Origin of the sequence: Nonomuraea sp. NPDC049646, assembly GCF_044465525.1 — a bacterium.
Lineage (GTDB): Bacteria > Actinomycetota > Actinomycetes > Streptosporangiales > Streptosporangiaceae > Nonomuraea.
Genome location: NZ_JBITLU010000025.1, coordinates 1 through 56,136 on the forward strand (window position 1 = coordinate 1; position 56,136 = coordinate 56,136).

Genomic DNA, 56,136 nt, shown 5'->3' on the forward strand with positions numbered 1-56,136 from the left:
GCCGGTGCCACGCCCGCCTACCTCGGCTTCACCATCGCCGGCCACCTCCTCGGCCGCGCGGTCCTGACCGCCACCGCCGAAACCCCATGACCGTGCCCCCGATCGAGCTCTCCGCGTCCGGCATCCACCTGTCCCGGGGCGGCAGGATCCACGCCGGTGCCCGGCCGGCGGGCGCCGGGCGCGATGGCTGGCACCTGAAGGCGTTCCACGCCAGGACCGGCTCCGACGTCCACGCCGATCACTGGCACGTGAACACCGAGTCCGACGAGATCGTGTCCTGCGTCATCGGCAAGATCCGCCTCTACCTGCGTCCAGAACGACCGGGACGGCAGGGGGAAGTAGAGGAGGAGATCAGGCTGACGGCCGGCACCGCCGCCATCGTCCCGCGCGGGCGGTGGCACCGGATCCAGCTCGACATCCCCAGCACCATCATGACCATCACTGCGTCATGTGGCGGCCGTTTGGAGAGCCGCGCCGACGCCCTCTGACGGCGTCTGCTCTCCGATGGCGCACCTTCTGGTGACCGACGCCCTCCAACGGCACCCGCTCCTAGCTTCGCTTACGCGGCCGAGCAGGGAGCCTCGACGGAAACGGCCACCGCGCGATGCTCCGAGTACGACCAGTGCCAGGAGGTGTGCGGTGGCCGTCCCTACTTGCCTTACAACCCCAGATAATTTGTCAGGCATGTTGGTCAAGGCCCCCCATGCCACACATGCCTGACTCTTCGAACGCACCCAGATAACGCCCGTACTCGGCCAGCCGGCGGACGCGCTTGACGCTCACGCCGTACTCGTCGGGCAGTTCCTCGGCGAAGCGGGTCAGGTCGAGGCGGGTCTGGAGGTCGTCCAGGTCGGCCTGGGGGATCTCAATGCGGAACGGCAGGATGTCGGAACTCATGCCGTTCATCCTGGTCAGCGGGCGTTCTCGGCAGTAGTTCCCCGTGCATCGATCAGCATGCAGATTGCACACCGGGTCCTGCACTAGTGCACATCACGGCATTTCCCCCTGCTGCACCAGGGGCTGGCGAGCTCTTGCGTACGGTGTCCACATGAAGTACCTGGAAGGGCCCTTCGCGCCCGTCACCGAGGAAGTCACCGCCTACGACCTGCCGGTCACCGGGCGGATCCCGGCCGAGCTCAACGGCCGCTACCTGCGCAACGGCCCCAACCCGCTGGGCGTCGAAGACCCCGTCGTGCACGTCTGGGGCATGGGCCAGGGCATGGTGCACGGGATCCGCCTGCGCGACGGCCGGGCCGAGTGGTACCGCAACCGCTTCGTGCGTACGCCGGGTTTCGCCCCCATGGTTCACGTGATCGAGCACGCGCGACGCACCTTCGCCCTGGCCGAGGCCGGCCTGCCGCCCGCCGAGCTGGACGAGGAGCTGAACACCGTCGGCGTGTGCGCCCTGGGAGGGACCGCCGAGGGGTTCACGGCGGGCGCGCACTCCAAGCACGACCCGCTCACCGGCGAGCTGCACTCGCTGGCGTACATGGTGGGCCAGACCTTCGTCCAGCACATCGTGACCGGCGTCGAGGGAAACGTCGTCCGGGCCACCGGCATCCCCCTGACGCGGACGCCGTTCCTGCACGACTTCGCGCTCACCGAGAACCACGTGGTGTTGTGGGACACGCCGCTGGGCTTCGACGGGTTCGACTGCCGGTGGCTGCCGGGGCACCCGACGCGGGTGGGCGTGATGCCGCGTACCGGCGGCGACGTGCGGTGGCTGGACGTCGAGCCGGTCCACGTCAGCCACACGCTCAACGCCTACGACGACGGCGACTCGGTCGTGGTCGACCTGGTCACCGCCGAGGGCCCGTTCGACCCCGCCGACCCCGGGGCGATCCGGCCCGTGCTGGACCGCTGGACGATCACCCCTGACAAGGTCCACCAGCAGCGCATGGACGACCGCCCGCAGGACTTCCCCCGCCTGAACGAGACCCGTGCCACCCGCCCGTACCGGTACGGCTACTCGGCCGCGGCCGCCCTGTACGGCGTCCCGTTCGCCCCCGAGGGCCCGCCGCCGGACGACGCGTTCACCAACGCCCTGGTCAAGCACGACCTGGAACGGGGAACGACCGAGGTGCACGGCTTCGGCGACGACGAGGCGGTCGGCGAGGCGGTCTTCGCCCCCACCGGCCAGGGCGAGGACGAGGGTTACCTGCTCACGTACGTGCACAACCCGCGCAGGAACGCGAGCGACCTGGTGATCCTCCCGGCCCAGGACTTCACCGGCGAGCCCGTCGCCCGCGTCCACCTCCCCGTCAGGGTGCCGCTCGGCCTGCACGGCAACTGGCTGCCCGACCGCTGAGGCGTGGCAGCATGGCCGACGTGAACGATCCGCAACCGCCGTACCTCCGGATCGTCGCCGACCTCGAACGGCGTATCGCCGACGGGGAGCTGCGGCCCGGCGATCCCGTCCCCACCACCCGGGCGATCATGCGCGAATGGGGGGTCGCGATGGCGACGGCCAGCAAGGCGCTCGCCGCGCTCAAGCAGGCGGGCGCCATCGAGTCCACGTCCCGGGTCGGCGCGGTGGTCGCGTCCCGGAGGCTGCCCGCGCGTTCGGCCGGAGGGCTCGAACGCGACCGCGTCGTCCGCGCGGCCATGGAGATCGCCGACGCGGGCGGCCTGGCCGCGCTGTCCATGCGGGCGGTGGCGGCCGAGCTCGGGGTCGCGACCATGGCCCTCTACCGGCACCTGGAGGGCAAGGCCGAGCTCACGCAGCTGATCGCCGACGCCGCGTTCGCCGAGATCGGCTATCCGGAGCCGCCGCCGGGATGGCGTTCCCACCTGCGGGTGGCCGCGCAGTTGCAGTGGGCGGCCTACCAGCGTCATCCCTGGCTGCCGCGGCTGGTGTCCATCACCCGGCCGGGGACGCTGCCGGGGCAGCTCGCGTACGGCCTGTGGACCCTGCGCGCCCTCGACGGCCTCGGCCTCGACCCGGGCACCCGCATCCACATCTACGCCACGGTGGTCAACTACGTGCGCGGGACGGCGATCAACATCGAGAGCGAGGCCGCCGCCGAGCTGGACACGGGGATGACCAGCAAGCAGTGGGGCAAGGCCAAGCTGTCGGTCGACGGGCCGCTGATCGCCCGGGTCACGGACCCGGGCGCGGAGCTCGACCTGCAATCACTGTTCGCGTTCGGCCTGGAACGCCTGCTCGACGGCCTGGCCACGGTCATCGTCCCCCGGAAGCTCCGCCGCTGACCGGATCGTCGCGGCGGCCCTGATCCCGTCGGCCAGCGACGACAGCGACGACAGCGGCACCTCCCGGTGCGTCCACGCCTGCCTGAGGTCCTCGGTGCTGTAGCGGGGAAGCAGGTGCAGGTGGAAGTGGAACACGGTCTGCCAGGCGGTGGGGCCAGTGGCGTGCCAGATGTTCATGCCGCCGGGTTCCAGCGCGCGCCGCAGCAGGGCGGCCGTACGCACGGCCCCCTGCATCAGCAGGCCCGCGCGCTCGGGGCCGATGTCGGTCAGGTCGCGGCAGTGCTCGCGCGGGACGACCAGGGTGTGGCCGCGGGTCGCCTGCGAGAGGTCGAGGAAGGCGACCGCGTGCTCGTCGGAGTAGACGATCTCCGCGGGGACCTCGCCTGCGATGATCCCGCAGAAGGTGCACGTTCCGGCCATGGTCGTCCTTTCTCCGGCTGGTCGAGTCAGAGCGTACCGGGGAAAGATCTTGGTCGGGCACTTCCGACGATCTTGCGTGGTGGCCACCTACCTCGTGGCGGCCGGTCGCGGCCGCGCTTCGCGAGACGAGGGAGGAATCCGCCTCGCCCGTGACCTTGTCCGCGACCTCGCCCATGCCTCGACCTCGCCCACGGTCGCGTGCCCCTTCGTGAGCTCGTCCGCATCGCCCAGTCATAGAAGCTGGAGACCGCGGCCAGGATCCGGTCCACCGTGGCCGGCGACAGCAGCCTGCCCGGCCCGTCCTTTCCCTCCGCGACCACCGCCAGACCGAGCCGCTGCGCCGGACGATGGCTTGGCACCCGCCGCAGGAACGCCAGCAAGCCAGCATGTGCGGCGCCCGGAAGTCCTGCCAGTCCAAGCCCTCCCGATCGAGGAAGGTGAACAGGTACTTCAAGTCGTATCCGTACGCGCTCAGGGTGTTCGGCGAGAACTCCCCGCCCCGCAGGTGATCCAGGAACCGGCAGACCGGCCCTACCGGCTCTCCCTCATCGTCGATCAGTCGCACCCGGCGGACGATGCCGCCGTCCCGCTCCTTGATGACCCGCATCTCGGCCTCCTCGCCTTGCGGCAGCAGGGATGTGGGTCAACGTATGCGACGAAGACGCGTCAAAGAGGAGAAACTCCAAGGTCATCCAAGGGATTGTCCAGATAAGAACGTGCTGGGCCGCTACTCCTCGCCCTGCCCGAGCTGCCGGGAGGATTGCGACCGCTGGGCGATCCAGGCGATGTCCACGACGACGACATCGGCGGCTGAGACGTCAGGGTCGATGAAGCGGCGGATCAGCCAGGGCCAGGCGATCCGGTCGGTCTGGGGCCAGGTCCTGGTCACCTAGATCACGATGGGCCTCCAGTGGGGAGTTCGACGCGGCGGAAGATCCGCCACAGGGTCAGGTCATAGAGGGTCTTGGCGGTCCCGGCGATGAGGAACGGCCAGGCCAGACTGAGGGGCTGCAGCAGCCCGGCCAGCGCGGGACCGGCGGGCCGGGTCAGGTAGCGGGCGGTGTTGGTGACGGCGGCTGTGGTGGTGCGCTCGGTGGCCGGGACCATGGCCATGACGTAGGCCTGGCGGGTGGGCACGTCCATCGAGGACAGGCAGGCGCGGGCCAGCAGCATCCCCGCCGCCACTGGGAACCCTGGGGCGAAGGCGACGCCGATGAGCAGCAGGTTACTCGGCAGGTGAGTGAAGACCATCGTGTTCAGCAGCCCGATTCTGGCCGCGATGACCGGCGCGAGCAGGAAGGAGGCGGTCTGCAGGACGGCGCAGCCCGCGGACAGCAGCCCGATGCTCGCCGTGTCAGCTTGGTAGTGGACGCCCAGCCAGTAGGCCAGGTAGGCCTGCACGACGAAACCCCCGGCCAGGCTGTCCACGGCGAACAGCGCCGCCAGCCGGACCACGACCGGGCGGGGCCGGACCGGTCCGGAGACCTGAACCGAGGCCGCCTCGAGTAAGGCGGGAAGTCGCAGGGCCAGCAACGCACCAGCCACGCCCACGGCCAGCAACACAGCGCCGAGCAGCGACCGCGAGGGCGGGAGCGCGCCCAGCAACGCGCCGGCGGCCCCGGCGGTGGCGGCGACGGCGTTGTAGAGGCCGAAGCCGCGCACGGCCACGCCGCTGCCATCCAGCATGACCTGCTCCACGGTGGTGAACGGCCCGGACTCGACCACCTCGACCGACAGCGCGCCGGACAGGGCGGCCAGGCTCAGCAGCCACACCGGAGCTCCGACCGCGATCAGTAACCCGCACAGGGCCAGGGCCAGGTACAACACGGCGTAGGAGCGGCGACGGCCGAACCGGTCGCCCCAGCGGGCCAGGGCGATGCTGGCCAGCGCGCCTCCGGCCATCACGGCCGCCAGCACGAGACCGACTCCGGCGGCCTGCAGCCCCTCGGCCCGCAGCAGCGTGGCGAGCTGGACGGCGGCCAGTCCGTACGCCAGACCGCGCAAGGCCTGCGCTGCGAAGATCAACCGCGCGGCACTCACGCGGGTTCGCCCTCACCGCTTGCGGGCGGCAGGATCGCGTCCAGCCTGCCAGCGCCCGAGAGCTTCACTCGAGACCCGGGCATAGCGGGCCAGCGAAGCGACCGAGGTGTGCCCGGAGAAGGCGAGCAAGGTGGAAGTGTCGGCCCCATCCTCGGCCGCGTGGGTCAGCGCCGAATGCCGTAGTTGATGAAGCGTCCAGCCGCCGGTGGCCTCCTCGAACAGCTCAGCTGCCCGCCGATACGACAGTCGCGCCTTCCCGCTGCCACTGTCGATGTCGGCCGGCGGCAACTCCACCCGGGCCCGCCTGTCGGTGGTGAACACCGGCCCCGACCTGCGCCCGCCCAGCAGACGAGGCAACAGCCGGGCGGTGCCGGTGCGCCACACGATCACGTCCACCGCGCCGCCTTTCCGCCGCACCCTGGCCTTTCGGTTACGCAAGTCCAGTTCCTCGACATCGAGCGCCAGGACTTCGGACGCCCGTGCCGCGGACTCATACAGCAGCCGCCACAAGGTCCGCTCACGAAGCGCAATCCCTTCCCGGCCGAGCAACTCGGCAACCTCGGCATGGTCCAGCGACCGCGTGCGGTCGACCTCGACCGGGCGGCGCTTGAGCCGACGCAACGGGTCCTCGGTGATCCCGCCACCACCGACTCGCCGAGGACAACGCGTTCAGCCGCGCGTTGACGGTGGTCTGCGTGCGGGGGCTTGTGAGCCCGGACGACGCGGGCTTGACTGGGACCAACACCGCTGACGGGGCGAACCTGTCGCGGTCCTTGCGGCGTACGGCGCGTGAGTCGGACCCTTGAGGACCTGCGCGGTCATGTCGACTGTTCGTGACGGGAAAACGCTCGCGGCTATGTAGGTCGCGCTTCGGCATGTGTCGTCTGCCATGATGCCGATGCCCTTGGACAGGGCGCGTACGCGATCGTCGGTCACCTCGGTGAGGATGATGTTGGTCACGTGATGCCCGACCGGATTGGCACGTCCCGCCACGGCGCCTAGGTCCGGATCCGCCATCGGAGCCCATCGATCAACTGCCGCCTGCTCCACTTCGGCGGACGCCCCATGCCCAACCGACTTTCTGGTGGGCGACACCTCCCGTCGCCCAGGACGACGAGCCCGCCGACGGTATCCACCACAGGGTCGGCGACGTGCAGGTGTGGTGCCTGGACGGCCCCGGCTGGGATGGCGGGCCTGCGGGCAGGTGGCCGACCGGGGCCAAATGGAACACCCCCGGCACCTGGGAGCAGATCATCCGGCTCCGGCACCGACGACCCCAGCCAGTTGATGTCGCCGGCCTGGTGCCGCACTGCTGGAGGCCGGATGCTTGGCCTGACCGAGCGCACCCTGCCCCTGCGCGAGCTCGACGAACACCTGATCGCGGCCTTCACCAGCGTTGGCGGCTGACGCCGGACGCGCAAGAGCGCCGGTCCAGAAGAACCCGGGCCGGCGCTCTGTGCCGTCCACGGCGGACGGGGGCGTCGTGTTCTCCCGCGGGAACGTGGCGGTGGGACTTCGGCCCGGGCCGCGAACGCCCGCCGTTCCGGACCGCGTCCCTCCGGCCCGTGGTCGGCCGGAGGGACGTCAGCTGTCTACTTGCCGATGGGCGTCACGGCGATCTTGTCCACGATCGGGGCGTATCGCGAGCGCAGCAGAACGCCGGGGAAGGTGTCGGAGATGTAGGTGACGCCGTCGAAGTTCGGCAGTTCCCGTGAGGCGAAGGCGATGGTGTTGGCTCCCTTCGTGAGCTGGACCGGGATGGTGAGCTCCCAGAAGTTGTCGGCGTGGAAGGAGTGGGGGAACCAGGTCCGCCGGGGCTGGGCGCCGTTGACGGAGATCTCGGCGTGGCGGGCCAGCGGGTCGGGGTTGTAGTGGGAGGCGGGGGACTGCTCGGGGTTGGAGTAGCGGACGGTCAGCGCGTAGGTCCCGTTCTTGGGGGCGGTGACGTCGAAGGTGAGGGTGTTGGTCTCGCCGGGGGCGCCGCCGATGTCGGTGACGGCCTTGCCGCCGCTTGCCAGCAGGAGGTCGGTCGTTTTGGCGGTGCCGGTGAGGCGGGCGGACTCGGCTTCGTACCAGGTGGGCTTGAGGGCGCCGGAGCCGGGCAGGACGCGCAGGCGGTCCAGGCGGAGCCTGCCGGACTGGCCGGTGACAGTGATCTTGTTGATGCCGCCGGACAGGAACGCCTGCACGCGGGTGGAGGCGGCGACGTCGCCGGCGCCCCGGCCGTTGACGTCGAGGCTGCCCCTGCCTCCGCCGGAGGTGTCGATGGCCAGCGTCGATCCGCCGTCGGTGGGGGAGTAGACCCAGAAGGTCGCTCGCTGGCCCTTCGTCAGGGTAACGTCGCCTGCGCCGGAGACTCTTCTGCCGGTGTAGCCGGGGGTCGCGCCCGTCAGGGTGGCGTACTCGGCCTCGTAGACCTGTTCCGAGGCCGCCGGGTTGGCCAGGGACAGATCGATCTTGTCGACGATCGCGTCGCCCTTGGTGGCGCGGCTGCCGTCGAGGCTGCGCGCGGCCAGGGTGAGCACGTGCTCGCCCTTGGTCAGGGTGACCTTGGTGTCCGCGTGGTCCCAGACCACCCATTTGTAGCCCAGAGGCAGGTGCAGCTCCTGCTCGCCGCCGCCGTCCACCCGCAGGAAGACGTTGGTCGGGCCCTGGTCGCGGACGGCCGGGGAGGTGTTGAGCGAGTTGGCGAAGACCGACAGGTCGTAGGTGCCGTTCTGGGTGACCGAGACCTTGAAGTCGAGCGTCACGTCGGAGCCGGTACGCAGGCCGCCGACGTCGTAGGCGCCGGAGGTGTAGAACTTGCCGACGTTGGCCGGTGTGCCCTCGGGGCCGTTGCGGCTGTAGCCGGTGCCCGTGTGCGCCGCGTCCTCGGCCTCGTAGGTGGCCCGCCACAGGTCGGTGGGCGCGGTGACGGGCGAGGCGTTGGCGCCGGGGCTGAGAATGATCTGGTAGGCCGAGGACTCCTTCAGCACGGGCAGAGCGGCGCCGAAGTCGAAGGCCACCGAGCCGTTCCTGACCGGCTGGCTGAGTTCCGCCAGAACGCGCGGCTGGGCCGAGTCGCCGAGCTGCCCGGTCCAGGGGATCTCCTGGACGAGCGCGTGGACGGTGCCGCCGAACAGCGCCGTGTCCACCTTGTCGAAGCGCACGCCCGCGTTGCCGGAGGAGCCGCCGAACAGGACGCGGGCCTGTGCCTTGGCCCGGTCGAGCGTGGCGACGCCCTGCAGGGAGTAGCTGACGTTCGGGCGGGGCGGGGAGACCTTGACCGTGTTGCCGGTCATCCGGCCGTAGGCGTTCAGCAGCCACCACTGGCCGTTGCCGCGGTTGGCCTGAACGGCGGAGTCGGACAGGTTGCCGTCGATGTTCCAGTAGGCGATGTCGGCGTCGACCTTCGACTCCTCGATGGCCGAGATCCACTGGATCATCTGGCCGGGCACGGAGGTGTGGTAGTTGAAGGCGTACTCGTTGAGGTTGATCGGCAGTTGCCGGCCCTCGTACGGAGTGCCCTTGAACGCGGCCTGTTCCCACCGGCGGTAGCTGGCGACGCTGGTGCGGATGCGGGCCGGGTCGCCCAGCTCGTGCCAGGTGATGACCTCAGGGACGGTGCCCGCCTGGAGGGTGTGCCGCAGGAAGCCCTCCACCTGGCCGAACAGGACGCTGGTGTTGGGCCCGGCGATTCTGGCCGCGGGCATCCTGGCCTTGATCAGGGCGTGGACCTCGTCCCATGCCTTGAAGAAGTGCTGGGGGTCGGTGAGCCAGCTGACGTTGTTGTAGCTCCACTGGCCGCTGCCGAACATGTTGCCCTCGGGCTCGTTGAACGGCACGAAGACGATGTGATCCTGATATTTCGGGTCGAGGGTGAGAACCTGGTCGACCTGCTTGGCGATCTTGGCCTTGAAGTCGTCCAGCCGCGCCTCGGGTGTGCTGCCGGGCCACTGGTACGGGAAGCCGCGGTAGACGTCGGTCATGTAGATGTACACGTCGCCGCCGGTGCTGTCGGCCAGGGGCCTGACCACCTCCAAGGCGTCGGCGCCCGGATGTTGCGGGCCGTCCTGGGCCTTGGTGGAGACGGTGCGCAGGTTCATGCCTTCGAGCAGGTTGCCGGTCGGCAGGCCCTCGCCGTACACGCCGTACAGGGTGCCGGACGCGCCGCCGTGGAAGGCGCCGGTCTCGCTGCCGAGGTCGACGGCCAGATCGTTGGCGATCACCGTGACGGTGGCCTCGACCGGGGTGCCGTTCGCGGTGCCCTTCACGATGAACCGGCCGGGCTTGGCGTACAGCCCCGGATCGACGGCCTGCCACGTGATGCCCACGCCGCGGCGGAGGCCATCGTTGAACTGGGCGGTGGCGGTCCTCGGCAGTTCCGGTGCGACGCCGAGATCGGTGGTGGCCTCGAACGTCGTCTGCTCGACCCTCGACAGGGTGGCCAGGTGAGCTCCGGCCAGCTCGGCGACCTGCCCGGCGGTCATGGCGGCGTCGTAGACGCGGAAGTCGTCGAGCTCGCCGGCCAGGAGCGGGTGGCCGCCCCAGAACGCCTTGCCGAGGAAGCCTGAGCCGGTGGCGCCGTTCATGACGGTGGCGAGGTCGAGCTGGGCGCCCGTGCTGCCGATCGGCACGCCGTTGACGTAGTAGGTGAGCGTCCTGCCGTCGATCGTGGTGACGAGGCTGAGCCACTGGCCGGCGGGCAGCTTCTGCAGCGCTGGGACGCCGACCTCGGCCGTGCCGTTGACCGGCTTGATCGACGACCTGGTGGTTGCCTCGCCGGCGAAGGACGGGGTGACGAAGGTGGCGGTAGCGGCGTCCTTGCCGAGGTTGTAGACCCACTGGAAGTCGGGCCCGCCGGCCCACTTCAGCCAGGTGGAGATCGTCACGGCGTGGCGGTCGCGGAACAGACCGGCCGGGATCTTCACGTACGGAGCGCTCTGCGCGCCCGCGGCCCCGCCGGGCAGGGACAGGGCGTGCGTGCCGTCGGCCCCCGTGCCGACGCCGGCGGCGCCGGGGTTGGCGAGGACTCCGTCGAGGCCGGAGGGCGAGCGATCCTCGACGACGCCGCTCGACAGGTCACCGTCGAAGTCGTAGTGGAGGACCAGGGCCGGCGCGTCGGCGCCGAGCACAGGTAAGGCGGTCAGCGGCAGTGCGGTCAGCGCCAGCACGGAAGCGAGCAGTGCCCGCGGCGCGAGCCTGCGGGGCCTGGACGAGGGCATGGCCATGGGCCTTTCCCCTTCGAGAAATGTGCGAGGAGTCGAATCGATTCGGCGAATCGATTCGAGGGGGACGATAAGCGTCCGCCTCGGCAAGGGTCAAGAGCCGGAAACGTGCCGGACATCGTGCCGACACAGGATCGTCACGTCGGCCTCCGGCTCAGGTGCGCCGTGCGCTCGCGGGCGGCCGGGGACGACTCGTGCCGCCGCGGGCGCGGGACGGTCAGGCGCGCGCCGGCGCCGGGCCGGTGCTGCCCCGCAACGAGATCGGCGGAGCGACCAGCACGTGGCTGGGGGCGACGGCGGGATCGGCGATGCTCTGGATGAGCAGCTCCACCGCGCGGGCGCCCATCTCGTCGGCCGGGACATCGGCGGCGGTGAGCGGCGGGTGCAGGCTCTCGGCCCAGTGCCGGGCGGCGACGCCGACGATGGAGAAATGCCCCGGTACCGTCAGGCCCCGCTGGTTCAGCGCCCGGTACATGCCGGAAACGGCGGCCTCGTTGATGGTGGCGATGGCCGTCAGGCCGGGCTGGGCCGCCAGAAGCCGTTCGACGCATCCCTGCCCGGCCTGGGCGTCGTCGGCGCAGCAGACCTGCACGCCTTCGAGGCCGCGCGCGGCCACGGCGCGGGCGAACCCGGCCTGGGCGCGATGGCCGGGGCCGTACCCGGCGGCGACCAGCTCGGCGTTGCGGTTGACCAGGGCGATCTTCCGGTGGCCGAGGTCGGCCAGGTGGTCGACGCATTTGGCGATCAGTGACTCGTAGTCGATGTCCACCCAGGACATCTCGTCCGGATGGCCGGTGCGGCCGATGCCGACGAACGGCAGGCCGCTGTGGCGCAGGCGGGTGACCCGGTCGTCCTCAAGGCGGATCTCCATGAGGATGACGCCGTCCACCCGCCGGCCGGTGACGACGCGCTCGAACGAGCGGTCGTGCTCGCCGCCGGACGGCGACAGCAGGACGTCGAGGTCGGCGCGGGCGGCGGCGTCGACCACGCTGGCCACGAAGCCGAGCTGCATGTCGGTCAGGCGGCTGCTGGCAGGTGGGATGGCCAGCCCGATGGTGCGGGTCCGGCCCTCCTTCAGGGCGCGGGCTGCGGCGTTGGGCCGGTAGCCGAGCTCGTCGATGACCGCCTGGATGCGCCGTTTGGTCTCCGGCGAGACCGGACGCTTGCCGGTGAGCGCGTAGGAGACGGTGCTGCGCGACACACCGGCCCTCTGGGCGATCTCCCCGATGTTCACCCGCGCTCCTTCGGTCCCCATGATGACGACCATCGTAGGTCGAATCGGTTCATGGAAGGGCCGGGCGGACGATATCCGTGACGTCGGTATGTCGTCGCCTGGCGATCCGGGGAACAGCTCCCGACAAGAGCGCCGCACGCCCATTGACGCCCCGGACGGGGCAGCCCTATCTTCAGTCGAACCGATTCGCCGAATCGGTTCGACCCAACGGGGAAGGTCGCGGCACCCCTCAGCGGAGGTAAGTTAATGAATTCAGCGGCAGGGAGCCGGCGTGTCGTCGGCGTGGGCCTGGTGGTCCTGGCCGCCGCGGGCAGCCTGGCGGCCTGCTCGTCGTCCGGCAGCGGCGGCGACAGCGGTGGTGGCGGCGGCAGCACGAGCAGCGCGAATCAGGCCGCGGGAGGCGGGACCTACACGATCTGGGACCCCTACCCGCAGTACGACGGCGGTTCCCCGTGGGTGAAGCTGCTGGAGACCTGCGGCACCCAGGCGGGCGTGAAGGTCGAGCGCACCGGCTACGACACCAGCGACCTGACCAACAAGGCGCTGCTGGCCGCGCAACAGGGCAACTCGCCCGACGTGCTGATCGTCGACAACCCGGTGGTCTCGACGCTGGCCGAGGCCGGCGTGCTGACCACGACCGAGGAGAACAAGCTCGACGTCTCCTCCGTCGCGCCGAACCTGCTGGCCGCGGGGCAGAGCGGCGGCAAGACCTACGGCATCCCGATCGGGGCCAACACGCTCGCCCTGTACTACAACAAGGACGTCCTGAAGAAGGCGGGCGTCGACATCGCCGCGGTGAAGGACTGGACGTCGCTCACGGCGGCCCTGGAGAAGGTGAAGGCGGCCGGGAAGAAGGGCATCACGTTCTCGGCGATCGGCACCGAAGAAGGCAGCTTCCAGTTCCTGCCCTGGTTCTGGGGGTCCGGCGCGAACCTCACCACGCTCGACTCGCCCGAGGGCGTCTCGGCCGTGGCGTTGTGGAGCGACTGGCTGAAGAAGGGCTACGCCCCCAACTCCGTCATCAACAACACCCAGACCACCAGCTGGCAGGAGTTCGTCGGCGGCGACTACGCCTTCGCCGAGAACGGCACCTGGCAGCTGGCCAACGCCGACAAGGCCGGCTTCGCGTACGGCATCATCCCGGTGCCCGCCAAGGACGGCGGCACCGCGCCCGCCCCGACCGGCGGTGAGTTCGTCAGCGTGCCGGTGCAGTCCGACACCGGCCGCTACCCGACCTCCCAGAAGCTGGTCACCTGCCTGACCAGCGGCGACAACTCGCTCACCACGACCACCACCCTGTCCTACATCGCCCCCACCGAGCAGGTGCAGGCCAGGCAGATCGAGCAGAATGCGCAGCTGAAGGTGTGGGTGGAGGCGGTCAAGGCCGCCAAGGGCCGCACCAGCGACGACCTGGGCACCAAGTACCCGAAGATCTCCGAGCCGATGTGGGGCGCGGTGCAGGCGGCGCTGAGCGGGTCGAAGTCGCCGCAGGAGGCGATGACCGCGGCCCAGTCCGCGGCCACGAGCGCGATCCAGTAGCCGCATGAGCCACGTGACGCAGACATCGGCGGCCCCGAGGGGCCACCTCGCGGCGCGCGGCCGGTCGGGTCAGTGGGCGGCGTGGGCGTTCCTCGCCCCCGTCGTCCTCTACCTGCTGGTCTTCTACGCCTACCCGCTCTACCGCAACGTCGAGCTGAGCCTGCGGAACTACACCGTGCGCTCCTTCGTGCAGGGCGACGCGCCCTTCACCGGGCTCGCCAACTACGCCAAGGTGTTCGCCGACGCCACCTTCGGGCCGGCGCTGTGGCACACGGTGGTCTTCACCCTGGTGTCGCTGGTCTTCCAGTTCACCGCCGGGCTGGCGCTGGCGCTGTTCTTCAGCAAGAGCTTCCGGCTCTCGGCCACGCTACGGGCGCTGTTCCTGGTGCCGTGGCTGTTGCCGCTGATCGTGTCCGCCTCGACCTGGTCGTGGCTGCTCAACAGCGACTCGGGCCTGGTCAACGCCGCGCTGGGCTGGTTCGGGATCGGGCCGGTGAACTGGTTGACCTCGCCGGACTGGGCGCTGTGGTCGGTGATCATCGCCAACGTCTGGATCGGCATCCCGTTCAACCTGGTGGTGCTCTACTCCGGGCTGCAGGCGATCCCTGCGGCCGTGTACGAGGCCGCCGCGCTGGACGGGGCGAACGCCTGGCAGCGGTTCTGGCGCGTGACGTTCCCGCTGCTGCGGCCGGTGTCGGCGATCACCGTCCTGCTCGGGCTGGTCTACACGCTGAAGGTGTTCGACATCATCTGGATCATGACCAAGGGCGGCCCGAGCGGGGCGTCCACCACGTTCGCCACCTGGTCCTACCGGCTGGGCTTCGGCAACCTGGTGCCCTCCTTCGGGCCCGGCGCCGCCGTGGGGAACCTGCTGATCGTGACGGCCCTCGTCTTCGGCCTGGTCTACATCCGCGTGCAGCGACGGCAGGCCCTGGCATGAGGCACGTCAAGACCCTGATCGGGCTGGTGCTGACGGCCGTGATGTTGTTCCCGGTCTACTGGATGGTCAACGTGTCGTTCACCCGCGACACCGCGATGCGCAAGAGCCCGCCGGACCTGTTCCCGCTCCACGGCACCCTGGACGGCTACCGCGCCGTGCTCGACCAGCAGCTTCCCTACCTCGGCAGCAGCCTGGTCGTCGGGCTGGGCACGGTGACGCTGACCCTGCTGCTGGCCGCGCCCGCCGCGTACTCGCTGGCCAAGCTGCGCCCGCGCGGCGGCGGGGCGCTGAGCTTCGTGCTGCTGATCGCGCAGATGATCCCCGGGATCATCATGGCGATGGGCTTCTACGCCATCTTCCTGTCCACCGGCGTGCTCAACACCGTCCCCGGGCTGATCGTGGCCGACTCCACCCTCGCCGTGCCGTTCGCCGTGCTGATCCTCACCACGTTCATGTCGGGCATCCCCGAGGAGCTGCTGCAGGCGGCCCGCGTGGACGGCGCCGGAGTGCTCCGCGCCTTCGTCTCGATCGTGCTGCCGGTCTCCCGCAACTCGATCATCACCGTGTCGTTGTTCGCGTTCCTGTGGGCCTGGTCGGACTTCATCTTCGCCTCCACCCTCGACCAGGGCGGCGACCACCAGCCGATCACCCTCGGCATCTACCACTACATCGGCAACAACAACCAGGAATGGAACGCGATCATGGCCACCGCCGTGGTCGCCTCCGTCCCGGCGACCATCCTGCTCGTCATCGCCCAGCGCTACGTCGCCGCGGGCGTCACCGCAGGCGCCGTCAAAGATTGAGAAGGGACCTCCACTTCATGACCGTCGCCGTTCCCGGCCCGGTGTTCTCCCTGCGGGAAATCCCGTTCAGCCACCGCGGATCCTGGTTCTGCTTCTCGCCCGTGGTGGCCGAGAAGACCTACGCCCAGGACGTGCACCTGGTCTCCCACCAGACCGGCATGCACCCCGTCCTGCGGCTGGTCCCCGCCGTGGACGCCGCCGTCACGGCCACCCCGCACCAGCTCACCTGGAGCGCCGGCGACGGGCTGATCCGCCTCGCCTACGAGGGTGCCGACACCGTACGCGTCCAGGGCCGCGGGCTCGGGCTGCGGGTGCTGGCCGCCGATCCCGTGCTGACGCCGTTCAGCGGGCCGTACTTCTACCAGGATCCCGTTGACGGCTCGTACGTCTTCACCGTCTACCAGACCGGCCGCCGCTACCGGATCACCGTGCTGGCCGGGGACGCCGAGCCGCTCGGCGCGCAGGCCCTGGGCACCGCGGAACGCGGCCTGGCCCTGGACGGCGAGTGGGAGATCGCCGTCGAGGAGTACGAGACCGCCCGCGCCCCCTACTCCTGCGCCGGCGGCACCTTCGACCAGGTGGCCAAGGCCGCCCGTGCCGAGTTCGACGCCTTCGCCGACGCGGTCGCGCCCTGGCGCGGCGACGGCACGCCCGCCGCCGATCTGGCCGCCTACGTGTTGTGGTCGGCCACCGTGCGGCCTGCCGGGTTCGTCACCAGGCCCGCTGTGCTGATGTCGAAGCACTGGATGGACAAGGTGTGGAGCTGGGACCACTGCTTCAACGCCATCGCCCTGGCGGGCGGCCTGCCCGAGCTGGCCTGGGACCAGTTCCGGCTGCCCTTCGACCACCAGGACGACGCCGGCGCGCTGCCCGACTCCGTCACCCATTCGGAGATCCTCTACAACTTCGTCAAGCCGCCCGTGCACGGCTGGGCCCTGCGCCGCCTGCCTCCGGCGCCCGACGTCTACCCGCTGCTGGAACGCTGGACCACGTTCTGGCTGACGGCCCGCCGCGCCCCCGGACGCGAGCTGCCGCACTACCAGCACGGCAACGACAGCGGCTGGGACAACGCCACGACCTTCGACCCCGAGCGCGTCGTCGAGACCGCCGACCTGGCCGCCTTCCTCGTGCTCCAGATGCGCGAACTGGCCCGCCTGGCCCCCGACCCCGGCAGGGGGGCGCACTGGTCCGGCGCCGCCGACCGCATGCGGGACGCGCTGCTGGCCGAGCTGTGGACGGGGGAGCGGTTCGTGGCCCGCGGCGCCCGGAGCGGACGCACCTGGTCCACCTCCAGCCTGCTCGACCTCATGCCCATCGTGCTCGGCGACGAGCTGCCCGAACCGGTGCACACGGCGCTGGCCGCCCGCATCGAGTCCCACCTCACCGCGTACGGACCGGCCACCGAACACCCCGACTCCGAGCACTACCAGGACGACGGCTACTGGCGCGGGCCCATCTGGGCCCCGTCGACCGTGCTCGTCGAGGACGGTCTGCGCCGGGCCGGCCACACCGCCCTGGCTGACGAGATCAGCGCCCGTTTCCGCAGGCTGTGCGAGCAGTCGGGGTTCGCGGAGAACTTCGACGCGCGCACCGGCGAAGGACTGCGCGACCGGGCCTACACCTGGACGGCCGCCGCCTACCTCATCCTCGCGGCCGCCCACGAGCAGCGCAGGCAGCGCGAGCAGCGCGGGCAGCGCGGGCAGCGGCCTGACCCGGCGTCGGGACCCTCCTGATCTCGTGACATCGATTCGAGCCAGGCTCGCCGTTCCGTCGGCGCGGGGGACCGGGTGAACATCGCGGAGATCGCCAGGCGGGCGGGCGTGTCGCGGAGCACCGTCTCCTACGCACTCAGCGGCAAGCGGGCTGTGTCCGAGGCGACCCGCCGGCGCATCCTCCAGGTCATCGACGACGTCGGCTACCGGCCCAACGCCAGCGCCCGAGCCCTGGCCGAGGGCCGGACGCGGACCATCGGCCTAGTCATCCCGCCCGCCGGGCGACGGCTGAACCCGATCCAGCTCGGTTTCGTCGCCGACGTCGTGGCCGCCGCCGGCAGCCGCGAGCTGGACGTCGTCCTGTCGCCCAGCGGCGGGGAGCACGACCGCTCGTTCGAACGCATAATCAGCGGCCGGCGCGTCGACGGCGTCATCCTGATGGAGGTCCGGCTGCGCGACGCCCGCGCCGACCGCCTGAGACGGTCCGGCTTGCCCTTCGTGGCGATCGGCCACACCGCTGGCGCTGGAACCGGCACCGCGACCGGCACCTGGGTCGACCTGGACTACGAAGGGCTCGTGGCGAGCTGCGTGCACCACCTGGCCGATCTCGGGCATCGGACGATCGCCCTGCTCAACCGGCCCCAGGAGTACCTGGACTCCGGCTACGGCCCCGCCCGCCGCGCCCTGGACGGCTTCAACGCCGCCGCCGCCGCACGCTCCCTCACCGCGACGGCGTTCTGCTCCCCGGACGACGCCACAGCCGCGGAGACCCGCACGTACGACCTTCTCGCCGCTCACCCGCAGGTCACCGGCATCGTCACGATCAACGAGGCCGCCCTGCCCGGCCTGGAGCGCGCGCTGTGGCGCTCGGGGCGCGCGGTGCCCCGGCAGTTCTCCGTCATCGGCATCGTGGGGCGCCATTGGGCGGAGGCGTTCCACCCGCCCCTCACCGCGGCCGACGTGCCCGTCTCCGACATGGCCGAACGCGCCGTCGGCCTGCTCGCCGAACGGATGGTCCACCCCGGGACGCCGGCCCGCCACGTCCTGCTCACCCGGCCCGTCTCCTTGCGGGCAAGTACCGCTCCGCCCGCGTGCTCACCCATCGGATCGAGCTCACCTAGGCCGCCGACGTGAGCCATGCCGCGGACGCAGGAGAGCCCACCCCGTAGAAATCCGGTGCGGGCAGCCCCTCCAATCGACGGAGGAGGCGTTCTCCCGGGTTCTGGCCGCGGAGTCGGCCCCGGCGACATCCGGGTCATCGGCATCCGTTCACGGAGGCGGCCGCGTTCCCGGCTCCAAGTCGAGCCGGAGCCATGACGGGGACGACCGCCCACCTGCCCGACCGTCGACTGCGTTGACCAGCTCCCGGCAGGTGATCGCCAAGCACTTCGCCGCCCTTGACGCCACGCTCGCCGTGGACAACCGCCTCCCCGTAGAGCGCACGGCCCATCCGGGCCCAGGCTAGAGACGATCATCGCGCCCTTGCCCGAGCGGCCCGGACCCATGACCCGGTGGTCCGGCTCTCGTTCCAGGGCGGGCAGCAGCGGGGAGAGCCCGCCGCTGAGGATCACCTTCTGCGGGTCGAGAAGGTTGACGACGCCGGCGAGGGCGATGCCGAGTGCCTTGCCTGCAGCAAAGCCGCCTGGCTGCCGCCTTGCTCAGGACGGCGGGCCGCCTTGGCGCAGAACGCTGCTCCCGCGTACGCGTGTGGATCTCCGCTGTTCCGCTGACGAGCGCAGGATCACAGGCTCACGAATCGCTTTCGGAAAGGTTGTGCCGGGTAGATGCTGGTCCGGTGCTGGCCCGCGGAGTCAGATGGGGCGCCACATCCTCGAAATGCTCGGTTCGCTCTCCAGCGATCACTGCCATGAGGGTGCGTGCGGCGTTCATGCCATAGGCCGGAATGTCCCGGCTCAGTGCGGTGAGCGCCGGCCGGACCACCTGGGAGAGCGGCGAGTCGTCCCAGGCCACGATGGACAGCTCGCCCGGAACGTTCATGTCGAGCTCCTGCGCGACGGACAGGCCGGCCACGGCCATGATGTCGTTGTCGAAGACGATGGCCGTGGGCCGGCGCGGTGAGGTGATGAGCCGGCGGGTGGCGCGTGCACCATGCTCCCCGGAGTAGTCGGTGTGCTCGATCGTCCACTCCTTGACCCCGGCCGCCTGGCAGACGGCGGCGAAGGCGCGGTCACGTATCGCGGTGTGGGCCAGCTTGGGCAGGCCGGCGACCCGGGCGACGTGGCGATGTCCAAGGGCGGCCAGGTACTGCACGGTTTCCCGGATGGCGGCGCTGTCGTCGGACCACACCGCGGGGAGGGAGCCCGACACGGACGGGTGGCCGATGGTGACCGCGGGCATGTGCAGCGATTGGACCACGGGGATGCGCGGGTCGTCAGCATGCAGGTCCACCAGGATCGCTCCGTCGATGCGGCCCTCGCCCCACCAGCGGCGGTACAACTCGATCTCCTCGGCATGGTCCCTGGCAACCTGCAACATCAGGGCGTAGGAGTGCATCGACAACGCATCCTCGATGCCGCTGATGAGCTCCATGAAGAAGGGCTCCATGCCGAGGGTGCGCGCGGGCCGGCGAAGGGCCAGGCCGATCGTGCGGGCCTTGGCCCCGTTCAGGGCGCGGGCCGCGCTGTTGGGCCGCCAGCCGATCTCGGTGGCGATGGCCAGGATGCGAGCACGGGTGGCCTCCGACACCCCCGGCTGGCCGTTCAGGGCGTAGGAGACCGCCACCTTCGACACTCCGGCACGCTGCGCGATGTCCGCGATGGTTGGACGCTTCACCGAGCCTCCTTAATTAGTTAAGTAAACCAAATGGAATCTAGCATGCCGAAATCCCTGGGAAACCCATCGTTGACAACGTTGCGATGCCACTCCTACATTAGGCGCAACTTACACGGTTAAGTTAACGCCCCCCACACTCTCAGGAGGACACCGTGAAGAGGCGCCGCACGGCCACGGTGACTGTCGTCGCACTCGGCCTGCTGGCCGGTGCCTGTGCGACCGGCACGGCACCCAAGCAGGAGCAGGCCCCGGCGGAGGGTCCGGCCAACCTGACGTTCTGGATGACCGGGTCGGAGGACGAGGCCCTGGCCGTCCAGAAGGCCGCGGATCTCTACACCCGGGCCCACCCCGACGTGAAGATCAAGGTCTCGGCGCTGAGCTGGGACGACGGCCACGCCAAGGTCCTGGCCGCGGCAACCAGCAAGACCGGCCCTGACATCGTCTCCGGCGGCCTGTCGTGGGGCATCGAGTTCGGAGCCCTCGGCGGCATGATCGACCTGCGCGACCACGGGCTGCCCGAGGCGATCAAGGCCAAGACCCAGCAGGGCGTCTGGGAGTCGATCACCTCGCGCGACGGCGCCGTGTACGGCACGCCGCTCGACATGACGGTGTACCTCACCTACTACCGCACGGATCTGCTGGAGAAGTCCGGCCTCAAGCCGCCGAAGACGTGGGAGGAACTCACCGCGGCCCTGGACAAGCTCAAGGCCGACGGCGTCAAGGTGCCCTACTCGATGGACTGGGGAAACATCGACTGGCTGCAGTACTTCAACTTCCTGCGTCAGGCCGGCGGCACTCTCTACACACCGGACTGCAAGCCAGCGCTCAACAACGACGCCGGCGTCACCGCGCTGACCTACTGGGCCGATCTCTACAAGAAGCACAAGGCGCCCACCCAGACCGCGGAGACCCCGGCGGCACTGGCCAACGGCGTGGCCATGGTGTCCGGCGGAAGCTGGCAGATCAAGGCCATCGACACCGCCCAACCGAAGATCAAGGACAAGTGGGCCACCGCCCCGCTGCCCGTCGGCCCGGCCGGCGCCGGCGCCTTCATCGGCGGCCGTATCGCCGGCGTCATGTCCTACAGCAAGCACGCCGCCCAGGCCGCCGACTTCCTGAAGTCCCTCTACACCCCCGAGGCGGTCAAGGTGATCACCGACACCGCCGCCACCAGGGGGGTGCTGTGGATCTCGCCGCTCACCGACAACATCGCCAACCTCCCCGTGACGCCGGACCAGGTGGAGGCCATCAAGGCCGCCTTCGCCTCCGGGTACGGCCCGCCGAACTGCCCGGGCTGGGAGACCAGCCAGGCCGAGGTGACCAAGAAGCTGCAGGAGGTCATCTACGGCAAGGCCGAGCCCAAGGCCGCCCTGGACGCCGCCGCGAAGATCATGGAGCAGAACGCCGGCTGATCCGCCCCCCGGCCGGTCGTCACCTGGCCCGACCGGCCCGTCCCCACCATCGAAAGGCGATCCGATGGCCACCAAGAGGGGCACTCTCACCTCCGTCGTGATGCTCCTGCCGTTCCTGGCGCTCTTCGCGGGCTTCCTGATCTGGCCGCTGATCAATTCGCTGTACCTGAGCCTCACCAAGTTCAACGGCGTCAAGCCGCCGGAGTTCGTCGGCCTGGCCAACTTCGCGCGCCTGCTGGAGGACGAGCGCTTCCTGCGGGCACTGTCCAACACGCTGGTCTACGTCCTGGCGGCGGTGGCGCTCACCACGGTGTTCGCGCTCCTGCTCGCGCTGGCCTTCCGCGGCCAGGGCTGGGGCGACCGGATCATGCGCACCGTCTTCTTCCTGCCTTCCGTGACCTCGACGATCGCGCTGTTCCTGATGTGGCGCTGGATCTTCGCCGCGGAGGACTACGGCCTGGCCAACACGGTGTCCGGCTGGTTCGGCGGCGAACCGGTGGCCTGGCTGGCCACGCCGTCGCTGACGATCCCGATCATGGTGTTGATGGCCGCCTGGTCCGGCATGGGCTACGCGATGGTCATCTTCGTCGCCGGGATCAACACCATCCCGGAGGAGTACTACGAGGCCGCGCGGATCGACGGCGCCACTACCTGGCAGCAGTTCACCGGCATCACCCTGCCACTGCTGCGCCCGGTCACCACCTACGTCGTGATCACCACGATGATCGCGGCCTTCCAGGTGTTCGAAGCGGTCTACATCGTGTTCCGTTCGGTCAGCAACGTCGGCGGCGTCATGGACTCCGGCCTCATGATCGTCCCCTACCTCTACGACATGGGCTTCACCAAGTTCCAGCTCGGCTACGCCTCGGCGATCGCCTGGACGCTCTTCCTGATCATCTTCACCATCAGCCTGGTGCAGCTGCGCCTCGGCCGGACCACGAAGGAGCTGGGATGACGGCCCTGCACCGGGCGGCCAAGCCTCGCACGCGCATCCGCTGGGCCAAGGCGCCGCTCTACCTGCTGGCGTTCACGATGATCGTGCCGTTCTACTGGATGGTGATCACCGCGTTCAAGCCGGTCTTCGAGATCACCCGCAACCCGCCCTCGTTCGTGCCGCAGAACCCGACGACCGTCGGCTTCAGCGACCCGGACTGGAACCCGGCAGCCGACAACCCCGGCCACGTGGCCGGGTTGTTCCAGCGTTTCACCGAGGTGGACCTCGGCTTCTGGCGCTTCGCGCTCAACAGCGTGCTCATCGCCACCGTGATCACCGTGCTGGCGCTGCTGGCCGCCTCGCTGGCCGCCTACGTGATCACCAAGCATCGCGTCCCCGGCCGCCGGGTGATCTTCCTGATGATCCTCGGCTCGATGATGATCCCCTGGCAGGCCACGCTCGTCCCCAATTACCTGGTCGTGCGCAACCTCGGCTGGATCGACAGCTACCTCGGCTACATCGTCCCGGCCATCCCCAAGGCGTTCGTCGTCTTCTTCCTCGTGCAGTACCTCCAGTCGATCCCGAACGACCTCATCGAGGCCGCCAGGATCGACGGCGCGGGGGAGTGGCGCATCTGGTGGCAGGTGGTCATGCCGCTGCTGCGGCCGGCGCTCGCCGCCATGTCGATCTTCGTGATGCTCAACGAGTGGAACAACTTCCTCTGGCCGTTGATCATCGTCGAGAGCGATCAGATGGCCACCCTGCCCGTGGCCCTGGCCAGGCTGAACTCCGCCTTCACCGGCGCCCAGCACATGGGCGTGATCATGACGGCCTCGCTGCTGGCCTCGCTGCCGACCGTCGTGTTCTTCCTGCTGTTCCAGAAGCACTTCACCCGCGGCATCGCGATGTCCGGCCTCAAGGGCTGAGACCCGTCTTTAGGAGAAACCACGTTGAGCACTCACCGTCCGCTGCACGACGGCTGGACCCTCTCGGCCGTCTCGGAGGACGTCCGGATCACCGGCGTGCCCGCCGCCGTACCCGGCTGCGTGCACACCGACCTGCTGGCCGCGGGACTGATCGAGGACCCCTACCTCGACGACAACGAGGACCGGCTGGGGTGGATCGGCCGCACGGACTGGCTCTACCGGACCGAGTTCACCTGGGCCGGCGACGGGCACGAGCACACCGACCTGGTCTGCGCGGGGCTTGACACCGTAGCCACGATCACGCTCAACGGCGTCGAGGTGGGCGGCACGGCCAACCAGCACCGCTCCTACCGCTTCCCGGTGCGGCACCTGCTGGTCGAGGGGGTCAACACGCTCCAGGTGCGGTTCGCCTCGCCGTACGGCTACGCCGAGGCGAGACGGGCCGAGCTGGGCGAGCGGCCGGGGGCCTATGCCGAGCCGTACCAGTTCATCAGGAAGATGGCCTGCAACTTCGGCTGGGACTGGGGGCCCACGCTGGTCACCTCGGGCATCTGGCAGCCGATCGGGCTGGAGAGCTGGAGCGGGGCGCGGCTGGCGCAGGTCCGGCCGCTGGTGCACGGCGACGGCCGGGTCGAGGTGCACGTCGTCGTGGCGGGCGCGGGCACGGTCTGCGCCGAGGTGGCCGGGGTGACGGTCTTCGCCGAGGTCGCGGGGGAGGGCGTGCTGCGACTCCAGGTGCCCGAGCCGCGGCTGTGGTGGCCCCGCGGGTACGGCGAGCCGTACCGCTACGACCTGACCGTGCGCCTGGGCGAGCAGGTCGTGCGCAAGCGGATCGGCTTTCGCGACGTGCGCCTCGACCAGACCGGCGGCGCGTTCGCCCTCCAGGTCAACGGCACGCCGGTCGCGGTGCGCGGCGTCAACTGGATCCCCGACGACTGCTTCCCCTCCAGGCTGACGCGCGACCGGCTGGCCACCCGGCTGACCCAGGCCGTCGAGGCCAACGTCAACCTGGTGCGGGTCTGGGGCGGCGGCCGCTACGAGAGCGACGACTTCTACGACCTGACCGACGAGCTCGGCCTGCTGGTGTGGCAGGACTTCCCGTTCGCCTGCGCGGCCTACCCGGAGGAGGAGCCGTTCGCGAGCGAGGTCGAGGCCGAGGCGCGCGAGCAGGTGGCGCGGCTCAGCGCCCGGCCGAGCCTGGTGCTGTGGTGCGGCAACAACGAGAACATCGAGGGCCACGCGGACTGGGGCTGGCGGGAGAAGCTGGGCGAGCTGTCGTGGGGCGCCGGTTTCTACTTCGACCTGCTGCCCAAGGTGGTCGCCGAGCTCGACCCGACCCGCCCGTACTGGCCGGGCAGTCCCTACTCGGGCGCTCCGGAGCTGCCGCCGAACGACCCGGCGCGCGGCACGATCCACATCTGGGACGTCTGGAACCGCGAGGACTACACCCGCTACGCCACCTACCGGCCGCGCTTCGTCGCCGAGTTCGGCTTCCAGGGGCCGCCCACGTACGCGACGTTGCGCCAGGGCAGCACGCAGGAGCCGCCGGCCGGGCACCAGAAGGCGATCGACGGCGAGCAGAAGTTGCTGCGCGGCCTGGGCGAGCACCTGCCGCAGCCGCGCGACTCCGACGACTGGCACTATCTCACCCAGGTCAACCAGGCGCGCGCGGTCGCGTTCGGCATCGAGCACTTCCGCGCGCAACTGCCCGTCTGCATGGGCACGATCGTGTGGCAGCTCAACGACTGCTGGCCGGTCGTGTCGTGGGCGGCGGTGGACGGCGGCGGGCGGCGCAAGCCGCTGTGGTACGCGTTGCGCCGCGTCTACGCCGACCGGCTGCTCACCGTGCGTGAGGGCGAAGTCGTCGTGGTCAACGACTCGGCCGAGGTCTGGTCCGGCGAGCTGGAGCAACACCGGCTGACCCTCGACGGCCGGACGCTGGCCAAGGGCAGTGTCGCCGTCGAGGTGCCGGCGCGGTCCACGGCCGTGGTCCCGCTGCTCGACGGCCCGGACGCCGACCTGGTGGCGATCACCCTGGGTGAGCAGCGCAGGCTGCACTTCTTCGCCGAGGACCCCCGGGCCGGACTGCCGGCCGCCGCCTACGAGACGCGCGTGACGGCGGAGCCGGACGGGGTGGCGGTCACCGTCACCGCCCGGACCCTGCTGCGGGAACTGGCGCTCTTCCCCGACCGGCTCGACCCGGCGGCCACCGTGGACGAGCAGCTCGTCACGCTCCTGCCCGGCGAGTCGATCACCTTCCACGTGGCCACCGAACGCGAGCTGGACCCGGCCGCACTGGTCGGCCACCCGGTCCTGCGCTGCGTCAACGAGGCGAGACCATGACCGTGCCGGCGCTGGATCTCGGCGGCACCAAGTTCGCCGCGGCGGCCGTCTCGTCCGGGCCGCTCGACCCGGCCGCGGGCACCGTCAGCCCGGTCAACATCCCGAGCTGGCGGGACTTCCCGCTCGTCAAGACGGTGGAGGAGAGGCTGCCCGAGCGTGCGGCGCGCCTGGCCGGCGACGCCCAGTGCATGGCCCTGGGGGAGTGGTGGCGCGGCGGCTCCGGTACCGCACGCGCGATGCTCGGCCTGGTGGTCTCGACGGGCGTGGGCGGCGGCATCGTCCTGGACGGCCTGCCGTACACCGGGCCGACCGGCAACGCCGGGCACATCGGCCACCTCGCCGCGGACCCCGAGGGACCGCCCTGCCCGTGTGGCGCGACCGGCTGCGTCGAGCTCTACGCCAGCGGTCCCAACATGGCAGCCTGGGCCCGCGACCAGGGCTGGGACGGGCCTGACGCCAAGCACCTGGCGGCGGGCGCGGCGGCCGGGGACGTCATCGCCACCCGGGCCTTCGAACGCGCGGCGAGGGCGCTCGCCATCGGCATCCTCAGCTCAGCCGTCCTGCTGGACCTCGACCACGTCGTCATCGGAGGGCGTGGCCGCCGCAGGGCCGGCTCTGTTCGGCCCGCTCAGGCGGGCGGTGAAGGAGAACGCCGGATTCGGCTTCCTCCGCCGCCTGCGGGCGGAGCCCACGCGCCTGGGCCGCGACGCCGGACTGCTCGGGGGCGCCGCTCTCGTCCTGAACCCGCCAAGGAGCACACCATGAAACCCGCCGCCCCGACGGCAGGGAACTGGCAGACCGACGCCGGGACCGTCACGCCCGCGAGTGAACACGCCACCGACGGCACCCGCAGCCCGCGTGGAGGTGATGGGAAGTTCTGACAATGCCGTCCGCGCGGTTATTCTGCCGACGAATTCAGGCTCGGTGTGATCCGCGCTGGAGAAGAGGCTGAACTCAATGGTCGATATCCCGGAATTATCTGGTACTTGAAGGAGTCGGTGCAGATAGAAGCGGCAGTTGTCCTTCAGGGGACCCTTCTTTTCATGGGCGCGTCAGAGTCTGATTCGATGGCGATGCGTTTTGGGTCGAGCTTAATTTGGATCGCTCCAGAAGGGGCGCGCGAATATCGCATTGAATCAGCCTGGCCTCTTGAAACTTAACTGGTTAAGAATTTCACTGGAGGTATGAACGCCCACCCCCCTGTAGCACGCGGCCCCATCGTGTGGGCCGCGGTCATCGCTCTGGTCGTCGCGGGAGCCGGATTCCTCGCGCTTCGGCCCTCCGCGGCCGCCGCCGCTCCGCCCGGGTTCGCCTATCGCTGCGGCGTGCACTTCTGTCTCGACGGCAAGACCTTCTTCTTCGCCGGCGCCAACACCTACGACCTCTTCACGTACGGCAGCGCCTCGGGCGACACCGAGACGCAGTACATGGACAAGGCCCGCATCGACGCCCATTTCACCCGCCTTCAGGCGGACAAGGTGACCGTGCTGCGCACCTGGCTGTTCAACCACGAGAGCTGGCACGGCTTCGAAACCGAGAAAGGCGTCTACAACGAACAGCAGTTCGCCCTGTTCGACTACGTCATCGAGTCGGCCAAGCGGCACGGCGTCAAGCTGCTGCCCGTCTTCGAGAACTACTGGGAGGCCTACGGCGGCATCGACACCCGGCTCCGGTGGGAGGGCATGTCCGGTGGGCACCCCGGCCGCGCGGCCTTCTTCGACAAGACGCGCTGTGCCGGCTGCTTCACCTCCTACAAGAACTACGTCAGCTACGTGCTCAACCGGACCAACCACTACAGCGGCGTGAAGTACAAGGACGAGCCGGCCATCGTCGCCTGGGAGCTGATGAACGAGCCGCGCTACCAGGACGTCAGCCCCGAGGAGAACAAGTCCGGCCACACCCTGCGCAAGTGGGTCGACGAGATGGGCGCCTTCATCAAGGGCATCGACGCTAACCACCTGCTCGGCACCGGCCTGGAGGCGCACGAGACGCGGTTCGGCTTCGGCGGCGACGAGGGCAACCCCTTCGTCTACATCCACCAGTCGCCCTACATCGACTTCACCTCGGCGCACCCCTACCCGACCGAGGACTGGGCCGATCTGAGCATCGAGGAGACCCAGGCGCTGGTGCGCACCTGGATCCGCGAGTCGCACGACGTCATCGGCAAGCCGTTCTACCTGGGTGAGTTCAACGTGCACAACGTGGACCGCACGCAGTGGTGGAACGAGATCTTCCAGACCTTCGAGGCGGAGGGCGGTGACGGGACGGGGTTCTGGTGGTACCAGGACCGGCAGGTCGACGGCAAGTTCGGCGTCGCCCAGGGCGCTCCCGAACTGGCCGCCTTCCGCGCCCATTCCGACCGCCAGGCCGCCAGGAACGGCCCCGGCCCTTCGCCGACGGTCACCCCGACCGGGAGCCCGTCCCCGACGGTCACCCCGACGTCGAGCCCCACTCCCACGACCTCGGCTTGCACGGTCTCGTACGGGCTGTCCGACTGGGGGTCGAGCTTCAACGCCGAGGTGACGATCCGCAACAACAGCGCCGTTGCGATCAACGGCTGGACTTTGCGGTTCGCCTTCCCGGCCGCTCAGACGATCAACAGCGTCTGGAACGCCAAGGCCACGCAGTCGGGCCGGCAGGTCACCGCGACCAACGAATCCTGGACGGCGACCATCCCGGCCGGCGGCACGGTGAGCTTCGGCCTCAACGGTTCCTCGGCCCAGGGCACCAACGGCGTTCCCGCGACCTTCACCCTCAACGCCATCCCCTGTGCGGTGGCGAGGTAGACGTCGGGGATGCTGCCGCTTCCCTGGGGTCTTCACCGTCAACGCGAAGATCCCAGGGAGAGCGGCGCATGATGGGGTGGGTCGCCCAACGGCGGCAAGCCATCATGACGACGGAGCTCCTGGCAACCTGCGCATGATGGGGGGCAGACCAAGTACGAGAGAAAGGGGCAGCGACGCCTATGACCTGTGACGTTGCCCGTTCGATTTCGGCGTACGCGGTTTGACCGGGAGGCTCGCTGCTACAGGTACTGGCCCGCCTCGGCGCTGTCTGTCTTCGACACACGCGCCGACACCACGTTGGCGAGGTTGATGACTATGCCGTTCACGTCGGCTTCGCGATCATATCTCGCTCGCATCAACACCAGGCTGCGCCGCTCGTCCACAGCACGAGCGATCGCCGTCACCGCCTCCGGCTCTCCGTCGAAGTCCCCGCTGATCACGGAGACGTCTTCGCCGCTCATCAGGTGGAATCGAATGATCAGTGCGACATTCTCAGGCACGGCCGGCTCCTTTCACCAGTATCCGCATGGGGCCTGCCCAGGGTCGAACTCTGTAGGCAGTTGCCCTCCACATTCGCCTACCGTGGCGCGGACGTGGTGCCCTCCAGCCGGGCTGGGATACGGGAGTAAACAATCGCGGCACCCGCTCCGAACCGGTTTGTTGTTCTGGTCAGTGGTCGGTGATGAGCGCGTCCAGGGCGGCGGCCTTGTCGGCTTCGGTCGGCAGGGCGTAGCGGCGGGTGGTGTCCAGAGAGCCGTGGCCGAGGAGTTCGGCGACCAGGACGGGGTCTTTGCCGTCGCGGATGAGCTGGGTGGCGAAGGTGTGGCGCAGGACGTGCGGCCCGAAGGGCGTTGAGGACTCCCGTCGCGGCGGCGGCCACCTCCGCGTCGCCGGTGGAGCCGGCGGTGAAGGCGAGGACCGCGCCGGTGACGCCGTGCTCGCCGGCCAGCGCGTGGAGATCGGCCCGCAGATCGGGGAGCAGGTCGGGAAGGGCGGCGCTCATGCGGCGGCTCCGAAGGTCGGGTCGATGCGGTATCCGGCGGGCGGCTCGGCGCCGATCAGGTGGCGGGTGAGGAAGTCCCAGGTACGGCGCAGCACGTGCGCCTCCGCGTGCAGGTAGCCGTGGGCGGCGTTGGGCACCATGAGCATCTCGAAGTCGGCATCGGCCTCGACCAGCGCGTTGACCAGCCGCAGCGACAGGCCGGGATGGCAGTTGTCGTCCATCTCGCCGAAGATGATCAGCAGCTTGCCGGCGAGCGCGCCGGCGTGCGGCAGCATCGAGCCCGCGGCGTAGTCCTGCGGCGGCGGCCCCTGGTACGTCTCGCCCCAGACGGCGTAGTAGCCGTCGTGCTCGTAGTCGCCCGCCGAGGCGACGCCCACGTGGAAGAAGCCGGGATGGGTCAGCATCGCTCTGGCCGTGGCCGCGCCGCCGCCGGAGTGCCCGGTGATCCCCACCCGCTCCAGATCGAGGTAGGGCCGTTCGGCGGCGAGCTGCGTGATCGCCGCCACGTGGTCCTCCAGCCCGGCCGTCACCGCCGGGTCGCCGTACGAGACGTCCTGGAACGCCTTCCCCCGGTACGGCGTGCCGCGCCCGTCCAGCACCACGACGGCCATGCCGAGCGCGGCCAGCGACGGCGCGCCGCCCGCCGGATCGAGCAGCCACGGGTCGAGCGTGTAGCCGCGCAGGGTGGTGCGCAGTTGCCGGGTGATCTGCGGCCCGTTGTAGATCGAGTCGAGGACGGGATACCGCTTGCCCGGGTCGAAGTCGCCCGGCAGGAACAGCAGCCCGTGGACGTCGGTGACGCCGTCGGCGGCCTTGACGGTGAAGCGTTCGGGCGCCCGCCACCCGGCCTTCTCCAGCAGGCTGAGGTCGGCCTGCTCCAGCTCCATGACGAGCGCTCCGGCGGCGTCGCGCAGCACGGTGACGCTCGGCGTGCCGGGCGTGGCGTAGGTGTCGACGAGCCAGCGGCCGTCGGGGGAGACGTGGACCTGGTGGTCGGCGTCCTCGTGGGTGAGCACGGTGACCTCGCCCCCGTCCAGGTCCGCGCGGCACAGGCGGCGGTCGTAGGGGTTCGACCCGTGCCCGCCCGACAGGAACAGCACCTGCCTGGCCGTCCAGTCGACCTGAAGCAGCTCGCGGACGAGCCATTCCCCGGTGGTGACGGCGTTCGCGAGCTCGCCGCCCCGGTACAGGTACAGGTGGCCCCAGCCCGACCGGTCGGAGTACCACAGCACCTCCTCGCCGCGGGTGCGCACGAGGGGCGGGACGACGATCGTCGGGGCCGTTGCCACCACCGTCTCGGCGTGCTCCTCCAGGACGACCTCCGCGCGACCGGTCCTGGCGTCGACGCGGTGGAGTACGGCTCCCCGGTTGCCGCGGGTGCAGTGCAGCAGCCACAGCGTGTCGTCGTCCTCCCACCAGATCCGGTCGAGGTTGAGCGGGGCGTCGTGCGTGAACGGCAGCGGTCCGAGCGCGACGTCGACCCGCTCGCCCGTCTCCGCGTCGAAGATCGCGTGCGTGACCGTCGGCAGCGGGTCGCCGGGCATCTCGTAGTGCAGGGTGTGCGCCAGCGGACGGCCGCCGCCCGGGGGGCACGACTGCGTGATCGTCAGCGTGGGCACGTGCCGCTGGTCCACGCGGTGGGTGACGAACCGGCGGCCGTCGGGCGCCCAGGCCAGCAGCGGGGGCGTGGTCATGCCCTGCTGGGCGGCGACGATCGGCATCCGGTTCTGGTCGCTCGGCAGGCCGTAGGCGTGGCCGGGCTCGCCGTCGCGGGTGACGCGCGTACCGTTCACCAGCAGGTCGCCGGCCTCGCAGGTCACGGTGAAACGGCCGTCGGGCGAGGACTGGGCGCCGGTGAGCTCGGGCGGGAGCACCGGCTCGGCGGCCGGGGCCGGGCCCTCCACCCGTTCCTTCCGTTCGGGGAAGACCCTGACCTGGCGGGGGCCTTCGGGGGTGCTCACCAGGTACCAGAAGGAGTCCTCCTCCCAGACGGGCGTCACGGCCGAGCGGTGCACGAGCTTCGCCTCCCGCGAGACGTGCAGCGCCTCGGCGCGGCGATAGGCGTCGATCACTTGGCTTCTCCGATCGCGTGGTCGATGAGGGCGTCGAGATCGCCCATGAGGGTCTTGCGGATGGTCGCGATGAACCACGACCCGAGGACCGCGGGGACGAGCAGCAACAGCAGCGCGCCGCGCAGGTCGAGGAAGGCGGTCGCCAGGGCCAGCAGCCCGGCGCCCACCAGGCCGCCGGCCGCGATGATCAGACCGAGCGCGGCCATGGCGTGCGGACGGTCGGCGGGCCGTACGACCGAGAGGGCGCTGATGAACAGGCACGGCCCGATCACCGCGAGGAAGGCCTGGCCCAGCGCCAGCAGGGCCAGCATCACCCACAGCACGGGCACCACCGAGGACAGGGCGAACGCCGTGGCCGCCGCGGCCAGCGCCGCGCCCGACAGGGCCATGAACCGCGCCGGACCCGCCCGGTAGGCCGCCTCCGCCCTGGTCCCGAAGGCGGCCAGCGCCGCGATGGAGACCGCCGCGGCGGCGCCGGTGAACAGCCCGCGCTGGCCGGGCGTGAGCGCGTACTCCTGCTCCAGCAGGGTCGAGACCACCACCCCGTACGGCGCGGCCAGCGCCCCTACCGCGGTGAAGCCGACGCACATCCGGCGGACGGTCGGGATGCGCAGAGTCCGCGCGAACGCCGCCCGGAACCCGCCGAACTCCGCCGTCCCCGCGTCCGCGGCCGGTACGGCGCTGCCCGATCTGGCCTGGAGCTCGGCCACGTCCCAGCGGCCCAGCACGGGCTCGCGCAGCCGCAGCGCGTACAGGCAGGCCGCCAGCGACAGCCCGCCGAGCGTCGCGAACACCGCCCGCCAGTCCATGCCGAGCCACGACACCAGTCCCGCCACGACCAGCGGCGCGAGGACGCCGGCCAGCGGCGACGAGGCCGAGTACAGCGACATGACCCGCATGCGGGCGGGCGGCGGGTAGGCGTCCACGAGAAGCGGCGGATGCAGCACCGCCACCGTGCCGGTGGTGGCCCCGTTGACCAGCATCAGCACGGCCAGCGAGACAGGGCCGGCCACCGACCCGGTGAACAGCGTGGTCAGGCTCCAGGCGAACCCGGTGCCCACCGCCAGCCGCACCCGATGGGGGTGGCGGCGCAGCAGGGCCGCCACCGCGAACGGGGCGAGCCCCGTCGCAACGCCCTGAGCGGCGACGATCCCCGACAGCGAGCCCGCGTCCATCCCGAGCGAGGCGGCGATCTCGGGCGCGAGCACGCCGAACACCTGGGTCTGGAAGTTGTCCACCACGGCCAGCACGGTCAGCGCGACCAGGAACGACAGGCCGACGCCGTGCTCCCTGAGCGTGCGCAGCAGGGGAGCGGCGTCGCCCTCCTTGCCGGTGACGCCCAGGATCGCGCGAGCGTCCTGCCTGGTCAGGGAGGCGTGTTCGCCTGGAAGATCGTTCACGCATCGAGGATCACGCGGCAGGGCAGGCCCGCACGAGCGCCGAACGGGGGCTGTCCCGTGGGGATCGTAGGCGCCGGCATCCTACTTTCGTCGGATCCGGCCGGCCTGCGCGGATCGGTAGCGTGGCGGTATGAACGCGCGGGTCAGAAGGCTGTCGGGGGACGTCGCGCTCGCCACGGCCGTGGGCGTGGTGGGCGTCGGCAGCGATCTGGCCATCAGCGGCGCGGTGCCGATGGCGCTGGTGCCCGACGTGCCCTGGCAGGGGGTGTGGGTGCAGGCCGTGGCCGCGGTCGCGCTGCTCGGCCGGCGGCGCTTCCCCCTCGCCGTCGCGCTGGCGATGATCCCGCTCGGCTTCGTCGAGGTGCCGGTGGCGATGCCGTTCGCGCTGTACTCGCTCGGCGCCCACCGCGGCGACCGGCGGCTGCTCGTGGCGGTGGCCGGGCTGGCGCTGGTCGTCCTGAGCCACCTGTGGGAGGCGCCCGACCTCGCCACGGCCCTGAACCTCGTCGCGATCTGCGGCCTGGTGGTGATCCCCGCGACGCTGCTCGGCCTCTACGCCGACAGCCAGCGGCGGCTCAACACCGCGCTCGCCGAACGCGCCGAACGCGCCGAACGCGAGCAGCGGTTGCTGGTCGAGCAGGCCAGGCTGGAGGAACGCACGCGGCTGGCCCGCGAGATGCACGACGTGGTCACCCACCACGTCAGCCTGATGGTGCTGCAGGCCGGCTCGCTGCGGATGGCCGCGCCCACGCCCGAGGTGCGTGCGGCCGCCGAGGAGCTGCGCGCCACCGGCCGGCGCGCGCTCGGCGAGCTGCGCGAGGTTGTCGGGGTGCTGCACGACCGGCAACCGGCCGATCTCGCCCCGCCGCCGACGCTGCTCGACGTCTCCCGCCTGGTCGCCGAGTCGGGGCTGCCGGTGTCGCTGAGCCAGGACGAGCGGATCGAGCTGTCGGCGCCGCTCGGCCGTACCGCCTACCGGGTGGTGCAGGAGGCGCTGACCAACGTGCGCAAGCACGCGCCGGGCGCGCCGGTCTCCGTCCGGCTGAGCCCTCGGGACGGCGGGGTCCGCGTCGAGGTGCGCAACCATCCGGCCGACCCGGCGCGCGCCGAGCCGATGCGCCTGGGCCTGCCGTCGTCCGGCACCGGGCTGCTCGGCCTGCGGCAGCGGGTGGAACTGGTCGGCGGCGCGTTCGCCGCCGGGCCGACCGAGACGGGAGGATTCGAGGTGCTGGCGACACTGCCGTCCAGACTGCCCGGACAACTGCCCGGACAACTGCTCGGAAGGGGGAGGGGAAGCGCCCGATGATCAGGGTCCTGCTCGTGGACGACGAGCGGATGGTCTGCGCCCACCTGCGAGCGATCCTGTCCCGCGCCACCGACATCGAGGTGGTCGGCGAGGCGCACGACGGCGCCGAGGCCGTCGAGGCGATCGTCCGGCTGGCGCCGGACGTCGTGCTGATGGACATCAGGATGCCCGGCGTCGACGGCCTGACGGCGACCGAGCGCGCCTGCCGGCTGCCGCGCCCACCGAAGATCATCATCCTGACCACGTTCGACCTCGACGAGTACGCGGTCCGGGCGCTGCGCGCGGGCGCGGTGGGCTTCCTGCTCAAGGACACCGACCCCGAGGACATGACCGGCATCGTCAGGGTCGCCGCCGACGGGCACGCCGTCGTCTCGCCCGAGCTGACCAGGCGGCTGGTGGCGGCCTTCGCCCCCGCCGAGCCCGCGAGGCAGGCCGCCAGGCGACTGGTCGACAGCCTGACCGAGCGCGAGACCGAGGTGCTGGTCTGCCTGGCCGAAGGGCTGTCCAACTCCCAGACGGGCAGCAGGCTCTACCTCAGCGAGACGACGGTCAAGGGCTATGTGTCACGGCTGCTCGGCAAGCTCGGCTGCGCCAACCGCACCCAGGCCGCGCTGCTGGCCCACGACGCCGGGCTGGTCGGCCGGGCCTGAGCCCGCGACGCCGGGCTGTTCGGGCGAGCCGGAGCCCGCGACGCCGGGCCGGTCGGCCGGGCCTGGGCTCAGGCGATGCGGCGGGCGGCGAAGCCGCCGTTGAGCAGGCGTACCGCCCGGCCGTCCTGGACCACGAACGCCAGATCCCAGCCCCGCCCGCCCGACAGGTCCTGCTCGGGCAGGAACCGGTGCTCGTCCAGCGGCAGCAGCGCCACCGGCGGGCTGACGGCGCCCGAGGCCACGTCCTCCAGCGTGATCGTCAGCACCCCGTCCACCGAGGTCACCTCGTAGCGCAGGTCGCAGGCGGCGTACCGGCCCTCGTACGGGCCCGCGTCGGCGGTGAGCCGCGTCGCCGGCTCCACGTCCACGGGACCGGCTCCCAGGAGCTCGCGGGTCACGGCGGCCGCCAGCGGGTATCCCGCGTGCGGGCTGTTGCACACCACCGCGACGATCACGCCGGTGGACGGCACCCACAGCAGCGTCGAGGAGCCGCCCAGGTTCGTCCCGCTGTGACCGAGCACGGTCGTTCCCCCGAGATCGCGCTGGTAGGGCCCCAGGCACCAGCGGTCGGCGAACCTCCTGGTCGGCAGCGACACCTGCGGCGCCTGCATGGCGGCGCACGCCTCCGCCGACAGCACACCGGCCCCCGCCCGTACGAACAGCTCGCCGAACCTGACCAGATCGGCGGCCGTGGAGCACAACGTGCTCCCCGCGGGCCCCGAGGCGCGCGAGAACGTCCACGGCCGCACCACCGACCCGTCGGGCGCGTGCCCGACCGCGACCCGGTGGTACGGCAGCTCCTCCCACGACGTCAGGCTCTCGCGCAGCCCCAGCGGCTCGAACACCCTGCGCCGCAACGCCTCGTCCCAGCTCGACCCGGTCAGTCGCGCCACCAGCGCGCCCGAGACGACGGTGGAGGCGTTGCTGTAGGAGTAGCCCTCACCCGGGGCGAACAGCATCGGCATGCCGGACAGCGTCGCCAGGTAGTCGGCCGGGTCGTCGTAGAACCCGTTGTCGATCCCGCTGGTCATGGACAGCAGGTGACGGGCCGTCACCGACTCGGTGGCGGCGGCGTCGGACAGCCGCAGCTCCGGCAGCCGGCGTACGACCGGCGCGTCCAGGTCCAGCACGCCCTCGTCGACCAGCGTCATCACCAGCACCGCGGTGTGCAGCTTGGTCGTCGAACCGATCTGGATCAGCGTGCGGGGGTCCATCGGCGTGCCCAGCTCGGCGTTGGCGACCCCGGTGGCGGTCTCACGCAACTCGCCGTCGGCGAGCACGGCGACCTGCGCGCCGGTGACACCCAGGCGGCGAGCGGCCTCGGTCAGCATCTCTTCCATGGCGACCGAGTCTCGGCCGCCCTCCCGTGCCCGATCAAGGAGATGGCGGGCGAAGCCGACCTTCGGCACGGCAGGACCGTACTTTGGTGGGCGTTCGAGCGCGGCGGCCGGGACGGTCAGCTGGGCTGGCCGGTGGGCATGGTGGTGACCTGCTGGAGGTTCGCCCGGGGCGGCAGGCTCGCGATGAACCCGAACGCCCTGGCGGAGTCGGCCTTCTACGCGGCGCGCGGCGTTCGCCCGCCGGCTCTGGTGGTGGAGGCGTCCGAGGTGGGGGTCATGATCAGGCGGCTCGTCGCCGCCACCCGCCGGGAGCTGCTGACCTTCGAGGACCCCTCGGGCTGCGTGAGCCAGGGCGTCCCGGAGCGCCTGCTCGCGAACGCGGCCGGCTGGATGCGCCTGGCGGGCGCCGCGGTCACCGCCGTACGCCAGATCACCTCTCCGCACGTCCGGAGCGGCCACTCGCGCGGGGGCCGCAACAGGGCCCGGCCGTGCCGGACCGCATCGAGCAGCCGGTCGAGGCGGCCGGACCGCCTCGGAGCGGCGTCGCCGGTGACAAGGCCAGACACGCGGCGCCGCATTCGACCATGCTGTGCTGGAGTACAACGGGAACACGCATGGAGCGGCAGTCTCCGCCACGCCCCTTCGAACCGGGTTGTAACCGCTTGGAACGCCTGCCAAGCGATCCTCATCCGGCCATCGCGGACGTCAGGGACGCCCCGCTCGGCCGGGCGTTTCGCTGCTCCTCGCGCGCCGCTTCGAAGAGACTTCGTGGTCTGGATCAGGCCCAGCCCGGTGAAGATCAGGCCGACGACCACGCCGAGCGAGGTGATGATCTGGAGGGTGGTGAGCACTGCCTGGTTCTGCTGGGCGCGGGTGGAGTTGTGCGGCTCAGCCCGCCGCTCGGCGGGTAAGGCGGCGAACTCGCCGGGCGTGCGACCCCACGTGGCGGACCTGCGCGGGCCCCGCTTGGCGGGCGGTGGGTCGGTCTGGCGGCGCGAGGTGCACCGGCCGCCCCCGGTCCGCCGCTTCTAGGCTGAGCCGGCGGACGGAAGCGCGAACCGTACGGCGGTCAGCCGTTCCGACAGCTCCCACAGTCGGCGGCCGGTCTCGGCGTCGGCGGCGGCCGGGGACAGCTGCACCCGTTTCGGCGCGCCGCGCAGCTCGGCCAGTCCGTCCGGCCCGTAGAACTGCCCGTCGGCGGCGTCCGGCGCGGTCGCCGCGTACAGCTGGGGCAGTGCGCCCTGGTCCGGGGACTGGGCGAGCGGGGCGAGGACGCGGCCGTACAGCAGTTTCACCATGCCGACCGGCGCGCTGGTCTGCAGGTTCGTGGCGGTGTAGCCGGGGTGGGCGAGCATGCTGCGCACCGGGCTGCCCGCCGCGGCCAGCCTGCGGTGCAGCTCCCGGCCGAAGACGGCGTTGGCGAACTTCGACTGGTTGTAATACGCCATGGGCGCGTACGTACGCTCGCCGGACAGGTCGTCGTAGAACAGCCGCCCCTGCCGGTGGTTGGCGGAGCTGACCGTGACCACGCGGGGGTCGTCGCCCTCGGCCAGGAGGTCGAGCAGCAGGCCGGTGAGGGCGAAGTGGGCCAGGTGATTGACCGCGAACTGCAACTCGTGGCCCTGCGCGCTGAGCGTCCGGGGCGGCGCCATCACGCCGGCGTTGTTGAGCAGCACGTCCAGCCGTGCGTGGTCGGAGCGCAACCCGTCGGCGAAGGCGCGGACCGAGTCCAGGTCGGCCAGGTCCAGCCGGCGCACCTCCAGGTGGGCGCCCGGGTGCTCGGCGGTGATCCTCCCGACCGTCCGGCGGGCCTTGGCATCGTCGCGTACCGCGAGGATGACGTGCGCGTTCTTGCGGGCGAGCGCCCGGGTGGTCGCCAGGCCGAGGCCGCTGGTGGCGCCGGTGACGACGAACACCCGCTTGGTCTGGTCGGGAATGTGCCCGGTGGTCCAGGACTCCTGCTTGGTCATGCGGCACACGTTGCCCTCAATGGCACTGAGTGTCAAGCTCGCGTCTTAGTGTCAATGGTGTGTACCATGGGCTCGTGCCGCACCCCGAAGTGAGCCTGGCCCAGCGCAAACGCCAACTCGTCGCGGACGAGCTGACCCGGGCGGCGCTGAATCTGCTGACCCGGAAGGGGTTCGACGCGGTCACGGTCGACGAGATCGTGGCCGCCGCGGGCGTCTCCAGGCGGACGTTCTTTCGCTATTTCGCCTCGAAGGAAGACGTGGTCGTCCAGTTCTTGGCCGAGCTGGGCGACGGCATGCGCGCGGAGCTGGCGGCCCGGCCGGCCGAGGAACCGCCCTCGGTCGCGCTGCGGCACGCCGTCCGGGTCTCCGTCGACGCCTGCGCCGGCCACGCCGACCGGGCGCTGCGCGTCGTGCAGCTGATCCTGGGCACGCCCGCCCTCCTCGCCCGCTTCCTGGAGCGCCAGGCGCAGTGGCGCGACGACCTGGCGGCCGAGCTGGCCCGCCGGCTGGACCTCTCCCTGGAGCGACATCTCTACCCGCGACTGGCCGCCGGGACGGCGCTGACCGCCTTCGACGCCGTGCTGCAGCGGTGGAGCGAGAGCGACGGCGTCGAAGGCCCGGCCGCCTTGATGGACCAGGCCTTCGCCGTCATCGCGCCGGCACTGGACGCCGTCGTGCCGGAAGGGCTTGGGTAGCAGGCCGGGCCGGCCGGGGCCGCTCGTGGGACCGCTCCTCGTGATCGGGTGGTCGCTGACCGATCTTGCCTGAGCCGGCACCTTAGGCCGATCTGCAGGTCAAGCCCCCCTGCGACGACTTTGAAGCAGCACAGGAGGCCGCGGCCGCCGCGCGGCTGCAGGCCCACGCCGAAGTGGAGCTGCGCCAGGCCGGCACCGAGCGCGATCTCCAGCGCGAGCGCGCCGTGGCCGCCGAACAGCAAGCTCACACCGCCCGGGCCGCAAGTGAGCGCGAGGCCGAACAGGTGCGGGAACTACGCGACCGGCTGGCCGCCGCCCAGACAGCCGCCTGGCCGGTGCTGCCCGAACCGGCCGCCCTTACCGCGCCGTGGCCGCAGGCCTGCTCGCCATCTCCTCACCTACATGCATGACGTGCAAGGAGAGCGCCCCAGGGGCGCGATATGGGAGGAAGTGCCCAAACTCGACCTGGCGGTCGATCTTGAGGGTCCTGGCGGCCTCGGTGACCGCGCGGCGGCGCTGCGGTGACGGCGCCCTTTGAGCTCGTGCCCGGCCCCGATCCCGCAGACACTGTCCGCTTAACCTGCAGATACAGGGCGCCTCATACACCGCATCCGTGGACGCGACCCTGCTGAAGCCCACAGCGTGACCGTCGTCGTGCGAAAGCCTGAGGTGATGCAGCAGTCGTCCACTGCTTCCGGCGCGCTGCGGCCCATTCGTGGAACTTCGGCAGCGCGCGCGACTCCGATGGGCCGGCCCGTACGATGCGACTCCGGGCTGGAGCTGCCCGGCCAGGGACGGATCGACACGATGGGCGGCCCCATCGACACCCTGATCGTCTCGGGCGGCCAGGGGCATGAGACCGCCGCCGCCAACCCTCGGTTCGTGAGTCAGGTCATGCGGCTCGCCGGGCTGTCGCGGCGGGTCGCGTCCGTGTGCACGGGGGCGACCGTGCTGGCCGCGGCCGGGTTGCTCGACAACCGCCGGGCCACCACGCACTGGTACGAGGCCGGACGGCTGGCCGCCCGATTCCCGCACGTACGGGTGCTGTTCGAGACCGCCTACGTCTGCGGCGCGCGCGCCTCCGAGGTCTGCGGTCTCTACGTGGAGGATCTCGACGCATGGACGACGAACGCGTCCGCATCCATGGCAAGGGCGGCAGTTCCGGGCCAGCGTCAACGGCCGCGGCGGACCGCTGTCCTACGACGCCGCCCACCACCGCCGGCAGACCTACTGCACCGCCGCGCACGTCGAGATCGACATTCACCAGCTGCGCCACGCCCACGCCACCGAACTCATCAACGAGCCAAGGAAAGCTTGCAACCAAGAACAGCCTCAGCTCTCTGCACTCAAGATCTTTCTCAGCGCCAGCGGCCGTCCACCGGTTCCTCAACCGCGGGCACGGCCCGGCCATGGAGTGGCAGGAGAACGTGGTGCTGGTCGGGAGCGCGGCAGGAGCGGGCGACCGGCTGAGCGTACGGGTCGAGCGGGCGCTGAACGACCGGAGCCTGCCGGGCGACCGCCGCGAGCGCGGCCGCTCGTTCCTCGACCAGGGCCGGATGCTCAGGAAGCGGCCGGCGGCCGAGGCGTGCCGGCCCGTGCCCCGCGTCCGCCGTCCTCCTGCCTGACCTCGGGCGCCGGGGTGATGCGCCGTACCACCACGCCGAGCAGCCATTCCGCCGGCACGTAGCCGAAGTGCCGCGAGTCGCGCGAGGCCGCCGCGTTGTCGCCGAGCACGACCAGGCATCCGTCGGGCACGACCCGACCGGGAGCGTGCGGCAAGGAGGCGATCTCGCGGGGAACCGGGTCACCAGCCACGGCGGTCACGCGCTTGACCACCCGGAACGGCTCGTCCGCGGGTTCCCGCGCCGCGACGGGCCGTCCGGCCGGCTTCCGGCCGTTCACCGGTCGGTCCGACGGCGCGCGGGGGTCGGGGGTGAGCGCGGCCTCGGCCGCCATCTCCGGCCACATCTCCGTGAGGCTGCCGACGAGCAGCACCACCCGGCCGCGCCGGACCGCGTCCAGGGACGCCCGCCGGACCAGCACCCGGTCGCCGTCGCGGAACGCCGGCTCCATGCTCACGCCCGTCACCGTGATGACGAGGTAGCGACGGCGCAGCCGGACGGCGACCGCGGCCGACGCCCCGAGGACGCACCCCGCCGCCGCCAGCAGTGCCAGGACGGGTCTCAACGGCGTTCCCCTCCACTCATCGCGTCACCGGCTCCACGGGCTCCTCGGCGTAACCGGCCGCCTGAACGGTGAACAGCCGGGCGTACGTGCCCCGGGCGGCGAGCAGGTCGGCGTGCCGCCCCTGTTCGACGACCAGCCCGCCGGACAGGACGACGATGAGGTCGGCGTCCCGGATCGTGTTGAGGCGGTGGGAGATGAGCAGGCTGCTGCGGCCGTCGCGCATCCTCCGCAGCCGCTCGTGCACCTCGTGCTCGGCCTCGGGGTCCAGGCCCGCGTTCGGCTCGTCGAGGATCATCAGGTCCCGGTCCTCGCGGAGGAAGGCCCGCGCGAGGGCCACCCGCTGCCACTGGCCGCCGGACAACATCACCCCGTTCCCGGGGTCGTCGGCCTCGTCGTCGGCGAAGAACAGGCGGGTCAGCAGCGTCCCGTAGCCGTGGGGCAGGCGGGACAGGGTGCCGTCGATCCCGGCCCGGACGGCCGCGCCGCGGATGCGTTCCAGGTCGCCGAGCGCCGTCAGGTCGCCCATGGCGATGTTGTCGGCCGCGCTGAAGTCGTAGGTCATGAAGTCCTGGAGCACCGCGCCGACGCGGCGGCGCAACTCCTCCACGGGCACGTCGCGCAGGTCCACCCCGTCCCAGAGGATCGCCCCCCGGGTGGGGTCGTAGAACCGGCACAGCAGCTTGACCAGCGTGCTCTTGCCCGCGCCGTTATGGCCGACCAGCGCCGTCGAAGCGCCGTGGGGGAGGAAGAGGGTGACGCCGCGCAGCGCCCACGGATGGTCGTCGCTGTAGCGGAACCAGACGTCGCGCAGTTCGATGCCGCGGCGAAGCGCGGGCAGCGGCGCCGGGTCGTCCGGCGGGGGCAGGTCCGGCCCAGCGTCGACCACCGCGACGTAGTGGCCGAACAGGAGCACTTGGTGGTGCGCCCCGGCCATCGACGTGATCAGCCCGCCGAGCGCCCCCTGCAGGCCGGCGACCACGGCCACGAACATCGACACGTCGCCCACCGTCACCTGCCCCCGCCCGGCGGCCACGACGACCCACACCAGCCCGCCACCGGCGATGACCGCCGACAGCGCCGCCAGCGCCCCCTGGACGACGACCTCCCGCCGGTCCGTCCGCCGCCGGGCCTCGTCGGCGGCGCGCCGCTCGGCGACCAGCCGACCGCGGAGATAGGGGCCGAGGCCGAACAGCCGGATCTCCTTGGCCGCCGCCGCGCTGGCGAGCAGGTCGCCGTACAACATCTGCCGCCGCTCCGTCGGGCCGATCCGCCACATCATCGCGGCGCGCCGCCGGGACAGCTGCAGCTCCAGGATCACCGTGGGGACGGCGGCGGCCAGCACGACGACGGTGAACCCCGTGCTGATCACGGTCAGCGAGCCGAGGAACCCGACCAGGGTGAGCGCCCCGCGCACCACCTCGAACACCGCGTCGGCGGTCCTGGCCGGCGCGGACGCGCCCTGCTGGGCCAGCCGGAGCCGGTCCTGGAAGTGCGGATCCTCGAACCTGGCGACCCCCGCCACCTGCTCGACCGCCGCGAACAGCTCGTCGTGCCCGCGGAGGGCGGCCCTGCGGTCCATCTCGGCCCGCAGGTACTGGGCGACGCGCGGCACGACCCCGAGCGCGATCCCCGCCGCCGCGAGCCCGGCCGCGGGTCCCACCAGCCCGGACGGCGAGCCCGGCACGGACGTCAACCGGTCCAGGACGGCCTTCGTCAGCCAGGCCACCGCGATCGGGATCACCGCGACCGCCGCCGTGCACACCAGGTACGCCAGGCCGTGCAGGGGCGCCGAACGGAACGTCAGCGCCACGACCCGCGCCGCGGTGGCCGCGAACGCGCCGGGGGATGTCCGGGGCTCCCGGCTCACGCAGCCCTCGTGACCCGCAGCAGGGCGACGTCGGGCGCGGTGGCGAGCAGCGCGCCGGTGCTGTCGACGACGTAGTGCGCGGGGAACCCGTCGACCGCGAAGGCCCGGCTGAGCTCGCCGTCGAACTCCTCCACGGTCACGCGGGCCACCGGTGTGAGCGTGCGGACCATCTCGTCGCTGTCCTCCCGGTCACCGGCCAGGACGGCGAGGACCTGCCGCCGCCCGCCTGGCAGGCCGCGGGCGAACTCGACGAACTCCGGCAGCGTCTCCCGGCACGTCGTGCAGCCGGGGCTGAAGAAGGCGACCAGGGTCTCACCCGTCAGCAGGTCGCGGGAGACCGGCTCACCGTCGACGGTGGTGGCCAGGAAGTCGCCGACGCTCCCGCGGAGCCTCCCCGGCGGACGGTCACCGTGGGACATGAGGCTCCGCAGCTGATCGGTGTGCTCCCGCAGCCGTCTGACCACTCCCAGCGTCAGCACCAGGTCGAAGAGGCACAGCGCCCCCACCAGGATCATCCCGGTGACGAGCATCGACATGACGTTCTCCTTTCGGCACCGGTCCGGCGTTCGCCGCCGGGGACACGAACAGTTCGACCAGGTCGTCCAGCCGGCTGACGAGCACGGCCAGCACCAGTCCCGCGCCGCCCGCGACCGCCGTGCCGGCCGGCTGCGACCATGCCTGTGACCATGCCTGCGGGAGGGCGGCTCCGCGGGTCAGGGCCACCGCCAGGAGGCCGAGGTTGCGGGCCAGGTGGCGTCGTCCCAGAGGGGCCTGCGACGTCCCGAAGCACCGGGACGGCCGACTCGGCCACGACGACCAAGGCCGCCGCCCAGCGGGCGGTCCGCGGGCCCGTGCCGTGTCCCAGCAGGGCGGTGAGCAGGGCTCCGGTCGCCCGTACGAACTCGGCGTAGGCCGCGCGGCCGCGGATCTTGCTCAGTGCCGACATCGCGAAGACGACACCGATCAGACACTGGCCGCCAAGAGCGACAAAATCCACCAGATTTCCTCGATGCGGAGATCAAAGCGCGCTTGCCCGCCCCGGCCGGGCGGACAAGCGCTCAACGGCTAGCAGTAGCTGGAGATGACCGTGCACGCGCCGCAGTTCGTGCCGTGGACGAGGTCGTACAGCCTCTTGCCGTAGACGACCTGGCCGCCCATGGTGCAGCACATGTACCGCCACGTGCAGCCGGCCGCGGTCGCCGACGCGTCGGCCTTGGGCGCGACCCGCTCCAGCAGGCGGTCGCTGATTCTCGTGATCGTCGCGATCATGGTTCCGCTCTCCTTCACCAACTGGTCGTCAGCGAGGCCCGGGCGGGCCGTTCCTCGATGGACCACTCCATCCTGAACGGCGGATCTTGCGATTTTGTGGCGGTCGCCGGTACGCGGATTCCCGCACCTCGCAGGCGCGGTGACCTGGGACGACGGCGGCCCGGCGGCAGAATGCGGCTCCCGGTACGGGAAGGAGTACGGCCGTCGTGCTCACAGGTTCCTGAGGATGACGTCCGGCGTGCCCGGGTCGTCGCCGGCCTCGATGCGGGACCGTTCGCCGGCGCTGATGAGCCGGAGGTCGTGCAGGATCGTCACGGCGTTGCGCCGGCACTCCCGGGCGCGATCCTCCGCCCCGAGCGCACGATGGACCAGGCCCAGGCCCCACCAGTGGCGCGCCTCCGTGCAACTGCCGAGGTCGTCGGCCGCGCGGTCGGCGTCCAGCGCCATCCGGAAGTAACGCTCGGACTCCCGGTGGCGGCCCATGCGCCGATGGGCCTCGGCGAGATAGCCGAGCGCGATGGCCGTGCCCACCAGGTCCTCGATCTCGCGGGTGACGGACAGGGCGTCGCATAAGGCCGTGACGGCCGCCTCCGGGTCGCCGCCGCGCAGGTAGGTGAGCCCGAGGTTGGTGAGCGTGATCGCCTCGCCGTACCGGTTGCCCTGGCCGCTCTCCAGGTCGATCGAGAGGCGGAAGTGGCCGACGGCCTCCGCGAACCGGCCCAGCCTGCTGTAGACGACCCCCAGACGGTCGAGCTGGGCGGCCTCTCCCCGGCGGTTGCCGGTCTGCCGGTGTTGTGCGAGTGACACCTTCAGGTGGACCAGCGCGTCGTCCAGCCGGCCGAGGTCGGCCAGCACGTATCCGAGGTCGCCGTGGGTCACCGCCCGGTGGTGGGGCACGCCCAGGCGGTCGGCCGCGGCGGCGCCCGTCTCGCTGACCTCCCACAGCTCCCGCCACCGCCCTCGTTCGTACAGCGGGAAGAACAGCGCCGCCGACAGGGCGGTGACCAGGTCGTCGGCGCCCAGCGCCGCCGCGCTGCCCAGCACCGCCGGAAGCTGCGCGGCCTCCGCGTCGACCCACGCGTACACCTCCTGCCGGTCGCGGAAGCCCGGCCCCGCGCCGGACGTCGTCGCCGGACCCAGCGTCGTCCGCCACACGGCGACGGGGATCACCTGCCTGCTCGCGTCTCTGGCGACGGCCAGCCCGCTGTGCAGCGCGCGCAGGACGGCACGCCGCCGCTCCTCCGGCGGGTCGTGCTCCGCGGCGAGCTCCCGGGCGAAGAGCCGGGCCAGATCGTGCACGCAATAGCGTCCGGGGGCGGCGGTCTGCACCAGATGCGCCTCGGTGAGCTGGTCGAGCAGGTCCTCGGCGGTCGGGGCCGGGAGGCCGGCGAGGGCGGCGGCGGTGTCCACGCCGAGCTCCGTGACGCCGAGCAGGCTCATGCACCGGAACATGCGGGCCTGCGCCGGGTCGAGATCACGGTAGCCGACCATGAGACTGGCTCTGACCGCGCGGTCCTCCAGCTCCAGCTCCGTGAGACGCCGCCCCTCCTCGGCCAGCCTGTCCGCCAGCGTCCGCCAGGTCCAGGCGGGCCGCACCGACAGCCGGGCGGCCGCGATCGAGAGCGCCAGCGGAAGGTAGGCGCACTGCCGGGCGACGGCGTTCTGGGCCTCGGTGTCGTCCGGCCCAGTGGCGGGACCGGTGGCGGGATCGGCGGCGTGGCGGGTCAGCAGGGCGCGGCAGTCCTTCTCGGGCAGCACCTCCAGCTCGTACGGGACGCGGCCCTCCAGCGCGGCGAGCGTCCTGCGGCTGGTCACGATGACACCGCAGGTCGGGCTCGCCGGGAGCAGCGCGCGTACTTGCCTGACGTCCAGCACGTTGTCGAACACGAACAGCATGCGGCGTCCGGCGGTGCGGGACCGGAACTGGGCGGCGGCCTCGTCGACGTCCGTGGGGACGGCGGCCCGGTCCACGCCGAGCGACCGCAGCAGGCGACCGAGGGACCGCAGGGGTTCCAGCGGTTCGAGGTCGGGCGTCGAGCCGTGCAGGTTGAGGTAGAACTGCCCGTCGGGAAAATGGTGGGCGGCCTGCCAGGCGGCCTTGACCGCCAGCGCCGACTTGCCGATGCCGCCGCAGCCGGAGATCAGGATCGGCTGCGGACGCCTGCCGACCACGTCGCGCACGAGCGCGTCGATCAGCCCCGTCCGTCCGACGAAACCCGGCACCACGGGCGGCAGCTCGCGGGGAGCGGTCGGCGCGCCGGTGCCGGGCTCCGCCGGCGTGCCGGACGTCCGGATCTCCACGGCACCGTCCACTCCCTGCCGGAGCACGCGGAGCTGCGCCTCCACGAGTTCCGGGCCGGGGGACACCCCCAGGTCGTCGACCAGCCGCCGGCTGATCCCGCCGAACACCTCCAGCGCGGCGGCCTGCTCGCCACAGCCGGCCAGCGCGATCATCAGCCGCGCGTGCGCCCGTTCGTGCAGCCGTTCCACCTGCGTGATCGCACGCAGCGGCGACAGGACGAGCTCGTGCCGGCCGAGCGACTCGGCCACCTCCGCGAACTCCAGCGCGGCCGTCACCCGCTCCGCGCTCAACGCGGACACCTTCGGATGGTTGTGCAGCGCGGGGACGTCCAGCAGCGGGCTGTCCCGCCACAGGTCCATCGCCTGCCCGAACGACACCGCGGCCGCGTCGAGCTCGGCCCTGTCACGATGTTCGCGCGCCTGGCGAAGAAGCCGCCGGAATGCCAGGACGTCCACGTCGCCGTCCGCCACGGACAGCTGATAGCCGTGCTGACGGCAAATGATGAGTTTCTTGTTCCGGGTCCCGTGATGCAATGTGCGGCGCAGCTTGCTGACATGGCCGTGCACCGCTCGCACACAACCGTCGCCGGCCGCGTCACCCCATAATGCGTCGGCGATGGATTCCATCGGCACGACCTGGTTCGCGGACAACGCGAGCAATCCGAGAACGCCTCTCTGCCGTTCACCGCCCAACGCGACGAACGATCCGTGCTCCCGCACTTCGAGCGGGCCCAATATCCGCAGCCAGACCGCCGCCGACGCCGGACCGCGGAAGGGGGCGCCCGATCCGGACATGACCAGCGGGAGGACGTCCGACAGGCGGCGCAGGGTTTCGGCACGTGGGCGGCGCGTGCGGCCCTGCTCGACGTCGCGGATCACGGCGACGCTCACCCCGGACCGGGCGGCGAGTTCCTGCTGGGTCAGGCCGGCCTGTTCGCGTCGCAGCCGCAGTTCGTCACTCAGGTTCTCCATTGCTCATTGCCCTCGCTGAAGGATGAGGAGTTCGAGAGCGACCCGGCGGCGGCTCGCCCCGAAGAGCTTCACCCCTCCCGTGACGAGGCGCAAGGATTGTTCCGTCTTCTCGTGTCCGGGCGGGAAATGTTCGCGGGCCGACTTACCGATTGGTTACGGCTCTGGAACCATTGGCCTTCCCGGTGACCATGCCCCAGACACACTGGAGGGCGACGTACTGCGCGGGGTGGGTGGCCGTCGCCTGACGCCGGCGGGACGTCGCGGTGCGCTGATCGCCCGAGACCTAACCCTTGGCTTGCCTTCTGCCAGAAGTTGGCAAGGACGGCGTGCGGAGCCGGGGAATCGCCCGGCGTGGACGTTCTACTACCCCTTGGAAGGTGCGTTCCGCTGGCGGGGGAGTTCGTATGGAAGGCGGCGAGAGGCGAGGATTGTTGTCCCCGATCCTGCTTCTCCTGATCTGGAACCGGCCCAGCCACGGCTACGACCTCATCGACCGGCTGGGGGAGCTGGGCGTGGCGGGGGCGGAGCCCGGCCATGTCTATCGGCTGCTGCGCGCCCTCGAACGCGACCAGTGCCTGGTCTCCTCCTGGACCGCCTCGCGTACGGGACCTCCGCGCAGGAAGTACGAGATCACCGCTTCGGGCCTGAGCGACCTGAAGGCCGCGATGATCCGGCTGCGGGACCTGGGGGACGTCCTGCGCGCCTGCGCGGCTCTGTGGGACGAGGGACAGCGGCCGCCGTCCCATGACGCGGGGCCGTCCCGCTCCCGCGTCGCCTCGCGGCAAGGAGAGGTGGGATGACGCCTGTGTCGCCGGCCTTCGAGCGGCGGGCCGCCCCAGGACGGGCGCTCGCCGGGGAGGCCGCCTCGATCGCCCTGGCGTGCCGGGCCATGGCCCGGCGGTTCGCGTGGGGCGGTCGGCTGCTGGTCTTCGGTGACGGCGGCGCCTCGGCGGACGCCCAGCACGTGGCCGTGGAGTTCGTCCATCCGGTCATCGTCGGCAAGAGGGCCCTGCCCGCCCTCTCCCTCAGTCATGACGCCGCCCGGCTGACCGCCATCGCCGCGACCAGCGGGTTCGAGGAGGTCTACGCCGAGCAGGTGCGCCTGCTGGCCGCCGAGCACGACATGGCGCTCGGGTTCTCCTGGGACGGCGGCTGCGCGGACGTGCTGCGCGGGCTGGAGGCGGCACACGGGCTCGGACTGCTGACCGTCGCGCTCGTGGGCGGAGAAGGCGGGGACGGCGGCGCCGTCGGCCGCAGCCCGGCCGTGAACCATGTCCTCGGCGTCCGGTCCGGCGACCCGTGCGTGGTGCGGGAGATCCACATGACGGTCTACCACCTGCTCTGGGAGCTGGTGCACGTCTTCCTCGACCAGCCGGAGGAGGCCCGATGACCGAGGAGCCGGGGGAGCGGGTGTGCCTGACCTGTTCCGACCTCGCCCTGCCCATGCGCGTGGTCGAGTTGCTCGGAGACGGCCTGGCCATCGCGCAGGGGGCCGCCGGCGGCCCGCAGGAGATCAGCGTGGCCCTGGTCGAGGCCGGGCCGGGTGACGTCGTCCTGGTGCACGCCGGTGAGGCCATCGCGGTGGGAGGGGAGTGCGGATGAGCACGGCGGAAGGCACCGGCGTCGAGGCCCTCTACCCGTCCCTGTACGTCCGGCCCACCGATCCGGATGCCCTGCTGGAGGAGGTGCGCCGCTCCTGCGCGGCCAAGGCGCACGAGATCGTCGCGCTGCGGGAGACGATCGCCGGGCTGCACGGGGAGGAACTGGCGCGCTGCGCGGCGCGGACGGCGGCGGCCTTCGAGTCCGGCGGGAGGCTGTTCGCCGTCGGCAACGGCGGCAGCGCCACGGACGCGCAGGCGCTGGCCCAGCTCTTCGCCCACCCGCCGCGCGGGCGGGCGCTTGCGGCGACCTGCCTGGCCGCCGACGCCGCCGTCGTCACCGCGCTGTCCAACGACGTCGGCTACGACCTGGCCTTCGCCCGCCAGGTCGCCGCCTTCGCCCGGCCCGGCGACATCGTGGTGGGCCTGTCGACGAGCGGCGGCTCGGCGAACGTGCTGCACGCCTTCGCCGAGGCGCGTCGCCGGGAGGCGCTGACCGTCGGCCTGGCCGGCGGCGACGGCGGGCGGATGGCGGCAGACGGCCTGGCCGATCACCTGTTCGTCGTGCCGTCCCCGTCGGTGCACCGGATCCAGGAGGCCCAGGTGACCCTCTACCACGTCCTGTGGGAGCTGGTGCAGCGGGCGCTGACCGGTGACGGCTGAGGGGCCCGGCCGGCTCCGGATCAGGGTCGAGGGGCTGGTCCAGGGAGTCGGCTTCCGGCCGTTCGTCAGTGGCCTGGCCGGACGGCACGAGCTGGCCGGGTTCGTCGGCAACGATCCGCGCGGCGTGTTCATCGAGGCCCAGGGTGAGCCGTCGGCGCTGCGGGCCTTCGTCGCGGAGCTGGAGCGGCGGGCGCCGCCGTCCGCACTGGTCGAGAGCGTCACCGTGGCGGACGCCGAGCCCGTCGCGGAGTCGGGCTTCCGGATCGTGGCCAGCCGCGGCGAGGGCGCCCGCCAGGTGTGCGTGCCGCCGGACACGGCGCCGTGCGACGCCTGCGCGGCGGAGATCGCCGACCCGGGCGCGCGCCGGCACGGCTACGCCTTCACCAACTGCACGGCCTGCGGGCCCCGCTTCACGATCGTCACGGACCTGCCCTACGACCGGCCCAACACCACGATGGCCCCCTTCACGATGTGCGCCCGCTGTTCGCGGGAGTACCGAGACCCCGGCGACCGGCGCTTCCACGCCCAGCCGGTGTGCTGCCCCGCGTGCGGACCGTCGCTGCGGCTGCTGGACGCGGACGGCCGGCCGCAACCGGGCGACCCGGTCGGGGTGGCGGCGCTCTGGCTGGCGCGGGGCAGGATCCTGGCGGTCAAGGGCGTGGGCGGGTACCACCTCGCGGCCGTGGCCGGGGACGAACAGGCGGTCGGCGCGCTGCGGGCCCGCAAACGCAGGGAGGGCAAGCCGTTCGCGGTGCTGGCCGCCGACCTGGCCGCGGCGCGCGAGCTGGTCCTGCTCACCCCGGCCGCCGAGCGCGTCCTGAGCGGCCCGCGGCGGCCCGTCGTCCTGCTGCCGCGCCGGGGCGGGGCGCCGGTCGCCGAGGCGGTCGCGCCGGGCAGCCGGGAGCTGGGGGTGATGCTGCCCGCGACGCCGCTGCACCATCTCCTGGCCGTACGGCTCGGCCGGCCCGCGGTCCTGACCAGCGGAAACCGGTCGGACGAGCCCATCGCGCACCGGGACGACGACGCCCTGGACCGGCTGTCCGGCATCGCCGACGGCTTCCTCGTCCACGACCGGCGCATCCACGCCCGGGCCGACGACTCGGTGGTGCGCCTGTTCCGCGGCCGGGAGCTGCCCGTCCGTCGCTCGCGCGGGTACGTGCCCGCTCCCGTGACGCTGCGACGGCCGCCGTCCCGGCACGTGCTGGCCTGCGGCGGCGAGCTGAAGAACACCTTCTGCCTGGTCAAGGGTCGCCACGCGGTCCTGTCGCAGCACATCGGCGACCTGGAGGGCTACGAGACCCTGCGCTCGTACGCGGAGGGGATCGGCCAATTGAGCCGGCTGTTCGGCGTCCGGCCCCGGCTCGTCGCCCACGACCTGCACCCGGAGTACCTGTCCACCAAGTACGCGTCCGGCCTCGACGGCGTCGAGCTCGTCGGCGTGCAGCACCATCACGCCCACATCGCCTCCTGCCTGGCCGACAATGGCGAGGAGGGCCCGGTGATCGGCGTCGCCCTGGACGGCCTGGGCCTGGGCTCCGACGGCACCCTGTGGGGCGGCGAGCTGCTGGTCGCCGACCTGCGGGGGTTCGAGCGGGCGGGGCACCTGGAGGCGCTGCCCATGCCCGGCGGGGCGGCGGCCGTACGGCAGCCGTGGCGCATGGGCGTGTCCTACCTCGACGCGATCTACGGCGACGCGCCGCCGGACCTGCCGTTCGTCCGGCGGCACCGGGACCGGTGGGCGGCCGTGGCGGCGCTGGCCCGCACCGGGACGAACGCGCCGCTCACGTCGAGCGCGGGCCGGCTGTTCGACGCGGTGGCCGCGATCGCCGGGCTGCGCGACCGGGTGCTCTTCGAGGGGCAGGCGGCGATCGAACTGGAGCAGTTCGCCGAGCCTGGCGAGCGGGCCGCCTACCCGGCGGCGCTGTCCGGCGGGCCGGAGCTGGTCGTGTCCGGGACCGACCTGGTCCGCGGCGCGGTCGAGGACCTGCTGGCGGGCGTGCGGACGCCGCTGGTGGCCGCGCGCTTCCACAACGGCCTGGCCCGTGTCCTGGTGCGGGCGGTGCTGGAGCTGAGCGGACGGACGGGGCTGCGCGAGGTGGCGCTGTCCGGCGGCGTCTTCCAGAACGTCGTCCTGCTGGAGCGGATGGAGGCAGGGCTGCAGGAGGCGGGCCTGCGGGTGCTCCTCCACTCGCGGGTGCCGCCCAACGACGGCGGCCTCAGCCTGGGCCAGGCCGCCGTCGCCGCCGCCCTCGACCACGCCGGATGAACCACGCCGGATGAACCACGCCGGATGAAGCGCCGGTCGGCCGCGGCTCAGCAGATGCGCGGCAGCGGGTCCCCGACGAGCATGTCGACGATCCGGGTGCCGCCGAAGGCCGTGTCGAGCAGCACGAGCCCCGCGGGCTCGGCACGCACCCGGCCGACCACGGCCGCCTCCGCGCCGAGAGGATGGCCGCGCAGCGCCTCCAGCGCCCTTCCGGCCTGCTCGCCGTCGACCACGGCGACGAACCGGCCCTCGCAGGCGACGTACAGGGGGTCGATGCCGAGCAGTTCGCAGGCGCCGTTGACCACCGGGCGGACCGGCACCGCCGACTCCTCCACCACGATGCCGAGCCGCGAGGAGCGGGCCAGCTCGTTGAGCACCGTCGCCACCCCTCCGCGCGTGGCGTCCCGCAGCACCCGCACCCCGGGGACGGCGTCGAGCAGCGCGGCGACGACGCCGTTGAGCGGCGCGGTGTCGGAGGCGAGGTCGGCCTCGATGTCCAGCTCCCCACGGGAGATCATGATGGTGACGCCGTGCTCGCCGATCGGCCCCGAGACGATGACGGCGTCGCCCGGCCTGATCGCCGACGGCGTCAGCTCCGTCTCCCGCTCCAGCACGCCCACGCCGGCGGTGGTGACGTAGCATCCGTCCGCTTTGCCGCGTTCCACGACCTTGGTGTCCCCGGTGACCACCTGGACGCCGGCGCGGTCGGCGGCGGCGGCCATCGAGGTAGCGATCCGCCGCAGGTCGGCGACCGGGAAGCCCTCCTCCAGGATGAAGCCGGCCGACAGGTACAGGGGCCGGGCCCCGCAGACGGCCAGGTCGTTGACCGTGCCGTTGACGGCGAGGTCGCCGATGTCGCCGCCGGGGAAGAACAGCGGGAAGACCACGAAGGAGTCCGTGCTGAAGGCCAGCCGCCCGCCCGCCACCCCCAGCACGGCGCCGTCGCCGAGCGGCTCCAGGATCGGGTTGCGGAACGCGTGCACGAACACGGCCTCGACCAGCGTGTGCGAGGCGCTCCCGCCCGCGCCGTGGGCCAGCGTGATGCGCTCCTCCCGCACCCGGGCCCGGCGTCCCCGGGCGCGCTCGATGCGCAGCAGCACCTCTTCCTCGCGGGTCGCCGGGCCGGCGGGCCCGCCCGCCTCGCGGACGGCCCGTTCGGCCCATCCGGCGGTACGCTCGGTCGTCATGCCGTGGTCGCCTCCTTGGCCCGCGTGCGGGTGAACCGGCCGAAGTTGTAGTACGCGGCGCAGGCGCCCTCGGAGGACACCATGCAGGTGCCGATCGGCGTCTCCGGCGTGCACGCGGTTCCGAAGACCTTGCACTCCCAGGGCTTGAGCACGCCCTTGAGCACCTCGCCGCACTGGCACGCCTTCGGGTCGGCCACCCGTACGCCCGGCACCTGGAAGATCCGTTCGGCGTCGTGGGCCGCGTAGGCGTCGCGCAGGCGCAGCGCGGAGTGGGAGATGAAGCCGAGGCCGCGCCACTCGAAGTACGGGCGCAGCTCCATCACCTTCCCGATCGCCTCCAGCGCCCGGCCGTTGCCCTCCCACGGCACCACCCGCGTGTACTGGTTCTCCACCTCGGCCCGCCCCTCGGCGAGTTGCCGCAGCAGCATGTGGATCGACTGCAGCACGTCCAGCGGCTCGAACCCGCAGCAGACGAGCGGCTTGCCGTGCTCCTCGGCGATGAACGCGTACGGCCGGCAGCCGATCACGGTGGAGACGTGGCCCGGCCCGATGAAGCCGTCGAGCCGCAGGTCCGGCGAGTCCAGGATCGCCTTGATCGCCGGAATGATCATGACGTGGTTGCAGAAGACGGAGAAGTTGCCGAGCCCTTCGGCCGCGGCCCGCAGCACGGTCATCGCCGTGGACGGCGCGGTGGTCTCGAAGCCGATCGCCATGAAGACGACCCGGCGGGCGGGGTTCTGGCGGGCGATCCGCAGCGCGTCGAGCGGGGAGTACACCATGCGGATGTCCGCGCCGGCGGCCTTGGCGTCCAGGAAGGAGCCCTCGCCTCCGGGCACCCGCATCATGTCGCCGAACGAGGTCATGATCACGTCCGGTTCGCCGGCGATGGCGATCGCGTCGTCGACGCGTCCCATGGGGATCACGCAGACGGGACAGCCGGGCCCGTGGACGAGGTTCACGTTCGGCGGCAGGTAGTCCTCGACGCCGTGCTTGTAGATCGTGTGGGTGTGCCCGCCGCACACCTCCATGAAGGTGTAGCGGCGGCCGGGCTCGCACAGCTCCGCGATCCGCGCGGCCAGGGCCCGTGCCTTCTGGGCGTCGCGGTACTCGTCGACGAAGCGCATGCCGGCGCCTTTCACGTGATGTCGGATTCCGCGAGCGCCTGGAGCTCGTCGGTGTAGGCGGGGCCGAGGCCGTTCAGCAGCGCCAGCGTCGCCGCGGCCTCGCTCTCGTCGATCCTGGACATCGCGAAGCCCACGTGGACCAGGACCCAGTCACCGGGCCGGACCGGGCCGTCCAGCAGGCCGACGCTGATCGCGCGGCGTACGCCGGCGACCTCGACGGTGGCCAGGTCGGCCCGGTCCGGTAGCAGCTCGACGATCTCTCCGGGGATGCCAAGACACATCGTTCCGGGATCACATCTGCTTGATCTTGATGTAACGCCTCAGCGCCGGGAGTTCCTTCCAGAACATCCCCAGGAGCACCGCCCCGGCCAGCCCGGCCAGCAGCGTCGTACGTGGTCGCCGCATGTCTGTTCTTTCTTTCTCAGCCTGGCGGGAGGTTGGGCATGACAGGCAGGATCGGGTCGTGCTTCTTGGGGCTGATCCCCGTCGAGCGCCGGGCGTCGGCCGTGCCGTCCCGGTGGTGTCCCGCCTGCCGCTCGTACGCGCCGGGCCGGTTGCCCTGCTCGACGCCCTTGACGTGCGCCGTCGCGTCGGGTGCGACGTCGGGCTTGCCCACCTTGATGTGTGCCATGGTGCGGGTCCTACCCCCGGCGATGCCGCGCGTCGTCGAGCTGGGCGAAATACTGCGCGATCTTTGCCCATACCTGATCGCCGCCTGACATACCGGTCCATTCACCTCGTACCAGGGCCATCAGCCGGTAGCAGTCGTCGATCGGGACCAGCCAGCACTCACCGGCCCCCCGTACGCCGTTGACGAGCAGCGCCTCGACCATCGGCCGCATGGTGCTTAGCTCCTCGGCGCGGGCGGCGACCGCCTGCCAGGCCGCGGCGTCCAGGTCGCTGCGGGTGCCGCCCAGCGGGCTCGGGTAGTGCGCGGTGGCCGAGCCGTCGGGCGCGGTGACGAAGAACGCCAGGCTCACGGGGATGCCGAGATCGGCCGGCCGCACCCCGGTCAGCCGCAGCCGCCGTTCGGGCACCCGCAGGAAGCGGCCGTCGCCGTCCGGCTCGAACAGCAGCGCGCACGCCCGGCACGCGCACAGCACCTCCGCCGAACGCGTGTCCACGACGTGCCCGTGCTCGCCCCGGACCGGCGCCTCGCACAGCTCGCAGCGCACGCCCGCGTCCCGGCGGCGCGCGGTCCGTCTGAGCAGGCGGCCGTGCGCGGTCGTGCTCACGCGGCGCCGCCGGGCCGGACCAGCAGCGCGTCGGCGGGGACGAAGGCGACCGGCGCGGCGCGGCTCACCTCGACCGTCTCCACCTCCGGCGCGACGGCGCGCACCGCCTGCTCGACGGCCAGCCGCACGGGCTCCGACCCGGACGAGCAGCCGCCCGTCAGCCGCACCCGCGCGACGTCGTCCGTCACGTCGGCGAGCCGCGCCTCCACCCCCTGGGCGCGCAGGGCGCCGGCCAGGCCGTCGAGCGCGCGCTCGACCCGCCGCCGGAGCGGTTCGGGATGGATGTCGTGCAGGACCAGCAGGTGGCCGAGCAGCTCGTCGTCGGCCAGGGCGGCGGCGACGGCGGACCCGGCCGGAGCCCGGTCCATGACCCGGGCCAGGGCCTCGCCGTAGACCTCGGCGAGGATGGCGACGGCGTCCAGCGCCGTCTCCGCCGTCGGGCCGGGCGTGCTCTCCAGCCGCCCCAGGGTCTCCTCCAGCCGCTCCAGCAGGCGGGCCACCGCCTGGTCGTCCAGGCGGTCCGGCTCAGCCATGGCTCGCGCCGAACATCGGCGAGTGCAGCTTCTTCACCGTGCGTCCCTTGCCTACGTACATGTGCACGCCGCAGGGCAGGCAGGGGTCGAAGCTGCGCACCGCGCGCATGATGTCGACGCCCTTGAAGTCGTCCGGGCCGTTCTCCTCGAAGATCGGCATGTCCTGGACGGCGTCCTCGTACGGGCCGGGCGTGCCGAA

53 protein-coding genes and 1 pseudogene (1 of these 54 only partly in view) are annotated in these 56,136 nt (G+C 71.7%); 25 read left to right on the forward strand and 29 right to left on the reverse strand.

Translation table 11 applies throughout. The annotated features are described in order from the left end of the window. Positions 1-86 precede the first annotated feature (86 nt). A complete protein-coding gene (locus ACIBQ8_RS45905) occupies positions 87-488 on the forward strand; it encodes a cupin (protein WP_397195266.1) in 402 nt (133 codons plus the stop codon). A 190-nt stretch (positions 489-678) separates the two neighbouring features. Here ACIBQ8_RS45905 and ACIBQ8_RS45910 read toward each other — a convergent pair whose 3' ends face one another. Further along, positions 679-897, reverse strand: coding sequence for an epoxide hydrolase N-terminal domain-containing protein (locus ACIBQ8_RS45910; protein ID WP_397195267.1), 219 nt, complete (start codon positions 895-897; stop codon positions 679-681). A 151-nt stretch (positions 898-1,048) separates the two neighbouring features. Here ACIBQ8_RS45910 and ACIBQ8_RS45915 point away from each other — a divergent pair, with 151 nt between their 5' ends. Next, on the forward strand, positions 1,049-2,308 hold the full coding sequence (locus ACIBQ8_RS45915) for a carotenoid oxygenase family protein (RefSeq protein ID WP_397195268.1): 1,260 nt from the start codon (positions 1,049-1,051) through the stop codon (positions 2,306-2,308). Positions 2,309-2,319: 11 nt separating this feature from the next. Beyond that, entirely contained in the window at positions 2,320-3,210 is an 891-nt protein-coding gene (locus tag ACIBQ8_RS45920; RefSeq protein WP_397195269.1) for a GntR family transcriptional regulator, read from the forward strand. Here ACIBQ8_RS45920 and ACIBQ8_RS45925 read toward each other — a convergent pair. The 7 genes and pseudogenes from ACIBQ8_RS45925 to ACIBQ8_RS45955 form a co-directional block, all read right to left on the reverse strand. Beyond that, on the reverse strand, positions 3,133-3,630 hold the full coding sequence (locus tag ACIBQ8_RS45925; protein ID WP_397169407.1) for an HIT family protein: 498 nt from the start codon (positions 3,628-3,630) through the stop codon (positions 3,133-3,135). The genes ACIBQ8_RS45920 and ACIBQ8_RS45925 overlap by 78 nt on opposite strands. Before the next feature lie 385 nt (positions 3,631-4,015). After that, positions 4,016-4,237, reverse strand: a pseudogene (locus ACIBQ8_RS45930) (site-specific integrase); the annotation flags it as partial. Between the two features lie 120 nt (positions 4,238-4,357). Continuing rightward, positions 4,358-4,519 (reverse strand): chromate resistance protein ChrB domain-containing protein, encoded by a 162-nt coding sequence (locus ACIBQ8_RS45935; protein ID WP_397169405.1) that lies wholly within the window; start codon positions 4,517-4,519, stop codon positions 4,358-4,360. Between the two features lie 5 nt (positions 4,520-4,524). Then, on the reverse strand, positions 4,525-5,670 hold the full coding sequence (locus tag ACIBQ8_RS45940) for an MFS transporter (RefSeq protein WP_397195270.1): 1,146 nt from the start codon (positions 5,668-5,670) through the stop codon (positions 4,525-4,527). Between the two features lie 12 nt (positions 5,671-5,682). After that, positions 5,683-6,291, reverse strand: a complete 609-nt coding sequence (locus ACIBQ8_RS45945) for a tyrosine-type recombinase/integrase (RefSeq protein WP_397195271.1) — start codon at positions 6,289-6,291, stop codon at positions 5,683-5,685. 971 nt (positions 6,292-7,262) lie between these two features. Further along, positions 7,263-10,880: a LamG-like jellyroll fold domain-containing protein gene (locus ACIBQ8_RS45950; protein WP_397195272.1), complete on the reverse strand. Its 3,618-nt coding sequence runs from the start codon at positions 10,878-10,880 to the stop codon at positions 7,263-7,265. 214 nt (positions 10,881-11,094) lie between these two features. Beyond that, entirely contained in the window at positions 11,095-12,132 is a 1,038-nt protein-coding gene (locus ACIBQ8_RS45955; protein ID WP_397195273.1) for a LacI family DNA-binding transcriptional regulator, read from the reverse strand. A 225-nt stretch (positions 12,133-12,357) separates the two neighbouring features. On the opposite strand from ACIBQ8_RS45955, the gene ACIBQ8_RS45960 reads away from it, so the two are divergent. From ACIBQ8_RS45960 to ACIBQ8_RS45980, 5 genes are read left to right on the forward strand one after another with little or no spacing between them, the layout of a single operon-like run. Next, a complete protein-coding gene (locus ACIBQ8_RS45960; protein WP_397195274.1) occupies positions 12,358-13,650 on the forward strand; it encodes an extracellular solute-binding protein in 1,293 nt (430 codons plus the stop codon). Between the two features lie 4 nt (positions 13,651-13,654). Then, the gene (locus ACIBQ8_RS45965) at positions 13,655-14,590 is read left to right on the forward strand and encodes a carbohydrate ABC transporter permease (protein WP_397195275.1); all 936 of its coding nucleotides are present in this window, start codon (positions 13,655-13,657) and stop codon (positions 14,588-14,590) included. Further along, positions 14,587-15,393: a carbohydrate ABC transporter permease gene (locus tag ACIBQ8_RS45970; RefSeq protein WP_397195276.1), complete on the forward strand. Its 807-nt coding sequence runs from the start codon at positions 14,587-14,589 to the stop codon at positions 15,391-15,393. The genes ACIBQ8_RS45965 and ACIBQ8_RS45970 overlap by 4 nt, the downstream gene beginning before the upstream one ends. Before the next feature lie 17 nt (positions 15,394-15,410). Next, positions 15,411-17,126: an amylo-alpha-1,6-glucosidase gene (locus ACIBQ8_RS45975; RefSeq protein WP_397195277.1), complete on the forward strand. Its 1,716-nt coding sequence runs from the start codon at positions 15,411-15,413 to the stop codon at positions 17,124-17,126. A 54-nt stretch (positions 17,127-17,180) separates the two neighbouring features. Next, the gene (locus tag ACIBQ8_RS45980) at positions 17,181-18,239 is read left to right on the forward strand and encodes a LacI family DNA-binding transcriptional regulator (RefSeq protein WP_397195278.1); all 1,059 of its coding nucleotides are present in this window, start codon (positions 17,181-17,183) and stop codon (positions 18,237-18,239) included. Positions 18,240-18,854: 615 nt separating this feature from the next. Here the strand turns inward: ACIBQ8_RS45980 and ACIBQ8_RS45985 are convergent. Then, positions 18,855-19,898 (reverse strand): LacI family DNA-binding transcriptional regulator, encoded by a 1,044-nt coding sequence (locus tag ACIBQ8_RS45985; protein WP_397169399.1) that lies wholly within the window; start codon positions 19,896-19,898, stop codon positions 18,855-18,857. A 152-nt stretch (positions 19,899-20,050) separates the two neighbouring features. On the opposite strand from ACIBQ8_RS45985, the gene ACIBQ8_RS45990 reads away from it, so the two are divergent. The 6 genes from ACIBQ8_RS45990 (at position 20,051) to ACIBQ8_RS46015 (ending at position 28,299) form a co-directional block, all read left to right on the forward strand. Further along, on the forward strand, positions 20,051-21,310 hold the full coding sequence (locus tag ACIBQ8_RS45990) for an extracellular solute-binding protein (RefSeq protein WP_397169397.1): 1,260 nt from the start codon (positions 20,051-20,053) through the stop codon (positions 21,308-21,310). A 64-nt stretch (positions 21,311-21,374) separates the two neighbouring features. Further along, positions 21,375-22,265, forward strand: coding sequence for a carbohydrate ABC transporter permease (locus tag ACIBQ8_RS45995; protein ID WP_397195279.1), 891 nt, complete (start codon positions 21,375-21,377; stop codon positions 22,263-22,265). Further along, complete coding sequence (locus ACIBQ8_RS46000) at positions 22,262-23,170, forward strand: carbohydrate ABC transporter permease (protein ID WP_397169394.1); 909 nt, start codon at positions 22,262-22,264, stop codon at positions 23,168-23,170. The genes ACIBQ8_RS45995 and ACIBQ8_RS46000 overlap by 4 nt, the downstream gene beginning before the upstream one ends. Positions 23,171-23,194: 24 nt before the next feature. Then, entirely contained in the window at positions 23,195-25,513 is a 2,319-nt protein-coding gene (locus tag ACIBQ8_RS46005; protein ID WP_397195280.1) for a glycosyl hydrolase 2 galactose-binding domain-containing protein, read from the forward strand. Continuing rightward, a complete protein-coding gene (locus ACIBQ8_RS46010) occupies positions 25,510-26,394 on the forward strand; it encodes an ROK family protein (RefSeq protein ID WP_397195281.1) in 885 nt (294 codons plus the stop codon). Before ACIBQ8_RS46005 ends, ACIBQ8_RS46010 begins: the two co-directional genes overlap by 4 nt. 303 nt (positions 26,395-26,697) lie before the next feature. Then, positions 26,698-28,299: a cellulose binding domain-containing protein gene (locus ACIBQ8_RS46015; protein ID WP_397195282.1), complete on the forward strand. Its 1,602-nt coding sequence runs from the start codon at positions 26,698-26,700 to the stop codon at positions 28,297-28,299. A gap of 239 nt (positions 28,300-28,538) precedes the next feature. On the opposite strand, the gene ACIBQ8_RS46020 is transcribed toward ACIBQ8_RS46015, so the two are convergent. From ACIBQ8_RS46020 to ACIBQ8_RS46035, 4 genes are all read right to left on the reverse strand, one after another. Continuing rightward, positions 28,539-28,799, reverse strand: a complete 261-nt coding sequence (locus ACIBQ8_RS46020; protein ID WP_378789034.1) for a hypothetical protein — start codon at positions 28,797-28,799, stop codon at positions 28,539-28,541. A gap of 169 nt (positions 28,800-28,968) precedes the next feature. Then, a complete protein-coding gene (locus ACIBQ8_RS46025) occupies positions 28,969-29,271 on the reverse strand; it encodes a tyrosine-type recombinase/integrase (protein WP_397195334.1) in 303 nt (100 codons plus the stop codon). Positions 29,272-29,298: 27 nt separating this feature from the next. Further along, the gene (locus ACIBQ8_RS46030; RefSeq protein ID WP_397169388.1) at positions 29,299-31,374 is read right to left on the reverse strand and encodes a DPP IV N-terminal domain-containing protein; all 2,076 of its coding nucleotides are present in this window, start codon (positions 31,372-31,374) and stop codon (positions 29,299-29,301) included. Beyond that, positions 31,371-32,774, reverse strand: a complete 1,404-nt coding sequence (locus tag ACIBQ8_RS46035) for an MFS transporter (RefSeq protein WP_397195283.1) — start codon at positions 32,772-32,774, stop codon at positions 31,371-31,373. The genes ACIBQ8_RS46030 and ACIBQ8_RS46035 overlap by 4 nt, the downstream gene beginning before the upstream one ends. Positions 32,775-32,904: 130 nt before the next feature. Between ACIBQ8_RS46035 and ACIBQ8_RS46040 the strand changes: the two genes are divergently transcribed. After that, a complete protein-coding gene (locus ACIBQ8_RS46040; RefSeq protein WP_397195284.1) occupies positions 32,905-34,080 on the forward strand; it encodes a sensor histidine kinase in 1,176 nt (391 codons plus the stop codon). Further along, entirely contained in the window at positions 34,077-34,730 is a 654-nt protein-coding gene (locus ACIBQ8_RS46045; RefSeq protein WP_397169384.1) for a response regulator, read from the forward strand. Before ACIBQ8_RS46040 ends, ACIBQ8_RS46045 begins: the two co-directional genes overlap by 4 nt. 68 nt (positions 34,731-34,798) lie before the next feature. Here the strand turns inward: ACIBQ8_RS46045 and ACIBQ8_RS46050 are convergent, their stop codons facing one another. Together ACIBQ8_RS46050 and ACIBQ8_RS46055 are read right to left on the reverse strand one after the other, a co-directional pair. Continuing rightward, positions 34,799-36,070 (reverse strand): serine hydrolase domain-containing protein, encoded by a 1,272-nt coding sequence (locus ACIBQ8_RS46050; protein WP_397195285.1) that lies wholly within the window; start codon positions 36,068-36,070, stop codon positions 34,799-34,801. Between the two features lie 215 nt (positions 36,071-36,285). Then, complete coding sequence (locus tag ACIBQ8_RS46055; RefSeq protein ID WP_397169381.1) at positions 36,286-36,636, reverse strand: hypothetical protein; 351 nt, start codon at positions 36,634-36,636, stop codon at positions 36,286-36,288. 202 nt (positions 36,637-36,838) lie between these two features. On the opposite strand from ACIBQ8_RS46055, the gene ACIBQ8_RS46060 reads away from it, so the two are divergent. Beyond that, positions 36,839-37,102, forward strand: a complete 264-nt coding sequence (locus ACIBQ8_RS46060) for a hypothetical protein (RefSeq protein WP_397169379.1) — start codon at positions 36,839-36,841, stop codon at positions 37,100-37,102. On the opposite strand, the gene ACIBQ8_RS46065 is transcribed toward ACIBQ8_RS46060, so the two are convergent. Continuing rightward, positions 37,099-38,040, reverse strand: coding sequence for an oxidoreductase (locus ACIBQ8_RS46065; RefSeq protein WP_397169378.1), 942 nt, complete (start codon positions 38,038-38,040; stop codon positions 37,099-37,101). The genes ACIBQ8_RS46060 and ACIBQ8_RS46065 overlap by 4 nt on opposite strands. 74 nt (positions 38,041-38,114) lie before the next feature. On the opposite strand from ACIBQ8_RS46065, the gene ACIBQ8_RS46070 reads away from it, so the two are divergent. The 3 genes from ACIBQ8_RS46070 (at position 38,115) to ACIBQ8_RS46080 (ending at position 40,360) form a co-directional block, all read left to right on the forward strand. Then, a complete protein-coding gene (locus ACIBQ8_RS46070) occupies positions 38,115-38,735 on the forward strand; it encodes a TetR family transcriptional regulator (protein ID WP_397195286.1) in 621 nt (206 codons plus the stop codon). A 744-nt stretch (positions 38,736-39,479) separates the two neighbouring features. Next, a complete protein-coding gene (locus ACIBQ8_RS46075) occupies positions 39,480-40,205 on the forward strand; it encodes a DJ-1/PfpI family protein (RefSeq protein WP_397195335.1) in 726 nt (241 codons plus the stop codon). Continuing rightward, the gene (locus ACIBQ8_RS46080) at positions 40,145-40,360 is read left to right on the forward strand and encodes a hypothetical protein (RefSeq protein ID WP_397169438.1); all 216 of its coding nucleotides are present in this window, start codon (positions 40,145-40,147) and stop codon (positions 40,358-40,360) included. The genes ACIBQ8_RS46075 and ACIBQ8_RS46080 overlap by 61 nt, the downstream gene beginning before the upstream one ends. Here the strand turns inward: ACIBQ8_RS46080 and ACIBQ8_RS46085 are convergent. From ACIBQ8_RS46085 to ACIBQ8_RS46105, 5 genes are all read right to left on the reverse strand, one after another. Further along, positions 40,296-40,922 (reverse strand): S26 family signal peptidase, encoded by a 627-nt coding sequence (locus ACIBQ8_RS46085; protein ID WP_397169373.1) that lies wholly within the window; start codon positions 40,920-40,922, stop codon positions 40,296-40,298. The two genes, ACIBQ8_RS46080 and ACIBQ8_RS46085, sit on opposite strands and share 65 nt — an antisense overlap. A gap of 16 nt (positions 40,923-40,938) precedes the next feature. Continuing rightward, complete coding sequence (locus ACIBQ8_RS46090; RefSeq protein ID WP_397195287.1) at positions 40,939-42,789, reverse strand: ABC transporter ATP-binding protein; 1,851 nt, start codon at positions 42,787-42,789, stop codon at positions 40,939-40,941. Then, a complete protein-coding gene (locus ACIBQ8_RS46095) occupies positions 42,786-43,325 on the reverse strand; it encodes a TlpA disulfide reductase family protein (protein ID WP_397169371.1) in 540 nt (179 codons plus the stop codon). The genes ACIBQ8_RS46090 and ACIBQ8_RS46095 overlap by 4 nt, the downstream gene beginning before the upstream one ends. Positions 43,326-43,854: 529 nt before the next feature. Beyond that, positions 43,855-44,058 (reverse strand): hypothetical protein, encoded by a 204-nt coding sequence (locus tag ACIBQ8_RS46100; RefSeq protein ID WP_352366027.1) that lies wholly within the window; start codon positions 44,056-44,058, stop codon positions 43,855-43,857. A gap of 210 nt (positions 44,059-44,268) precedes the next feature. Continuing rightward, positions 44,269-47,331 carry a tetratricopeptide repeat protein gene (locus ACIBQ8_RS46105; RefSeq protein ID WP_397195288.1) on the reverse strand — a complete coding sequence of 1,021 codons (3,063 nt, stop codon included), beginning with the start codon at positions 47,329-47,331 and terminating at the stop codon, positions 44,269-44,271. A 404-nt stretch (positions 47,332-47,735) separates the two neighbouring features. Here ACIBQ8_RS46105 and ACIBQ8_RS46110 point away from each other — a divergent pair, with 404 nt between their 5' ends. The 5 genes from ACIBQ8_RS46110 to hypF are packed head-to-tail and all read left to right on the forward strand — an operon-like array spanning position 47,736 to position 51,858. Beyond that, a complete protein-coding gene (locus ACIBQ8_RS46110) occupies positions 47,736-48,131 on the forward strand; it encodes a PadR family transcriptional regulator (protein ID WP_397169368.1) in 396 nt (131 codons plus the stop codon). Then, entirely contained in the window at positions 48,128-48,721 is a 594-nt protein-coding gene (locus ACIBQ8_RS46115) for an SIS domain-containing protein (protein WP_397195289.1), read from the forward strand. Before ACIBQ8_RS46110 ends, ACIBQ8_RS46115 begins: the two co-directional genes overlap by 4 nt. Next, on the forward strand, positions 48,718-48,933 hold the full coding sequence (locus ACIBQ8_RS46120) for a HypC/HybG/HupF family hydrogenase formation chaperone (RefSeq protein ID WP_358295829.1): 216 nt from the start codon (positions 48,718-48,720) through the stop codon (positions 48,931-48,933). The genes ACIBQ8_RS46115 and ACIBQ8_RS46120 overlap by 4 nt, the downstream gene beginning before the upstream one ends. Continuing rightward, complete coding sequence (locus tag ACIBQ8_RS46125) at positions 48,930-49,592, forward strand: SIS domain-containing protein (RefSeq protein ID WP_397195290.1); 663 nt, start codon at positions 48,930-48,932, stop codon at positions 49,590-49,592. The genes ACIBQ8_RS46120 and ACIBQ8_RS46125 overlap by 4 nt, the downstream gene beginning before the upstream one ends. After that, entirely contained in the window at positions 49,582-51,858 is a 2,277-nt protein-coding gene (gene hypF / locus ACIBQ8_RS46130; protein ID WP_397195291.1) for a carbamoyltransferase HypF, read from the forward strand. Before ACIBQ8_RS46125 ends, hypF begins: the two co-directional genes overlap by 11 nt. A gap of 47 nt (positions 51,859-51,905) precedes the next feature. Here the strand turns inward: hypF and hypE are convergent, their stop codons facing one another. The 8 genes in view from hypE to ACIBQ8_RS46170 are tightly spaced (at most 16 nt apart) and all read right to left on the reverse strand, a layout consistent with a single transcriptional unit that may run on beyond the window. After that, positions 51,906-53,045, reverse strand: a complete 1,140-nt coding sequence (gene hypE, locus ACIBQ8_RS46135; RefSeq protein ID WP_397169362.1) for a hydrogenase expression/formation protein HypE — start codon at positions 53,043-53,045, stop codon at positions 51,906-51,908. Continuing rightward, positions 53,042-54,169, reverse strand: coding sequence for a hydrogenase formation protein HypD (hypD, locus tag ACIBQ8_RS46140; RefSeq protein ID WP_397195292.1), 1,128 nt, complete (start codon positions 54,167-54,169; stop codon positions 53,042-53,044). The genes hypE and hypD overlap by 4 nt, the downstream gene beginning before the upstream one ends. Positions 54,170-54,180: 11 nt before the next feature. Then, positions 54,181-54,450, reverse strand: coding sequence for a HypC/HybG/HupF family hydrogenase formation chaperone (locus ACIBQ8_RS46145; protein ID WP_357707649.1), 270 nt, complete (start codon positions 54,448-54,450; stop codon positions 54,181-54,183). A 10-nt stretch (positions 54,451-54,460) separates the two neighbouring features. Next, complete coding sequence (locus ACIBQ8_RS46150) at positions 54,461-54,574, reverse strand: DUF6893 family small protein (RefSeq protein WP_397044786.1); 114 nt, start codon at positions 54,572-54,574, stop codon at positions 54,461-54,463. Between the two features lie 16 nt (positions 54,575-54,590). Further along, positions 54,591-54,800 (reverse strand): hypothetical protein, encoded by a 210-nt coding sequence (locus ACIBQ8_RS46155; RefSeq protein ID WP_397169357.1) that lies wholly within the window; start codon positions 54,798-54,800, stop codon positions 54,591-54,593. Between the two features lie 10 nt (positions 54,801-54,810). Beyond that, positions 54,811-55,404 carry a DUF5947 family protein gene (locus ACIBQ8_RS46160; protein WP_397195293.1) on the reverse strand — a complete coding sequence of 198 codons (594 nt, stop codon included), beginning with the start codon at positions 55,402-55,404 and terminating at the stop codon, positions 54,811-54,813. Next, the gene (locus ACIBQ8_RS46165) at positions 55,401-55,937 is read right to left on the reverse strand and encodes a NifU family protein (protein ID WP_397169354.1); all 537 of its coding nucleotides are present in this window, start codon (positions 55,935-55,937) and stop codon (positions 55,401-55,403) included. The genes ACIBQ8_RS46160 and ACIBQ8_RS46165 overlap by 4 nt, the downstream gene beginning before the upstream one ends. Next, positions 55,930-56,136, reverse strand: partial view of a nickel-dependent hydrogenase large subunit gene (locus tag ACIBQ8_RS46170; protein ID WP_397195294.1) — the final stretch only. 1,590 nt of this gene lie beyond the right edge of the window; the window shows 207 of its 1,797 coding nt (coding positions 1,591-1,797); its start codon lies beyond the right edge, outside the window — the gene reads right to left on this strand; it ends in the stop codon at positions 55,930-55,932. Before ACIBQ8_RS46170 ends, ACIBQ8_RS46165 begins: the two co-directional genes overlap by 8 nt.

What these genes read in the sequence shown, in the direction of transcription:
- ACIBQ8_RS45905 (WP_397195266.1), top strand. Translation starts at nt 87, where the DNA reads ATGACCGTGCCCCCGATCGAGCTCTCCGCGTCCGGCATCCACCTGTCC.
- ACIBQ8_RS45910 (WP_397195267.1), bottom strand. Translation starts at nt 897, where the DNA reads ATGAGTTCCGACATCCTGCCGTTCCGCATTGAGATCCCCCAGGCCGAC.
- ACIBQ8_RS45915 (WP_397195268.1), top strand. Translation starts at nt 1,049, where the DNA reads ATGAAGTACCTGGAAGGGCCCTTCGCGCCCGTCACCGAGGAAGTCACC.
- ACIBQ8_RS45920 (WP_397195269.1), top strand. Translation starts at nt 2,320, where the DNA reads ATGGCCGACGTGAACGATCCGCAACCGCCGTACCTCCGGATCGTCGCC.
- ACIBQ8_RS45925 (WP_397169407.1), bottom strand. Translation starts at nt 3,630, where the DNA reads ATGGCCGGAACGTGCACCTTCTGCGGGATCATCGCAGGCGAGGTCCCC.
- ACIBQ8_RS45950 (WP_397195272.1), bottom strand. Translation starts at nt 10,880, where the DNA reads ATGGCCATGCCCTCGTCCAGGCCCCGCAGGCTCGCGCCGCGGGCACTG.
- ACIBQ8_RS45955 (WP_397195273.1), bottom strand. Translation starts at nt 12,132, where the DNA reads ATGGGGACCGAAGGAGCGCGGGTGAACATCGGGGAGATCGCCCAGAGG.
- ACIBQ8_RS45960 (WP_397195274.1), top strand. Translation starts at nt 12,358, where the DNA reads ATGAATTCAGCGGCAGGGAGCCGGCGTGTCGTCGGCGTGGGCCTGGTG.
- ACIBQ8_RS45965 (WP_397195275.1), top strand. Translation starts at nt 13,655, where the DNA reads ATGAGCCACGTGACGCAGACATCGGCGGCCCCGAGGGGCCACCTCGCG.
- ACIBQ8_RS45970 (WP_397195276.1), top strand. Translation starts at nt 14,587, where the DNA reads ATGAGGCACGTCAAGACCCTGATCGGGCTGGTGCTGACGGCCGTGATG.
- ACIBQ8_RS45975 (WP_397195277.1), top strand. Translation starts at nt 15,411, where the DNA reads ATGACCGTCGCCGTTCCCGGCCCGGTGTTCTCCCTGCGGGAAATCCCG.
- ACIBQ8_RS45995 (WP_397195279.1), top strand. Translation starts at nt 21,375, where the DNA reads ATGGCCACCAAGAGGGGCACTCTCACCTCCGTCGTGATGCTCCTGCCG.
- ACIBQ8_RS46000 (WP_397169394.1), top strand. Translation starts at nt 22,262, where the DNA reads ATGACGGCCCTGCACCGGGCGGCCAAGCCTCGCACGCGCATCCGCTGG.
- ACIBQ8_RS46010 (WP_397195281.1), top strand. Translation starts at nt 25,510, where the DNA reads ATGACCGTGCCGGCGCTGGATCTCGGCGGCACCAAGTTCGCCGCGGCG.
- ACIBQ8_RS46015 (WP_397195282.1), top strand. Translation starts at nt 26,698, where the DNA reads ATGAACGCCCACCCCCCTGTAGCACGCGGCCCCATCGTGTGGGCCGCG.
- ACIBQ8_RS46040 (WP_397195284.1), top strand. Translation starts at nt 32,905, where the DNA reads ATGAACGCGCGGGTCAGAAGGCTGTCGGGGGACGTCGCGCTCGCCACG.
- ACIBQ8_RS46045 (WP_397169384.1), top strand. Translation starts at nt 34,077, where the DNA reads ATGATCAGGGTCCTGCTCGTGGACGACGAGCGGATGGTCTGCGCCCAC.
- ACIBQ8_RS46050 (WP_397195285.1), bottom strand. Translation starts at nt 36,070, where the DNA reads ATGGAAGAGATGCTGACCGAGGCCGCTCGCCGCCTGGGTGTCACCGGC.
- ACIBQ8_RS46065 (WP_397169378.1), bottom strand. Translation starts at nt 38,040, where the DNA reads ATGACCAAGCAGGAGTCCTGGACCACCGGGCACATTCCCGACCAGACC.
- ACIBQ8_RS46075 (WP_397195335.1), top strand. Translation starts at nt 39,480, where the DNA reads ATGGGCCGGCCCGTACGATGCGACTCCGGGCTGGAGCTGCCCGGCCAG.
- ACIBQ8_RS46080 (WP_397169438.1), top strand. Translation starts at nt 40,145, where the DNA reads ATGGAGTGGCAGGAGAACGTGGTGCTGGTCGGGAGCGCGGCAGGAGCG.
- ACIBQ8_RS46095 (WP_397169371.1), bottom strand. Translation starts at nt 43,325, where the DNA reads ATGTCGATGCTCGTCACCGGGATGATCCTGGTGGGGGCGCTGTGCCTC.
- ACIBQ8_RS46100 (WP_352366027.1), bottom strand. Translation starts at nt 44,058, where the DNA reads ATGATCGCGACGATCACGAGAATCAGCGACCGCCTGCTGGAGCGGGTC.
- ACIBQ8_RS46105 (WP_397195288.1), bottom strand. Translation starts at nt 47,331, where the DNA reads ATGGAGAACCTGAGTGACGAACTGCGGCTGCGACGCGAACAGGCCGGC.
- ACIBQ8_RS46110 (WP_397169368.1), top strand. Translation starts at nt 47,736, where the DNA reads ATGGAAGGCGGCGAGAGGCGAGGATTGTTGTCCCCGATCCTGCTTCTC.
- ACIBQ8_RS46115 (WP_397195289.1), top strand. Translation starts at nt 48,128, where the DNA reads ATGACGCCTGTGTCGCCGGCCTTCGAGCGGCGGGCCGCCCCAGGACGG.
- ACIBQ8_RS46120 (WP_358295829.1), top strand. Translation starts at nt 48,718, where the DNA reads ATGACCGAGGAGCCGGGGGAGCGGGTGTGCCTGACCTGTTCCGACCTC.
- ACIBQ8_RS46125 (WP_397195290.1), top strand. Translation starts at nt 48,930, where the DNA reads ATGAGCACGGCGGAAGGCACCGGCGTCGAGGCCCTCTACCCGTCCCTG.
- hypE (WP_397169362.1), bottom strand. Translation starts at nt 53,045, where the DNA reads ATGACGACCGAGCGTACCGCCGGATGGGCCGAACGGGCCGTCCGCGAG.
- hypD (WP_397195292.1), bottom strand. Translation starts at nt 54,169, where the DNA reads ATGCGCTTCGTCGACGAGTACCGCGACGCCCAGAAGGCACGGGCCCTG.
- ACIBQ8_RS46145 (WP_357707649.1), bottom strand. Translation starts at nt 54,450, where the DNA reads ATGTGTCTTGGCATCCCCGGAGAGATCGTCGAGCTGCTACCGGACCGG.
- ACIBQ8_RS46150 (WP_397044786.1), bottom strand. Translation starts at nt 54,574, where the DNA reads ATGCGGCGACCACGTACGACGCTGCTGGCCGGGCTGGCCGGGGCGGTG.
- ACIBQ8_RS46155 (WP_397169357.1), bottom strand. Translation starts at nt 54,800, where the DNA reads ATGGCACACATCAAGGTGGGCAAGCCCGACGTCGCACCCGACGCGACG.
- ACIBQ8_RS46165 (WP_397169354.1), bottom strand. Translation starts at nt 55,937, where the DNA reads ATGGCTGAGCCGGACCGCCTGGACGACCAGGCGGTGGCCCGCCTGCTG.